Genomic DNA, 56,871 nt, shown 5'->3' with positions numbered 1-56,871 from the left:
ACGCGCATGCGCACGCTGTCGGCCGCTTCAGGACCGCCCGGCCGGGCGGACCCGTTGCCTTCGGAAAAGGCCTGGAAGATCTGCCCGGACTCATCCGCGATAGCTTCGGCCACAACGGATTCTATAACGAGGCCGCGCTCGGGCATCAAAAACGAGAAGCGCTGCAAATAGGCTTTTTCAAACGCCTTAAGCATGGCTTGCGTGCCGTCCAGTGCCACGGGCAAGGCGGTATCGGTGCCGGCATAGCGCAAGTGCACGATGTTCTTTATCTGGATGATGTCCGCCGGAATTTCCTGCGCCAGCAGATCGGCGCGCGCAATGCCCGCCAGCTCTTCGAGAGTGCGGCGCGCGGCGGTCTCGCCATCGGCGTCCCAGGGTAACTCGACGGAGCGTTCGCGCATGGCGGTCGAGGCGGCCAGCCCCATGCCGTAGGCGGACAGCACGCCGGCCAGCGGATGCACCAGCACGCGGGGCATGGAAAGTTCGTCGGCGACGCGGCAGGCATGCTGGCCGCCCGCTCCGCCAAAGGTAATCAGGGTATAGCGGGTAATGTCGTAGCCGCGCTGTACGGAAATCTGCTTGATGGCGTTGGCCATATTGGCCACGGCAATATCCAGGAATCCTTGGGCCAATTGCTCGCCCGATACGTCGCGTCCGGTAGCGGCAGAAACTTCTTGCGCCAGCTCGGCAAACCGCGCCTGCACGACTTCAAGGTCCAGAGACTGGTCGGCGTTCGGTCCGAAGACCTCGGGAAAATGATGGGCCTGTATCCGGCCCAGCATCAGGTTGGCGTCGGTCACCGTAAGCGGCCCGCCGCGCCGGTAGCAGGCTGGCCCCGGGTTGGCGCCGGCCGATTCAGGCCCGACGCGCAGTCGAGCGCCGTCGAAGTGCAGGATGGAACCGCCGCCCGCCGCCACCGTATGGATGCTCATCATGGGCGCGCGCAAGCGCACGCCGGCCACCAGGGTATCGAAGGCGCGCTCGTATTCGCCGGCAAAATGCGACACGTCGGTTGACGTGCCGCCCATGTCGAAACCGATGACGCGGTCCAGCCCGGCCGACTGCGCAATGCCCGCCATGCCCACAATACCGCCCGCGGGCCCGGACAGGACGGAATCCTTGCCCTGGAATGTCTGCGCGTCGGTCAGGCCGCCGCTGGATTGCATGAATTGCAGGCGCACGCCCGGCAAGGCGGCCGCAACGTGGTCGACATAGCGGCGCAGCACCGGCGACAGGTAGGCATCGACGACCGTAGTGTCGCCGCGCGCAACGTAGCGAATCAAGGGCGACACTTCGTGCGAGGCGCAAACCTGCGTATAGCCCAGTTCGCGGGCCAGGCCGGCCAGCCTGGCCTCGTGTTCGCCGTTGCGATAGCTGTGCATCAGAACGATGGCAACAGCGGTAAAGCCGCGCCCCCGGGCTTGCTGCAAAGCCACGCGGGCTCCGGCCTCGTCCAGCGGCATGACCACCGAGCCATCGGCGGCCAGGCGCTCGTCGACTTCAATGGCTTCTTCGTGCAAGAGTTCGGGCAGCACAATTTCACGATCGAACAGGCGCGGACGGTTCTGGTAGGCAATGCGCAGCGCGTCGCGAAAACCGCGCGTCACGACCAGCAGCACGCGCTCGCCCTTGCGTTCCAGCAAGGCGTTGGTTGCGACGGTGGTTCCCATCTTGACGACGTCGATCAATTCGGCAGGCACGGCCTCGCCGGCCTTGACGCCCAGCAACTGGCGTATGCCCTGCACCGCAGCGTCGGGATATTGCTCGGGATTTTCGGACAGCAGCTTGGCTGTTACCAACCGCCCATCGGGGCGGCGCGCCACGACATCGGTAAAGGTGCCGCCGCGATCGACCCAGAACTGCCAGCGTCCTTCGTCGGCACGGGCCACGCCCGTTGCGGCGCTCATAGCGACGATGCCGCGCGTGCGGCCTGATCGTACAAGCCTGAAAGCAGGCGTAGGCGCTCGGCCACGTCGGACAGGGCTTCGCTGTTGGCTAGCTCGCCCTCGACGCCGGGAAACAGGCAACGCTCGCGCACTTCACGAAAGCGCTCCAGCAATTCGTTGCTGCTTTCGGTAGTGCGATAAAACACTTCCTTGCCGACTTTTTCGCTCATGACCAACTTCATTTTCAATAGCTTTTTAAGTGAATAGCTGATCACGTAGCTGTCTTCGTAATTCAGCGTAAAACAGATGTCGGCCAGCCGCTTGTGCCGTTTACGATGATGCACATGATGCAGCACCAGGATGTCGGTCAAGCCCAGGTCGGGTTCGCCGGCGGCGCGCATGCAGCGCACTACCCAGCGTCCGAAGGCGTTGTTGGCCACGATAAGGCCGAACTCCAGCTCGGACAGGCTGGGGTACTGCCCCGCCGCCAGGTGGGCCGATGACAGAATGCGCAAACGCCCGTTCGGCGCAGCCTTTTCAGAGGTCATCGTCGTCCTCCTGGCCTCCCAAGCGTTCTTTGACCGGCGCAATCTGCGAAATAAGATCGCGGATGCGAGCCTTGTTCGCCAATGGCGCGACCGTGTGCGTTGCACCGGGCTGCATGCGGGCCATGCAGGCATAGACGACCTTGCCGTCCAGCAACACCATACATTCTTTACAGGCGTTGGCGTTGATGCATGAATAGCGCACAGCCAGCGTATCGTCCAGGTTCTCGCGCACCCATCGCAGTCCATCCAGCAATGAATCGGCGGCGCCGACCGGCAGTTCGTAGCGCTGCACCCGAGTTGCGCCAGCGCCCACCCCGCGCTGCACATCCAGGCAAATCATGGTGGGTTTGTCTTCGGTGCTCATGCCTGTCCTCCTTGCTCAGTACCCGCCAGCGCAAGCTCCGCCTCGGCTTGGGCCGACAGGCGCTCGACGGGCTGCGTTGCCAATGTCCATTTGCCGTCCTTCCATGACAGGGTCTGGTTCAGCGTCCAGGCTTCGTCCAGCCCCGGGTAATCTTCGCGCTGGTGCGCACCCCGGCTTTCCGTGCGCGACAGCGCGCTGCGCGCGACGGCTTCGGCCACCATCAGCATATTGCGCAGGTCCAGCGCATCCAGGCGCACCGGGTCTTGCGGCCCAGTCCCGCCTTGCAGCTTGTCGCCCACCTCTTCGCGCAGTTGCCCGATTTCAACCAGCGCCTGTTCCAGGCCCTGCTGGTTGCGGAAAGGTCCCACATGGATTTGCATGATTTCCTGCAAGCGCGCGATCAGGTGCGCCACATTGACATGGTCTTCGGATGCGGACGGTTCGGTCGCCAGCATTGCCAGTACGGGCTCGGCCAGCGTAGCAGCGCTTTGGACGTCGGCCGTTGCCGCCGTGCCCGCATAAGCCGCCGCCGAGCGGCCGGCCTGCAGGCCGAAGCTGATGGCCTCGGTAATGGCATTGCCCGACAGGCGATTGGCGCCATTGGCTCCGCCCACGGCTTCGCCCGCGGCATAAAGGCCCGGCACATCGGTGCTCATATCGACATCAACGCGTATGCCGCCCATGTGGTAGTGGGCAATGGGTGCGACCTCTATGGGGTTCTTGGTAAGGTCGATGCCATTGGCCGCCAGCTTATCGATGATGGGGCCAAAGGCTTGGCGCAGCGTGGCTTCCGGCACATGCTGGAAGCTTAAATAGGCGCCGCCGGCGGGTGTGCCGCGGCCGGCCTCGACCTCTTTCAAAATAGCGTAAGTGGCCGCGTCGCGGGTAACGGTATAGCCTTGGTCTTCCGAGGCATGGCCGTATTTTTCAACAAACTCTTCGCCCAGTCCGTTCAACAGGCGCCCGCCCAGCTTGTAGCGGAAAGGATCCCACATGATGGGGTCAAAGCCCACCAGGCGCGGCGCCAGGTGGCCGATAGGGAAAAACTGCACAAACTCCATGTCGATAAGATGCGCGCCGGCACGCAAGGCAAGCGCGTAGCCGTCGCCGCCCATGTTCAGCGAAGCGCTGTTGCGCTTGTACAGCCGGGTCAGCCCGCCTGTTGCAATGATGACTGCGCCGGCTCGTATCACCATGCGCTCGCCGGTGGTCAAATGCACGGCAACCGCGCCCACCGCCCGGCCGGCTTCAACCAGCAGGTCGACCACCAGAATGTCGCCCAGGCGCTGTATGCGCGCGTCGTGCGCCACTTGCGTGCGCAAGGTCTTGGCAACCGCCGGCCCGGTGTTCAGGTAATCGACATACACACAGCGCGCGCGGTCATGCCCGGGCGCATGCGCCTGGGTCAGATGGCCGTCGGCCCGCGCCCAGCCCACTCCCCAACTGTCCATCAAACGGATGGCGTCGACGCCCGACTCGCACAGCAGCCTGGCCAGCGGTTCGCTGCACAGGCCGCGGCCGGCTTTCAGGGTGTCGGCATAGTGGTAGCGCCAATCGTCCGGAGTTTGTTCGCCCAGGGCGACGGCCACGGTCATCTGCGCCATGATGGTTGCACCGCCGCGCCCCACCAGGCTGCGGTCGGTCATGATGACCCGGCTTCCGGCCTTGGCGGCGGCTATTGCCGCGCTCATGCCGGCGCCGCCGGCACCTATCACCAGCACATCGGTTTCTTCGTTCAGTATGTTTTCAGCGTTCATGCTGCCCCCAAATACGCTTTCTGCACCATGGGGTCGGCGGCCAGGTCGGCGGCCGATCCCTTTAAAATGACATGGCCGTGCTGCAGCACATAGGCCCGATCGGCCAGCTCCAGCGCTATCCGCGCATTCTGCTCGACCAGCAATATGGTCTGGCCCGCTGCTTTCCAGCGGAACAGCACCTCATAGACCATGTCCACGAATTTCGGCGACAAACCCATGGAAGGCTCGTCGATGCAAATCAGTTTGCCGCGCCGCAGCCAGGCCCGGCCCAGCGCCAGCATCTGCTGCTCGCCGCCCGACAAAGTGCCCGCCGCCTGCTTGCGCCTTTCGGCCAGGCGCGGAAACGACAGGAAGACCTCTTCCAGGTCTTTGGCGATCTGTTCTTTTTCATGGCGGCGCGGGTACGCGCCCATCAGCAGGTTTTCAAGCACCGACATTTCCGGAAAAATACGGCGCCCTTCGGGCACGCTGGCCACACCCAGGTCGATGACATCGGGGGCGGCAAGCCGGTGTATCGGGCGCCCTTCCAGCTCGATGCGCCCGCTGGACGGCGTAACAAGTCCCAGCACCGACTTAAGCGTGGTGGACTTTCCCGAGGCGTTGCCGCCCAGCACGGATACCACTTCGCCCGCCTGTACATACAAGCTTACGCCGAACAGCGCCTGCACGGCACCGTAGTGCACGTCGATATTCTCCACAAGCAGAAAAGGTGTGTCCTTAGCCAAGATGCGCATCCGATGAGTTGGGGCGCCGCCGCTGGCGGCCCAGATAAGCTTCGACCACTTCGGGATGATCCAGGGCATGGTCGGGATCGCCCTGAGCCAGCACCCGGCCCTGATTCAGCACAATGACACGGTCGGCCACCCTGCGAACCAAAGAAAGCTTGTGCTCCACAACCAGTATGCCCAGATTGGGCCGCATGCGACGCAGGGCCAGCAAAAGCTCGGTGAGTTCGCCGGTTTCGGTGGGGTTCATGCCAGCCGCGGGCTCGTCCAGCAAAAGGAAGTCGGGTTGCCCCGCCAGCACCCTGGCGATCTCGAGCCGGCGCCGATTTGCATAAGACAGGCTGAACGCCGGCTGGTCCTTGCGCGGCCAAAGCCTGTCGCCGAAAAGCTGCAAGGTTTCGCGCGCAATGGCTTCCTGGCGTTCAATTCTGTGGCGCCAGCCCGATGTATTGAACATGGTCGCCAGCACTTCGTGCGCGGCGTTTGCCAGGATCTTGCCGTGCCCGCCGCTAAGCAGGTTGGCCTGCGTGCCCAGCATCACGCTGTCCCAGACCGACAGGGCCGGAAAAACGCGCGAAGTTTGAAAGCTGCGGCCCACGCCCAGCCGGGCAATGCGCTCAGGCGGCAGCCGATCTATGCGCCGCCCGTTCAAAAAGATACGTCCGCTGGAAATGCGGTCGACACCGCTGATAAGCTGAATAAGAGTCGACTTGCCGGCGCCGTTGGGCCCGACCAAAGCCAGGGTCTCGCCAGGTTCCAGGGCCAGGCTTACGCAGTCGACAGCCGTCACACCGCTGAAATGCCGGGATACGTCCTGAACCGCCAATCCGTTTATTTGCCCGGCCATCAGCGCGCCCCCAGAAGGCCGTACGGACGCCAGCGCAGCATGATCAGCAGGATAACGCCGTACAAAATCATGCGCCACTCGGCAAATGACCTGAGCAGCTCGGGCACGATGGCCAGCACAAAACCGGCCAGAGCCGCGCCCGTCAAATTGCCCAGCCCGCCCAGCACCGCCATGGTAAGCACCAGCATTGATACCTGCACGTTGAAGCTGTCGGGACTGATGACGCTTTGCACATAGGCGAACAGTCCGCCGGCGGAGCCGGCCAGCGCGCCCGAAACGGCAAAGCCCAGCAACATATAGCGTCGCACGGGCAGGCCGGCCGCGTGCGCTGCCAGGCGGTCTTCACGCATGCCGCGCCACACCCGGCCTATGCCCGAATTGACCAGCCGTTGGGCCAGGAACAGGCCTACGGCCACGACCAGCGCCACCAGCCAGTATTTCTGCCCTATGGTCGCCAGGCGCAGGCCGCCCAGCCATTCGAATTGCGGCGCGGGAATGTTCAGAAATCCCATGGGGCCGCGGGTCACCGGCAGCCAGGTCATGAACACCAGGAAACCGATCTGGCCTATCGCCAGCGTACCCAGCGCCGCCGTGTGGCCGCTTAGCTTGTATAGCGGCAGCGCGGAAATCGTGGCCACCAGGGCGGTGACAATCGCCGCGGCCGGCAGTACCAATTCGGCCGGCCAGCCGTAGGTATGGGCCAGCACCGCTACTGTGTAGGCGCCGACGCCATAGAAAGCGGCATGCCCGATGGACAGCACGCCCATCGCCCCCGATACCAATGAGACGCTGGCCGAAAGCATGGCAAAAATCATGGCGTACACCACCGCCTGCAAAAAGTAGCCGTTCTGCGTCACGAGCGGCAACAGCGACAGGACTGCGCCGCAGACCAGGAAGCCCCACGGGGGTATCTCCCAGATGGGATGGCTGGCGCGCTGGCTGGAAGCCGAAGCCAGCAGGCTGGTGCTGGGCATGGGTCCGGAGGCGCCCGAGGCACCGCCCAGCGCATCCAGGCGTCGGTCGCCCAACAGGCCTTGCGGACGAAAAAGCAGGAACACCAAAAGCAAAGAAAAAGCAGCCAGGTCGCGAAAGCCTTCACCCAGATAGGCGCTGGCCAGCGTTTCCACCACGCCCAGCAGCATGCCGCCCAGCACAGCGCCCGGAATGCTGGTCAAGCCGCCCAGCAACGCCGCCGAAAACCCCTTCAGGCTGAACGGCATGCCCATTTGCGGAAACACGCTCTTGAAGTACAAGGCCACCAGAATTCCGCTGATAGCGCCCAGCGTGCCGGCCAGCGCAAAAGCCAGTCGCCGTACATCCCCGGTGCGCACGCCCATCTGCGCTGCCGCGTCGCGGTCTTGCGCCGTAGCCCGTACGGTGCGCCCCATCCACGAGCTGGCAAGAAACCAGGTCAAGGCCAGGGCCGTCAAACCACCAAACACGAAGATAAGCAGGTCCGTACTGGTGAAGTAAGCATTGCCAATGAAAAACGTGACCTCGTCGAAAGGCAAAGGAAAAGCCTGTCCTTCCGGCGACCAGATGATTTCCGCCAACTGGTCCACAATCAAGGCGATGGCCAGGGTTGAGAGCACGGGCGCAATATAAGGCCCGTTTTCAAGCGGGCGCAGGGCCACGCCCTCAAGCACCATGCCCAGCAGGGTAACCAGCGCAATGGAGCCGATGGCCGCCACCCATAAGGGCAGGCCCAGAAGAGTGACGCCGCTGAATGCAAAAAAAGCGCCCAGCATGAACAAGGCGCCCTGCGCGAAGTTGATCAGGTTGGACACACCGAAGACCAGGCTGAAACCCAGTGCAATCAGTGCATACACCTGTCCGATGGCCAGGCCATTGAGTATCTGGCTAAAAAATAATTCGATCATAAGATGGCCATGGCGAGGCGACACCTGAATCGGTGCGGCCTCGCCATATATGGCGTTATAGTGAGCTCGCTCCATTCCCAGATCAAGCGTGAACGCGAAGGTGAAGCGCAGACATTACTTTTGTAAGGCAAGCGAAACCGACAAAGTGCACGCTTGATATGGGGATGGAGCTATTTAAGCAACTGGAACTGGCCGTTCTTCACGACAATGAAAACAGGATCTTTGTGCACATTGCCGTTTTCGTATTTGGTCACGCCGGTAACCCCGGTGTATGCCGGCCCATTGGCCAGTTCGTCGCGCACGGCATCGCCGGTAAGCGGCTTGCCGGATTTAATTACGCGGCGGATCGCTTCTGTGCCAACGCCCGCTGCGTCATAGGCCAAGGCCGAGAACAGATCGGGCAGGCGACCGTACTTGGCCTTGTAAGCATCGGTAAACTCTTTGTACCTGGGATCTTGCGCAATAAACAAGGTATGCAAAACCGTCCCCTCAGCCGCCTTGCCGGCCAGCTCGATGAACTTGGGCGAAGTCAAAGGAATGCCGCCGCCAACCGGGATGGTCTCGCCGGCCTGGCGCAACTGCTGAATGAAAATGGATGCTTCCTGATACGGCAGGGCCAGGAATACGCCTTCGGGCTTGAGCGCCCGGATCTTGCTGATAAAGGGGCGGAAGTCCCGGGCGCCTGGCTGTACGCTTTCCAGCAGCAGTACCTTGCCGCCGTTCTTTTTAATAATGTCGGAAGTCGCCTTGCCGGTATAAACGCCCCAATCGTCTTGCGAGTAGGGGATCACTACCGACTTGGCTTTGAGCTTGTCCTGGATGGTAGCCGCGTTGTATTGCGCCAGAATATCGTCGGTATTGTTTTGACGAAACTGATATTTGCTTTGTTTGGTGAAATCAGGATGAGATGACGTTGGGCTGATCTGCGGGATCTTGGCCTCGGCAAAAATAGGCGCGGCTGCCATCGACGACGTTGTCGACCACGAACCTATGGCCAGCACCACTGGCGTCGCAACCAGCTTGCGTGCCACAGAGGCCGCTTCCTGCGGCGAGTTCCTGTCGTCTTCAACGATCAAATTGATGGGATGGCCTTCAATGCCGCCCTGGGCCTTGATTTTGTCCAGATACAGCTCGACGCCATTCTTGGAGCTTGCACCGTATTCGGCGAAGTTGCCCGACATGTGCGAAAAGAAACCCACATTGATGGGGTCGGCAGCCTGAACCGGCGCAGCCATGAACACAGGCAGCAAGGCGGCCAGTAACGTCGATCGGATTAAACGCATAGTGAATAGCCCTCGAAAAACTCAAACTGGAAACTGTCGCATATCGTCAGCCTTTGCAAACCAGCACGACGGCGACATGGAAAAGCCGGGAGACCCGGCCAGCTTTTTACTTTTTGTCTGGTACTAATATTAACGTTTAGCTAATAATTTACTAACGTATTATATGTAATAAGTAAATTTGTAAATCGTATGGCGGCTCAGTGCGTACCGCCGCAGGTTCAGCGCGGAGTTGCCATGATCAGTATGGGACCATTTTCAATTCGGGTTGTCATTGTTGTCGTCGCGGCCATGGCAGCATGGCTTATCACGCGGCTCGTTGCCAGGCAACTGCCGGATTCCGGCGCCAAGACTGCGAGCGGCGTGATTCTTGATGCTCTGTTCATTGGCCTGATTACCGCGCGAATAGCATTCGTGCTTGTCTGGTGGAAGGATTACCTGGCTAACCCGCTTGCCATGCTGGCCGTGGGGGATGGTGGCTTTTATGTGACGGCCGGGGTGTTAGCGTCTATTTCGTGGGTTTGGTGGAAAACGCGTTCGAAGCAACTGCTGCGCAAGCCGGTCTATGCAGGCATCTTGGCCGGATTGCTAGCTTGGGGGGCCGCAAATGGCACTCTGGCGTTCTTGCAGCGTTCCGCGCCCTCATTGCCGGTACTTCAGTTAAGCACTATCGACTCGCAACCCATAGCGCTTACCCGCTTTGCCGGCCAGCCTGTCGTGGTAAATCTGTGGGCGACATGGTGCCCCCCATGTCGCCGCGAAATGCCTGTGTTCGTGAAGGCCCAGGCGGAATATCCGAATATTGCCTTCGTCCTGATCAATCAAGGAGAAACCGCACAAGTAATTAAAAACTATCTTGATGCGCAGGGGTTGAAGCTACAGCATATCCTGCTGGATCCGGCATCCCTTGTCATGCAGGAAATAGGGTCACGCGGCTTGCCCACGACGCTGTTTTTCGACGCCAAAGGCCGAATGGTGCATTCGCACATGGGCGAGCTCACTATGCCAGGCCTCAAAAGCACTCTAAACAGTCACTTCGGTCAATAGTCGCGCTCGACCAAAAACCGGCAATTGCGTAAACCATGATAAAGAACAAACTGCCCCGCCCATGGAGTGCCCAAAAATGCCCATCTGCGACGGCTGAGCCTTGATCTGTTTGATATTGCTTGTCTTACCACAAGCGTCATAGATATGCGCAATGCCAATGTATTGAACGAGCCATATGCTCATTCCTTGGCAGGGGTATTGCTTAGCTCAGCATCTGAATCAATTAAAACCTTCATGAGCCGCATAAACTCTTCGCGCTCTTCGGCCGTAAGGGGAGCTAAAAATCGCGTCTGCGAACGCAGCATGGCGGGTATTACAGCCCCCAGCATTTCAACGCCCTTTTCTGTGGGCGTAATTAGACGTGCCCGTCGATCATGCGGCGCGACCTTACGGGTGACCAACCCTCGCGCTTCCAGACGATCGATGACACCGCCAATAGTCGCGGTGTCCGACCCGACACTGCTTGCCAAAGTCTTTTGATCAATGCCTGGATGGTTGCAGATCGTTTGCAAGGAAGAATACTGTACCGGGGTGACATTGAGGCTGCTCACCTCCTGGGTATACATAGCGACTGCTAATTGATGAACTCGCCGGGCGTAATGCCCAGGTAGCGTCCGCAGGTCCAAATTAGTGGACTTGGCAATCGTTACGTCGTCATTCATTAGGGCGGCTCTCACTTTTCAGTCTGTCTCACAGAAGGATTTTCGAACAATCATTGTAGTTGGGTATTGACAACCTTCTTACTTTATTAGACCGTATACATATAGTATCTATACATACTATATAATTTCACTACGGCAACGGCCGATTAAACCCATGGAGGAGACTTTATGAATAAGAGACAAACCATTGCAGCCCTGTGTATCAGTACTATTGCTTTGAGTACCGCACTGCCTGTAACCGCCCTAGCCCAAAACAATACTGTGAAAGTGGGCCTCATCCTTTCGTTGACGGGACCATTCGCTTCTACCGGCAAGCAACTCGAGGAAGGGGCACGCCTGTACATCGCGCAGCACGGTGACACAGTGGCTGGGAAGAAAATCGAGCTCGTAATCAAAGACGACACCGGTGCGCCCGACCACGCGAGACGCATTGCCCAGGAACTTGTCGTCAAAGAAAAAGCGCAGGTACTAGGCGGTTTCGCGCTGACGCCGCTAGCCCTAGCAGCAGCTCCAGTGGCAACCCAAAGCAAAACGCCCTCGATCGTAATGGTGGCGGCAACTTCCCGCGTAATCGACGCCTCTCCTTATTTCGTACGCAGCAGCTTCACTCTTCCGCAAGTCACCATCGGCGTTGCTCAGTGGGCTCCCAAGAATGGAATTAAGAACGTGGTTACGCTGGTTAGCGACTATGGGCCGGGGATTGACGCCGAAGGCTCTTTTACGAAACAGTTCGAGATGAGCGGAGGCAAAGTTACGGAAGCTATCCGTGTTCCCATGCAAAACCCGGACTTTGCTCCCTTCCTACTACGCGTAAGGGACTTAAAACCTGACGCCGTATTCGTGTTTCTTCCCGCTGGTGTCGGGGTGCAGTTCATGAAGTGGGTATTCCGGTTGATCGTGACCGCCGATTCCGGCATCGTGACCGGTCAGTCCGGGCATCGTGACCACCGATTCCGATGATCGTGACCACCCGCCGTCATGGCAGGCGGGAACAGGCGCAAGTTTGATTGTACTTGGAGGGCTTTTTGGCTCTGAAGCGGGGCCGGATTGGCGGCTAGACGGCGCTTAGCCGCCGCCGGTTTCGGTCACTTGTGCACGACCTGCCGCGCGTAACGATTCGCCCTTAAGTACGATGCGGTGCGCCTGTGGCAGCAGTCGGTCGAGCATGGCGTCAGCCAGGGCCGGGTCGCCAAGCCAGGCATGCCAGTGCTCGACCGGCAACTGGCTGGTCACCAGGGTGGCCCGGCCGCCGACCCGGTCATCCAGGATTTCCATCAGCGCCTCCCGGGTCAGGGCATCGAGCCCGACCAGCCCCCAATCGTCGAGCACGATGACGTCGGTTTTAGCCAGTTGCAGCAGCCACTTGGTGTAGGAGCCGGCGGCGCGCAGTGTGCGCAGTTCCTCGGCCAGGCGCGGCACGCGCAGATAGCGCACACTGTGGCCTTGCCGGCAGGCGTACTGGGCCAAGGCGCAGGCCAGCCAGGTCTTGCCGCAGCCGGTGGCGCCGGTCAGGATGATAGTCTGCCCGGTCTGAGACCAGCCGCTGAGCGCCAAACTGGTGAAGCGGCTGCGCTCAATGCCCCGACTGGGCCGGGCATCGAAGTCCTCGATGGCCGCCTGGGGATATTTGAGGCGGGCCTGATGTAGGAGCCGCGTGCTGCGCCGTTCATGGCGGTGGTCGCACTCATGCTGTACGAGCAAAGCCAGACGCTGTTCGAAGGACAGTTCGCTGCTGGCAGGCTGTTCGCTCTGGCGCTGCAAGGCGTCGGCCATGCCAGTGAGCTTGAGTGCACGCAATTGCGCGATGGTTTGTTGATGAAGCATATAGATTCCTTGTAGAGACTTAGTGATATGAACGGGCACCGCGCAGATGTTCATGTTCAGGGCTTTGCCAGTCGGCAGAGCTGGACGGCGCCAAGCGGTCGCGGCCATTGACCAGGATCTCGCGCACGGTGCGGTAGTAGTAGGACTGCAGCGACAGGGCCAAGGCGCAGGCGGCCTCCAGACGCGCCTTGCCATAGCGTTTGGCTAACGAGAGCAAGCCCAGGGCGGAGCGATAGCCATGCTCGGGATGCTTGTAGCGTTGCAGCAATTGCTCGATCAGCGTGCCGGTGGCTATGCCAATGGTCAGCCCCCAGTCGATCAGTCGCTGCGGTGTCCACTGGCGATGCGCCCGATGTGCGGCGGGCATATGGGCGTCCACGGTGGTGAAGCCACCGGCAAGGTGACTGCGCACATGCATGGCGACGCGGTTGCCCCGATGCAGCATCTCCACGGTGTGAGCGGTGATGCGGGCATCGAGCGCCACGCCTACCAAGGCGTGCGGCACACTGTAGCGATGACGTTCGAACTCGACGTGGTAATCGACATGTACACGTACCGTCTTGAATCGGGCGTACTCATAGCGCTGCGTGGGCAACGGACTCAGCGCCGGGGCATCAAGCTGGGCGAAGACGCTGGCCCGGCTGCCGGGCAGCTTCTGGAACGCCCGTTCATTGAGCTCACCAAGCAAGGGGCGGATCGCCCGGTTGGCCGCACCCAGATCGCTCAGCCGTGTGTGACGCAGACGCGCCAGAATCCAGCGCTCAACGACCTGGACGGCGGACTCCACGCTGGCCTTGTCTTGAGGGGCATAAGGGCGTGCTGGCAAGATCGAGCAGCTGTAGTGATTGGCGAAGTCCAGCACCGTGTCGCTGGCGCGTGGTTCGTAGCGGTCTGGGCTGGCAATGACGGCGCGGGCGTTATCGGGCACGATCAGTTGCGGCACACCGCCCATGAAGTGCAGCGCGCCAGCCATGCCGGCGATCCAGTCCGACGTCTTCTGACCAGGCAGAGCCTGGGCATAGGTGTAGTGCGAGGCACCCATGGCCGAGACGAACAGGTGCGCTCGCGAGCCGTCGGTCAGCGCCAGCGTGGGTCCGGCAAAGTCAACGAACAGCTTCTCGCCGGCTCGGTGCACCTGGCGCATCGAGCGTTTGAGCGTCTTGGCATACTGCCGGTAGCGTTCGCAGAACTGACTGTATTGCAGCGTGCGCCGGCCCAGATAGTTTGCTTGGTATTCCTGCCAGAGCAGCATGAGGGTCACGCCCTTGCGCGAGAGCTCGCGGTGCAGCGTGGCGAAGTCGGGAAGGACAGGGGCAACTGCGTTGAAGCGCGCGGGAAACAGGCGATGCTCAAGAGCCGTTTCGTCCAGCGGTTCGATGGTGGCCCAATCCAGGCCGGCCGCCGCAGCGGCGTGGGTGTACTTGGCGACAACGCCCTTGGAGACGCCCAGTGCCTGGGCGCACTGTCGCTGGGAATGCCCCAGGCAAAGCGTGTGATGAAGAATGGATTTAATCATGCGCGTACTCAGTAACGGCGGCGGCATGTGGGCTCCCAAAAAGCTTCACACACTACCGCAAGGTTGAGGTCAACGCGCTTGTTCCCGCCGGCTACAGCGGCGGTGGTCACGATCATCGGAATCGGTGGTCACGCACCCGGAATGGGTGGTCACGATGCCGGAATGGAAGAAATCACTCCCTCAGAGCGGGGTGGTCACGATCACCGGAATCGGTGGTCATAATCATCGGAATACGCAATGAAGCAGTTCTCCGATCGCGGACTCGCCGACGCGGGTATCAAATTGCTCGCGACAGGAGATGTGACTGAAGACGACATCTTGAAAGATATGGGCGATAGCGCCCTTGGAGTGGTGACATCTCATCATTACTCCGCGGCCCACCCATCGATCGTCAATGAAAAATTCGTGGAAGCCTTCAAGAAAGCCTACGGTGGACAGCGGCCAAACTATATGGCTGTTGCCGCCTACGACGGTATGCGCATCCTTTATAACGCTTTGGAAGCTACGAACGGCGCAACTGGAGATGCACTTCTTGAGGCAATGAAGGGGCAGAAATTCGAATGTCCCCGAGGCCCAGTCGAGATAGATGCTCAAACACGCGATATTGTGCAAAACGTCTATATCCGTCGAGTAGAAAAAAAAGATGGGGAGCTTTACAACGTTGAGTTCGATGCCCTTAAGGCGGTGCGGAACCCAGGGAACTAGCACGCAAGCAAAGATAAAGGAGAGTTAAATGAACTGGCTTAAGAACGCCTGGTATGTCGCGGGATTCAACTACGAGCTGGACGACGGTAAAGTGGTGGCTCGGCGCTTTCTAGGCACTGCGGTAGTAATGATGCGCCATTCAGATGGGCGGATTGCGGCATTGAAAGACATGTGCCCACACAGACTGATGCCGCTTTCTGCTGGAAGGCGGGTCGGCGATGAGCTGGAGTGCGGTTACCATGGCTTGCGTTTCGACGTTCTGGGGGCCTGCACATTGGTGCCCGGCCAAACGAACATCCCCAAGCAAGCATGTGTCAGCAGCTACCCACTTGCCGAACGGCACGGGCTGCTCTGGATATGGATGGGAGATGCCGAGCGCGCTGACCATGGCTTGATCCCAGATATTCGCTGGAACGACCATCCCGAATGGACCCCATCTCGTGGATATCACCATGTGGATGCGGACTTTCGTCTTTCGGTGGACAACCTCATGGATCTGGGCCATGAAAGCTGGGTTCACTTGCAAACGATCGGGCAAGGCGAGGAAGAGTGCATTCCGAACTACCCAGTAAAAGTGACAGTCGCGGATGAGGGCGTGGTGCAAGCGCACCGCGAAATGCCGAACATCGACGCGCCCCCCTTTTTCGCCATGGTGCTCGACCATGACGGTCGCATCAACAGATGGCAAACCGCGATCAGCCTTGCGCCTTCCATATGCATGACAGACTTTGGCGTATATCCTGTTGGGACATCGCCAGACAACGCATACCGCAGTCACGTCCTGCATCTGCTTACGCCAGAAACGGAAACCACCACGCATTATTTTTGGTCGGTTGCGCGGAACCGCCGTCTAAATGATGAGGCACTTACGCAAAGTATCTGTAAAGCTATCGCTCAGACGTTCGACGAAGATGCCGTTGTACTCGCGATTCAACAGAAGCAGATCGAGACACACGGCGGGCCAATTCCCAGGTTGGCATTGAGAGTGGACGAGGCGCCCATTCGAACCCGCCGCCTGTTGGAGTCTTTGATCAAGCAAGAGAGCGAAGACCCAAGCTTCGTATATCGCCCGGCATTGATGATTGAAGATACAACGCCCGAACTTGCAATGGGCTAGTTGCATAGACTCTCATTAGGCTAAAAAAACAGGCTGCCCCCGCAAGGGACAGCCTGTTCGCCTATGCAAAAACCCACCTGATTGAATCGCATTATTCCCCTTCCCCTGGTCAAAGATAACGCCGGGTCGACGGCCCGGCTTTGGCCACCTGCCCAGGAACCTCGTGCTTCACGATATCTGGCAATACTCTTGCCATGTCCAGCAGGCTTTCCAGATCGACCTCGGTTTCGTAGCCCATTGCTTGAAACATATGAACCATGTCTTCCGTGCAAATGTTTCCGCTAGCTCCTGGTGCGAACGGGCACCCTCCCAGCCCACCCAACGAAGCGTCAAAGTGAGTAATTCCCGCTTGAAGTGCTGCTACCGCATTCGCCAAACCCATGCCACGCGTATTGTGAAAATGCGCTGTAAACCGGATAGAGGGCCAACGACTCTGCACTTGCCAGCATATTTCATTTACTTGCTTCGGATTCGCCATACCTGTTGTATCGCAAAGGGACACCCCTTGAAAGCCCAGGTCGGAAAACTGTTGGACGGTATCCAGCACTCGCGATACAGGCACATCTCCTTCGAACGGGCACCCAAACGCCGTGGCCAACGAGACGTTCAAAAACGCCTGCCCATCAACCTGCTTTGCTATCTGTGACAGCTGGTCCATCGACTGTTCCGGAGTCATCCGCAAATTGGCCAGATTATGGCTTGGGCTGGCGGACATCACGACATTGATTTCATCTACGTTGCAGAACAACGCCCGCTCGCAACCCCGCACATTCGGAACTAAAGCCGCATAGCGCACACCAGGCACACGATCGATTTGACCCATTACAGCTTCCGCATCAGCCAGCATCGGGATAGCTTTGGGAGATGTAAACGACGTGACCTCAATCATCGATATCCCAGTTCGGCTCAAAGCGTTGATCAGAGCAATTTTCTGCTCCGTAGGAATGAATTCCGCTTCCATCTGAAACCCGTCTCGAGTGCACACTTCCTGAATATATAAACGGGAGGCTTTAGGAAAAACCATGCTGTATCTCACCAGATAAGTTCAAACCAAACCGGAAACACGCAACTGCACCAGTTGCTCTGCCGTAACGCCTATCGACTTGAGCACCTCTTGGGTATGCTGCCCCAGGCTGGGTCCAAGCCAATTCGTCTTCCCTGGGGTCGCACTTAGTTTTGGAACAATGCCAGGCAACGTGATCGACTCTCCGCCTGGCAGTTCAAACTTCTGCAGCATTTCGCGCGCCTGATAATGCTCATCGTTTACGATATCCTCGGCGGTATAAACCCGCCCGCAAGGTACCGAAGCGGCATTCATCACTTCAAGTATGGTCTCCAACCCGTGTTGGGCAGTCCACTCTGAAATTGCGTTATCCAACATGGCTGCGTTTTGCACTCGTCCATCATTGCGGGCAAGCTTTGGGTCTTCCCCCAAGTCCTTACGCCCTATAGCCGCCATCAACCGTTTGAATATGCTATCGCCATTACCGGCAATCACCACATACCGGCCATCCCTGCAAACATAGGTATTCGACGGGGTAATGCCCGGCAACGCGGTACCGGTACGTTCACGCACATCTCCTGTCATGGAGTATTCTGGAACTAGACTCTCCATTACGGCGAACACTGCCTCATACAGCGCTACGTCGATATACTGCCCTTTGCCTGCGTTGACTTTCAAATGATGCATGGCCATCAGGGCACCCACCACACCATATAAAGATGCAAGGGTATCGCCCAGGCTGACACCCACTCTTACAGGTGCCCGATCCTGGTAGCCAGTGACATAACGCAAACCACCCATGCACTCTGCGATGGCTGCAAACCCAGGCCGTTGACTAGCCGGGCCGGTCTGCCCGTATCCTGAAATGCGTACCATGATCAAGTTCGGGTTCATGCTGGAAAGCCTGTCCCAGCCCAACCCCCATTTTTCAAGAGTTCCGGAGCGAAAATTCTCGATCACGATATCGGCTTCGGAAGCCAATTTACGAGCTATTTCCTGGCCTTCCTCCGACCTTAAGTCGAGCGTAACCGATTTTTTATTACGGCTTTGTGTGTACCACCAAAGCGATGTACCGTCGTACAGGGTACGCCACTTGCGCAACGGGTCGCCCTCTTTCGGTGGTTCAATCTTTATGACGTCCGCGCCAAACTGTGCCAATAAGGCGCTGGCATAGGGTCCCGCTATCAACGATCCCAACTCCAGCACTTTGACACCTTTCAGGGCCATCTCCTGCCCCTGAGCCATCTCCACCATCATCTACTCCTGTGTATGCCCAAACGTTCCATAGCCATCTGCAAAGGCGCAGCCCCCTTAGCAATCCCAGCTCAGTAAAACAACCTCACTAAAAAAAGCGCCAGGGACGGAAATGCAATCAACAAGGCTAGGCGGACGATATCTGCGCCGATAAAGGGCAGTAATCCCCTAAAAATTGTTGAAAGAGAAATGTCGGGAACAGTGGCCTTAAGAATGAAAGCATTCAAACCGATCGGGGGAGTGATCATGCCGATTTCAATCACGATAACGGTATAAATGCCAAACCAGATCGGATCGATACCCGCGCTTATGGCTACCGGGTAGAAAATTGGCACCGTAAGCAGCAGCATCGACATGCTCTCAAGCAGGCAGCCCAACACCAGATAAATCAAGGTGATGACGATAATGACTTCAAGCGCGTTAAGGTTAAGCGCAGTGACAAACCCGGATAGCGCCTGAGGAAACTGAGCGATATTGACAAAATTACCGAACAGTATTGCCCCCACCAGCACCATAAGGAGCAAGGCTGTTGTGCGTGCACTGTCCAGCAGCGTACTGGCCAGCACCTTGAAGGTTAGAGCGCGCCGCAAAAGAGCGATTACGAAGGCACCAAAGGCACCGATTCCGGCAGCTTCGGTAGAGGTAAAGATACCGCCATATATGCCGCCCAAAACGATGACAAACAACAGCAGAAGCGTCCATACTTTCGACAATGCCTCAAGCCGTTCGCGCCACGAAAACCATCGCCCCTGGGGGCCTGCTTCGGGTTTCATATAAACGATGAAGCGCACAGCCGCTATATACAGCAGTATGCCCAAAATACCAGGAACCAAGCCTGCCGCAAAAAGCGCCGCAATATTGTTTTCCGTGATTATGCCGTACAGAATGAGAACAACGCTGGGCGGAATCAATATACCAATCGTGCCTCCCGCCGCCACAGCCCCCGAAGCTAGTCCATCGGAATAGCCGTATTGCCGCATTTGAGGTATGGCGACTTTGCTCATGGTGGAGACTGTAGCAAGACTGGAGCCACACACCGCACTGAAACCACCACAAGCGGCAATGGTCGCCATGGCCAGCCCCCCCTTCTTGTGCCCTAGACAAGCATTGGCCGCTGCGTAAAGATCGTCGGACATTCGCGCATGGCTAATAAAATTTCCCATCAATATGAACAGGGGCAAAATCGATAATTGATACGACAAGGTCGTGTCGTAGAGCACCTGACCGACCATGGCTAAACCAGCGTCGACTGACGTCAGCACCATGAACCCAAGAGCCCCCACCAGACTCATTCCAAAAGCGATAGGGATACCCGAAAAAAGCATCAAAAAAAGCAATACGAAGAAAGCACCGACGATCATTGAGTGGCTCCGCTACTATCAAACTGGAAGGTATTGGCCAAAGCCAGATACAGGGAATACAAAGTAGAGACAGCGGCCATCGCCGTCATAAGATAAGCAATCCAGCTGTAAGGTATATGCAGAAACCTGGAGACATCTCCGTACATCGCCATTTCGTTGGCTTGTATGCCTAAACGCCATGTCATGACGCCTTGCACAACAACCATCAACAAATTGATCACTAGCTCCTTCACTGTTTTGGCTGCCCCATTAAACCAACCATCAAATAGTGAGACGGTGATGTGTCCATTTTCCATGGTAACCAAAGGCAGTGCGAAGAAAACCACAAAGGCAAGTAACACCTCAGTCAGCTCATAAGCACCGTTTACCGGATGATTGAAAAAATAGCGGCCGACCACATCAATGAACGTCAACAACATCATCAGCATAAGAAGCGTCGCAGCGCTCCCCCCAAGACCTAACGGAATAATTTTCAGCAAGAAATACTTGAATGTCTCATTTTTTTTCTTCATATGCGCTCGATTAATGGTCGAATGGGTTCCAGATTGACAAATACCACGTCAGAAGCTCGCGCTGACTACCGATGCCAAGCTTTTGATACGCCCGAGTCCTGTACGTTTTAACGGTTTCTTCGCCAACATCCAGATCAATGGCAATGCCCGAGTGGCACATCCCGTAAATAATACGCGCGCAAACTTCCCTTTCGCGTGATGTTATTCGTCTGTCTGTTTCAAGACAGCTTTCGATTTCTGATACCGATGCCTGCAACGCCCTAGCAGGTCGATAATTTTGGGCTTCCCAGTGCTTGGCAACAATTGAAATAAGTGGGCCGCTGATGTGCAAGAGGCTATTGATCTCGTCACATGAATATCTGCCGCGCGACTCGCCCCTTAAGAGATTGAGGCTGTAGCCCACCGACTTTCGAACACCGCTAAGAACAATCTTGTCGCCAAGGCCCCCATACAGCTTTTCGCGGAAAATCTGCGAAAGCCCATCAAAATTGACTTTGATGAACTGCTGGCCCTCTCTCTTTAGACCTTTACGTATATGAGCTATCGAAGGGTCGAAACGCCACAGGCCGGTCGTGGTATAGCGAGCAACACGTTCGGCGGCCAAATCACTGCCATCGTGGCTGATCGCAGCGATAACAGAAAGGGATGAGTCATTAAGCTGAAACAAACTGGTGTGGTCAACTTGGCAAACGCGGTCAAGGCAGGTGAGCAGTCGGATAAAGAATTCTTTACTTCCAATGCTGTCAATCAACGACTCCCAGGATTGATTATTAAGTCCGTTCGGGCGCGCAAGAGCGACCGGAGACACCGGAGACCCTCTTCTTTCTCGGGGTCGTTGAAACAAAAGATTCTCTACACAGTTAGCATCGTGCACAAAAGGCGATGGGGTATCAAAACAGCTAAACGTAGTCATGGTTGTCTCCTGTCCATTCGTTGTTGTAGTTGAATTACGAATGTATTTATTAATACTACAACAATCGCTGGGAGGGAGCTTTGCCTTGCCGCCAGACCAAGATTCGCTATATGCCCGCCAGCCGAGCGCGCCACCCCTATTTATGCCGTGGCAAGCAGGTCGGCTGTATCCGTGGTTGCGAAGCTTCATCGAGAAATCCAGTGTAGAGCTGCGCCAGCTTTGCCATGTAAACAGGTGTAGAGGTCTCCTATAAAAGAATCAAATGTCAACCAGCTTGCGGGACATCACCCAGTCATCAATAAGGGACGCGGCCTGATCCAATAGCTCAGGCTGCCCTTTGTAATAATGGGTAGCACCTTCGATGACATGCATAGTCTTGTCCTGCGCCACAGCGGCATTGAACATCATTATGGGATGAGGCTGTGGGACGGCGTCATCCGCCTCGTTCTCTATCACCAACAACGGTTTCGAAATCTGTGCGATGCAAGCAAGGCCATCCGCATTCGTATCATCGATCGACCATTGCGACAACCACGACCTCAACGTCGAGAAACGTCCTAGCCCCACCGGGCCATTATTGGCAGTTTCAGGATTACCCATATAGCACCATCCAGGCCGTCGGCCATTGGGGTCAAGGGCCGGGTCAAGGAATCGGGGCTCGGCCATAGTGCGATGAGTCACAAAACCACGCTCCATTTCCAAGGTGTTACGGCGTCTCAGATCATCCAGGGTCTCAAGTACCCTTTGGCGTATCTTGCGCATACGGCTCAGTTGGGCAGCTCGATATTGCGAAAGATAGGCGTTTGAGTAAGGCGGACGGTTGGGGTTACGCGGGTCGTAAATATCTAGATCAAGGATGCGATCGTCCGGATTGTTTTCATCTTTTACCGATGGATCAATCATCTCCGAGAGCATGCGCGCACGGGAGATATGAGCAGCCTGAAAAACGACGGCATCCGCGGGGATCAGCCCCGCACCAATAATGTCGATAGCATCACCCGCAGGAGTCTCTGTAATGCTGGGATGCTCGGCCTGCGACTGGTAGAACGTAGTCAACGACCCGCCACCACTCCAGCCCATCAGAACAACTTTCTCGTACCCCCACTTTTGCTTGGCTTCGCGGATATAAGCACCAAGGTCAATGATCACCTTTTCCATAATAAGAGCGGCATCATTCTTGGCAAACCTGCTTCCCGCGCACAGGACATGGAACCCCATTTGCGCCAGCTTCCGAGGCATCGGAAGCAACTGAAGGGTTGAGGATGGATGCATGAACACCATAAGCGTCCTGGAAGGCTCATTCTCAGGTTTCATCAAAATGCCTTCCAAATTAACGGTACCATGACTGCCCGAAAACCCATATGTCTCTACAAAAGACGACGTTTCGTCAAAGGCAATATGAATCCATTCGCTGACGACCGTACGCTGTATGTCCATCAAAAAGCCTCCTTATGAAATTAGTCCGGTTTTGAAGTCGCCTCTTGGCCAACCCCACTACGCCCGGCTCGTTTGATTTTGGTCCATTCATCCAAGGACGCTCGTGCATTTGCGCGTGCCTCGTCCAGATACTGAGGCGTTTCGGAACGAATGGTAAATTCCAGACGTACCCCATTAGGATCGAAAAAATAGATGGAATGGACGAAATGATGATCGACGATGCCAATTACATCGACCCCTTGGTCTTCCAGCCGTTGCCTCATAACCAGCAGCTCTTCGCGCGAGTCAACCTCCATCGCGAAATGAGGAATCCATATGGGCATGTCTGGGTGCAAAGTGTTGCCCTTGCCATCGTTCACATCGAAAAAGGCAATATATGAGCCATCGCGGAATTCGAAAAAAATGTGTACATAAGGCATACACTCGCGAGTGGACGGTACGATGTCGGCACTGATAATGTGTGCAAGCGGCAAACCCAGAATGTCTTCGTAAAAATGGCGGGTCTCCTCGGCGTCGACACAGCGCCAAGCGACATGATGAAGCCCCTTCACAGAAATTGTCATAGTAATGCGTCCTTTAGCTGAAAATATTGGAAGAAGCCTTTGCCTCCCTCAGTTGGCTTTGTAGCGGCCGACCTCCTCGCGCACCATCTTGAGAGCGGCCTCGCCATCGACACCACGCTCAGCCATGGTCGCGATCCATTTCGTCCGGGCACCCTCCATCTTGGCCTTCAGCTTTTCCAAGGCAGCCCCCTGAATCTGTATATGCTGGCCACCATGCTCCTCAAACTGCTTAATACCATATGCGCGCTTTTCATCCCATACCTTGCCCATGCGCTTGGCAAAAGCCTCTCCGGACAACGCAGTAATCGCTTGCTGATCCTGTGACGAAAGCCTGTCCCAAGACTTCTGATTCATGACCAGAAAGAAGCTAGCGTTATAAAACCCGCCATCGACCGTCGTTCTGTGATGCAGATAGTCAGTCATTTTCATTTGAGGGATGCTGTCGGTAGTCAGGAAACTCCCGTCTACCACACCGGATGAAACCAACTCGAAAATCTGTGACACCGGCGCCGCAACGGCGACCCCTCCCCCCTGCTTCATCAGGTCGGATGTGATCGGGCCAACAACCCGGATCTTTAGGTTCTTCAGATCGTCCAGGCTGTTAATAACCTTATCTTTGGTAAACAACTCACCAGGAGGTTGTACATGCAACGACAAAAGCTTGACTCCAGCGTACTCGTTCAACTTGCCGAAGAATGCATTATGCGTGCGCCAATAAGCCACCGACAGTGCTTCGGCGGTGTTGCTCAGAAATGGCAACTCCACGCTTTCACTAGACGGAAAACGACCAGGCGTATAGCCCTGGGTACTCCAGGTGATGTCGGCCACGCCCTGCCTGGCCAAATCAAATTGACGCGCAGGCGGCCCGAGCGACGACGTTGTAACCTGAATACGCACCCGCCCTTCGGTTGCGGCAGCGATATCGTCGGCCCAAGGCTTGATGACATCGGTAATGACAAAATGGCTGGGAGGCAACCAGTTATTTAGCTGCAAAACCGTTTGAGCCTGAACCCCAAACACCGGTGCGGCCAATATCAGGCCCGCCACATATTTTCCAATTCCAAGCAACTTCATCGAGCTTCTCCTGTGTGAATTTAAGCTATCCCTAACGAACTCATGCTAAAGGCATTGCACGGTGATAACGGCTGCCAAGAAAAAGCAACGGGTCTCCGCCACGGTTATTGAACCGAAGAATTTCACCGATGAAAATCATATGGTCGCCACCGTCAATGCTATTCCGTAGACGGCACTCGAAACTGGCGACGCAATCCGAAATCACAGGCACCCCATTGATACCTGGCTCCCAGTCGACATTACGAAACTTGTCAGCCAGGGGACGGGCAAACTGGCTGGAAATGTCAGCCTGTTCCGCAGTCAGTATATTTACAGCGAAATAGCCAGCTTCTTCGAAAGACTCGCGGTTAGGCGATTTTTTTGCGAGACTCCAAAGAACCAACGGCGGCTCCAGTGAGACCGATGAAAACGAGTTCGCAGTCAATCCGACTACTCGACGCGCAGGCGCCATCGTCGTCATAACAGCCACCCCAGTTGCAAACATACCCAACGCAGCACGTAATGTTGTCGGGCAGATCTGATCGAAGGCGTCTTGAGCTTCAGACGGGCTCAACCCTCCGTGCATCAGACCACCCCGCTCGCACTTTGCAATTCGTTCTGGGCTATACGATGGTGCACTCGCGGCATGACTTCCTCAGCGAACAACCTCATTGAGCGATGAACTTTTTCTTTGGGAAGATGGCCGAAATTATGAAGCGTCATGATATGCGACACACCCATGTTGTACAGTTCCACAACTTTGTCTGCAATAGTGTCCGGCGTACCGAACAAAGAGAGCCCACTGGCAATAATGTCGTCGTAAGTCTGGCTTTTTGCATACAATCGTGTTCTGACGTAAAGGTCAAAACTATCGGCCGCCGCCTCACGTATTTCGTCCTCAGATTCGGCAACATGCGTGTGGAACACAAACGCGGTATCACCCGGCCCGGCGGGCTTGCCACCCTCTTGCCTGCCACGCTGAAATTCACCAGCCAATTCGCCAAGCTCGCTCCAGCAATCCAGAGTGCCGTATGGGACACACATCATATTGTGTCCTTTAAGACCAACGTGGTAAGCGGCTTCCTTCCTGAGAATGGCGACGGCTATAGGGGGGTGGGGCTGTTGTATCGGCAGCACGTTCAACTGGACACCATTGACCTGGTTGAACTTGCCCTGGTAGCTCAATCGTTCGCCTTGGAGCAAGCGTGTGACGATCTCCAGATTTTCGTCAAATCGCTCGCGCTTTTCGGCACCGTTGATCCCATAACCATCAAACTCATGCTTCAGATACCCCGACCCCACTCCTAGAAAAACCCGCCCATTGGACAGAATGTCAGCCATGGCATAGTTTTCGGCCACCGTCAGGGGATTATGAAATGTCAGAAGTGAAATGGCCGACCCCAAACGAATACGGCGAGTCTGAGCTGCAAGGTGGGCCATCATGATTGCCGGGTTCGGAACCGTACCGTACTCGTGAAAATGATGCTCCGCAACAAAGAATGTGTCGTAACCCAGATCGTCAGCCAACTTCGCCTGGCCAATCACTTCGGCATATAGCTGCTCAAGGGTTCTTGCATGCTCGGGATACTTTTCAGTAGGATAATGATCCTGCACTGAAAACATCGAATACCGTATATTTGCGTCCTTGGCCACTTAGGCCTCCTTATCCGTGTTAAGTCAACTGTCTTCACTGTAAGGGACCCAGCGCAACTTGTATGTCCCCGTGCCAGGGGACGTGAACTGACGGTGTGGGGCCTGACTCAGAGCATATCGCGCAAAGGCAATTACTTGGACAACGCATCAAGCTCAAATTAAAAGGCCTGAGCCCGGTGCAATACCGAACTCAGGCCTTAAGCCCTTAACCGCCAACTGTTCAACTTTTAGGCTCAGACCAACAAAAGGGCAGCCTGCTTATCAATACGAATCAAACGCGGAAACTACTTTGCCTTCAGGCGTTCGGCGTGAAAGCCGACGTGGTCTTCCATGAAGGTGGAGATAAAGTAGTAGCCATGGTCGTAGCCTTCGTGGCGGCGCAGTGTCAGCGGCTGGCCGGCCGCGGCGCAGGCGGCTTCGAACTCGTGCGGATGCAGCTGTTCGGCCAGGAAGTTGTCGGCCAGGCCCTGGTCTACCAAAATGCCTTCAGGGAATGGGCACTTGGACTTGGCCATCAGCAGCGAGGCATCGTGGCCGGCCCAGTCTTCCGGATTGCTGCCCAGATACCCGCCCAGCGCCTTATGCCCCCATGGGCACTTGGATGGAGCGGCAATCGGCGCAAATGCCGATACCGAACGGTATTTGCCGGGATGGCGCTGCGCCAGCACCAAAGCGCCGTGGCCGCCCATGGAGTGCCCGAAAATGCCCGCCCGACCCGCATCGCCTGGCAAAGTGGTGGTGGCGATTTCATGGAGCTCGCCCGCCACGTAGCTTTCCATGCGGTAATGCTTGCTCCAGGGCTCTTGCGTCGCGTCCAGATAAAACCCGGCGCCGGTGCCCATGTCCCAGCCATCGTCCTCGCCCGGCACGCCGGCCCCACGGGGGCTGGTGTCAGGCGCAACCAGCATGATGCCGTGCTGGGCCGCAAGGCGCTGGGCGCCGCCCTTGATCATGAAGGTCTCTTCCGTGCAGGTCAGGCCCGCCAGGTAAAACAAGACGGGAATGCGCCCAGCCTTTGCCGTGCCCGCGGTGGCGGTGTCGGGGATGAACACTGAAAATCGCATGGGCAGGCCAATAGTGCTTGAATCGTGTTTATAAAAACGCTGCACGCCGCCAAAGCAGCGGTGCTCGCTCAACAACTCTAGTTCGTGCGCCATCAGGCCTCCTTGAATGAACCGATTACAGACAAAACAGCCGCCTTATTAATTAATAAGCGGCATGGATAAATTTTCGACTGAGCAGCCACTACATTAGCATGCCGTGACCGGCTTGGCCCTGGCTTTGCTATGCTAGCCGTTTGCAACGCGATACCCTAACATTACTCGCCGATGCATCGCAACCGACTACAAGCAACCCGACTATGGCCCGACTGCCGCGCCTTTACGCCCCGGACATTCCGCAGCTTGCGCAAGTAAATTTCGCGCACCCGCTGGCACTGCCTTCAGACCCGACCCCCGCGGCCAAGCTGGACAACCTGGCCCTGTGGCTGCGGGAAATCGTACACGAACAGCATGCGACCGTGCACGGCTGGGTGCTGCTTAACGACCGGCTGACGCTGCTTGCCACGCCGGCGGCCACCAACAGCCTGGCCCGGCTGATCCAGGCCTTCGGCCGGCGTTATGCGTCGCGCCTGCAGCATGGGCGCGTCTTTGCAAGCCGCTACCGCAGCGCGCTGATTCAGCCCGGGCAATGGATATTGCCGACCCTGGTCTGGCTGGACCAGTTGCCGGTGCAATTGGGATATGTAGATAAAGCCGAAGCCTGGCCCTGGTCTTCCGCCAGTTACCACACCGGCACGGCGCACGACCCGCATTCGCTGGTAACCGACCACCCCGACTACTGGAGCGACGGCAATACGCCTTTCGAACGTCAAGCCAAGTTTCGCCAGCGCCTGGGTCAAGGGCTGGCGCCGGCCGAAGCCATTCAGATCGAGCGCGCCCTGTTCGGCCAATGGGCGCTGGGCAAGCCCGCCTTCCTGGCCGAACTCCACGCCCAGGCCAGCCGGCGCCTGACGCCCGCTACGCGCGGCCGCCCCAAGAAAGCGCAGGCCGTTGAACCGCAAGACAAAACGGCAACGTCGTCCTAAGCGCCCACCTGCCGCAAATCCTGCCGCGCGGGCTGCAATTGCTGCACGCGCGCAAAGAAACCGAGATGCTCTGAACCAGTCCCGCGCTCAATAGGCCATTTGACGCAGTAGCCGGCAAAGCGGGATAACCTGTTCGGAGCATCCCTACTTCGCCCTGGCGCCCGCGTCCGCTTTGCGGCATTTTGTGGCGTTTTTCCCATAATCCGCAATGGCCGCGCCCCACTTTTTTATATGCGCAAAAACGCCGCCGCGCCTGGGTCGGCGCGGCATGATATTAAATTTATTTACAGGTTTTTTTATAATAATCAATGATTTAAACATGTCCCCATTATAATTGAATAGAAATATATGTCAATTAAATTAGGGACGCACCCCAATATAATTTTGTTGCACCACAAAAAAAACCGCAGTATCGTCGATTCCTGACCATACGCAACGCTTCTTCTGCGCGCACATCTGCGGAGCCCCACATGCCTGAAACCATAGCCCCATTCTCCGTCCCGGAGACTGTCATCGATGCGTCCCGCATCGGCCTGCCGGCAGCCCAAGGGTTGTACAACCCCCAAAATGAACACGACGCCTGCGGCGTAGGTTTTGTTGCCCATATCAAGGGCCGCAAAAGCCACTCCATCATTCAGCAAGGCCTGAAAATCCTGGAGAACCTGGACCATCGGGGCGCGGTCGGTGCGGACGAGCTGATGGGCGACGGCGCCGGAATCCTCATACAGATTCCCGACGCCCTGTATCGTGAGGACATGGCCGCAAAAGGCGTCACCTTGCCCGCCCCCGACGAATACGGCGTGGCCATGGTCTTTCTGCCTAAGGAAACCGCCTCGCGGCTGGCCTGTCAGCAAGAGCTCGAGCGCGCCGTGCGCGACGAGGGCCAGGTAGTCCTGGGCTGGCGCGATGTGCCCGTGGACTCAGAAATGCCCATGTCGCCCACCGTCCGTGCCGTCGAACCCGTCATCCGCCAGCTATTCATCGGACGCGGCCCGGACATCATGGTGCCCGACGCCCTTGAACGCAAACTCTATGTCATTCGCAAAACAGCCAGCCACGCCATCCAGCGCATGAATCTGGCTCACGGCCAAGAGTATTTCGTACCGTCCATTTCCGTGCGCACTGTCGTCTACAAGGGCTTGCTGCTGGCCGGCCAGGTCGGCCGCTACTACCGCGACCTGGCCGACACGCGTGCCGTCTCGGCGCTGTCGCTGGTACACCAGCGCTTCTCGACCAACACTTTCCCGGCATGGCCGCTGGCCCACCCCTACCGCCTCATCGCCCACAACGGCGAGATCAACACCGTCAAGGGCAATTTCAATTGGCTGCGCGCGCGTGAAGGCATGATGCAGTCAGCCGTGCTGGGCGACGACCTGCCCAAGCTATACCCTATCGTCTACGAAGGCCAGTCCGACACCGCCACCTTCGACAACTGCCTGGAACTGCTGGTCATGTCGGGCTATTCGCTGGCCCACGCCATGATGATGATGATTCCCGAAGCCTGGGAACAGCACGCCACCATGGACGAAAACCGCCGCGCCTTCTATGAATACCATGCCGCCATGATGGAGCCGTGGGACGGCCCCGCGGCCATCGCCTTCACCGACGGCCGGCAAATCGGCGCCCTGCTTGATCGCAATGGCTTGCGCCCAGCGCGCTACCTGGTTACCGACGACGACCTCGTCGTCCTGGCTTCCGAAGCCGGCACGCTTTCCATTCCCGAACACCGTATCGTCAAGAAGTGGCGCCTGCAGCCGGGCAAGATGTTTCTTATCGACCTGCAGCAGGGACGCATTGTGGACGACGACGAAATCAAGTCGCAGTTGTCCAATGCCCGCCCCTACCGCCAATGGATCGAACGCCTGCGCATCAAGCTGGAGTCGCTGCCCGCGCCCACGGCGGCAACGCCGATGGCCGCGCCTGCGCATTCGCTGCTACAGCGCCAGCAAGCCTTCGGCTGGACCCAGGAAGACTTCAAGTTCATTTTGAATCCGATGGCTTTCAACGGCGAAGAGTCCACCGGCTCGATGGGCAACGATGCGCCGCTGACCGTGCTGTCCAACAAGGCCAAGCCCTTCTACAATTATTTCCGCCAATTGTTCGCGCAGGTTACCAACCCGCCTATCGACCCGATCCGCGAACAGCTCGTCATGTCGCTGGTGTCGTTCATCGGGCCCAAGCCCAACCTGCTGGACATCAACAACGTCAATCCGCCGCTGCGCCTGGAGATCAGCCAGCCCGTGCTGGACTTCGCCGCCATGGCGCAAATCCGCAATATCGAGCAAATCACCGCCGACAAATTCCGCAGCTTCGAGCTTGACATCACCTACCCCATGGCATGGGGCCCGGACGGCATCGAAGCCTGCCTGGCCTCGCTGTGCTCGAATGCGGCCGATGCGGTGCAAAGCGGCTACAACATCCTTATCATTACCGACCGCAACACCACCAGCGAACGGGTTGCCATCCCAGCGCTGCTGGCCATCTCGGCCATTCACCTGCACCTGATCCGCCAGGGCCTGCGCACCAAGACCGGCCTAATCGTGGAAAGCGGTTCGGTACGCGAAGTACACCACTTTGCCCTGCTGGGCGGCTACGGCGCAGAAGCCATCCATCCTTATCTTGCCCTGGAGTCCCTGGCCCAGCAAGAAAACCCCGAAAAGGCCACAAAGAACTACATCAAGGCCATCGGCAAAGGGCTTAACAAGGTCATGTCCAAAATGGGCATCTCGACCTACATGTCGTACACCGGCGCCCAGATATTCGAAGCCGTCGGCCTGAATTCGGCGCTGATCAATCAATACTTCACCGGCACCGCCAGCAATATCCAGGGCATAGGCATATTCGAGGTTGCCGAAGAAGCGCTGCGCCAGCACCAGGCCGCCTTCAGCAACGACCCGGTGTTGCGCGACGCGCTGGACGCCGGCGGCGACTATGCCTTCCGCATACGCGGCGAAGAGCATATGTGGAACCCGGACTCCATCGCCAAGCTGCAGCACGCCACCCGTGCCAACAACTACAGCACGTACAAGGAGTACGCGCAGCTTATCAACGACCAAACGAAGCGCCACATGACCTTGCGCGGCCTGTTCGAGTTCAAGCTGGACCCGGCCCGCGCCATCCCGCTAAGCGAAGTGGAATCGGCCAAGGACATCGTCAAGCGCTTCGCCACCGGCGCCATGTCGCTGGGCTCCATCTCCACCGAAGCCCATTCGGTGCTGGCCGTGGCCATGAACCGCATCGGCGGCAAATCGAATACGGGTGAAGGCGGCGAAGACGAATTACGCTACCGCGAAGAAATGCGCGCGGGCAAAAGCACCATCAAGAAAGGCGACACGCTGGCTTCTTTCCTGGGCGCCGACCGGATCGAAGCCAATGTACCGCTGCAAGCCGGCGACTCGCTGCGCTCTCGCATCAAGCAGGTGGCGTCGGGCCGCTTCGGCGTTTCGGCCGAATACCTGAGCAGCGCCGACCAGATCCAGATCAAAATGGCCCAGGGCGCCAAACCGGGCGAAGGCGGCCAGCTTCCCGGCCATAAGGTGTCGGAATATATCGCCAAACTGCGTTACTCCGTACCTGGCGTCGGCCTTATTTCGCCCCCGCCGCATCACGACATCTATTCCATTGAGGACCTGGCGCAGCTGATCCACGACCTTAAAAACGCCAACCCGCGCGCATCGATCTCGGTCAAGCTGGTTTCGGAAGTCGGCGTAGGCACGGTAGCCACCGGCGTGGCCAAGGCCAAGGCCGACCACGTGGTAATTGCCGGCCATGACGGCGGCACCGGCGCCTCGCCCATCTCGTCCATCAAGCATGCGGGCACGCCCTGGGAACTGGGCCTGGCCGAAACCCAGCAAACGCTTTTGCTCAATAATTTGCGCAGCCGCATCCGCGTCCAGGCCGACGGCCAGATGAAAACCGGCCGCGATGTAGCCATCGGCGCATTGCTGGGCGCCGACGAGTTCGGCTTTGCCACCGCGCCACTGGTGGTGGAAGGCTGCATCATGATGCGCAAATGCCACCTCAACACCTGCCCCGTGGGCGTTGCCACGCAAGATCCGGAATTGCGCAAAAAATTCCAGGGCAAGCCCGAGCATGTCGTGAACTACTTCTTCTTCGTTGCCGAAGAAGTGCGTGAAATCATGGCGCAGCTTGGCATACGCAAGTTCGACGACCTGGTTGGGCGCGTCGACCTGCTCGATATGCGCCAAGGGCTGTCGCACTGGAAGGCCAAGGGACTGGACTTCAGCCGCGTCTTCCATCAAATTGACACCACCTCGCCGCTGCGCCAGACCGAAGGCCAGGACCACGGGCTGGAACACGCGCTGGACCACTTGCTTATCGAGCGCAGCAAGGCCGCCATCGAACGCGGCGAGAAGGTCTCGTTCATCACCCCCGTGCGCAACCGCAACCGCACCATAGGCACCATGCTTTCCGGCGTCGTGGCTTCGCGCTATGGGCACGACGGACTACCCGACGACACCATCCACATCCAGTGCAACGGAGCGGCCGGGCAAAGCTTTGGCGCGTTCCTTGCGCACGGCATCACGCTGGACCTGGTTGGCGAAGGCAACGACTATGTCGGCAAGGGCTTGTCGGGCGGACGGCTTATCGTGCGCTCGCCCAATGACTTCCGCGGTTTCGGGCCCGACCACATCATTGCCGGTAATACCGTGCTGTACGGCGCCCTGGCCGGCGAGGCCTATCTTAACGGCGCCGTCGGCGAACGCTTTGCTGTGCGCAATTCCGGCGCCACCGCGGTAGTGGAAGGCACCGGCGACCACGGTTGCGAATACATGACCGGCGGAACCATCGTCGTGCTGGGCGAAACCGGGCGCAACTTTGCCGCCGGCATGTCGGGCGGCGTGGCCTACGTATGGGACCCGCATAAAGTCTTTCGCGACCGCTGCAATCTGGCCATGGTCGAACTCGAGCCCGTGCTCAGCCACGCCGAACAGATCGAAGCCAACCAGATGCAAACCTGGCATAGCCAGGGCGGCGAACGCGCAACGGACGATACCATTTTGCGCCGCCTGGTCGAAGACCACTACCGCTACACAGGCAGTTTCCGTTCGCGCGACCTGCTCAACGACTGGCCGCTGGCACGCAGCGCCTTCGTCAAGGTCATGCCTATCGAATACCGTCGGGCCCTTGGCGAACTATGGCGCGCCACCAACCCCGAAACACTTGCCGCCTGAGGAAAAGAAATGGGCAAAATCACCGGTTTTATCGAATTTGAACGCGTCAAGGAAGCGTATGAGGCGCCCTTGCAGCGCCTCAAGCACTGGAAAGAATTCATCCAGCCCCTTACCAACGAAGAGGCCAAGATACAGGGCGCGCGCTGCATGGATTGCGGCATTCCCTTTTGCAGCAACGGCTGCCCGGTCAACAACATCATTCCCGACTGGAACGACCTGGTCTACCGTCAGGACTGGCACGCCGCGCTTGACGTACTGCACTCGACCAACAACTTCCCCGAATTCACGGGACGGATCTGCCCCGCCCCTTGCGAGGCGGCCTGTACCCTCAACATCAATGACGACGCGGTAGGCATCAAGTCCATCGAGCACGCCATTATCGACAAAGGCTGGGATAACGGCTGGGTCGTCCCTCAACTGCCGGCGCGCAAGACCGGCAAGAAGGTGGCCGTGGTCGGCTCCGGGCCGGCGGGCCTGGCCTGCGCCCAGCAATTAGCCCGTGCCGGCCATGCCGTTACGGTCTTTGAAAAAAGCAACCGGATCGGCGGGCTGCTGCGCTATGGCATTCCCGATTTCAAGCTGGACAAATCCCATATCGACCGCCGCCTGGCCCAGATGGAAGCTGAAGGCGTCGAGTTCTGCCCCTCCACCTATGTCGGCGCAGCCGTTGATGCCGAGGAAGGCCTGACCGTGCGCACGCCCGAATCGCTGCAGGAAGAATTCGACGCCGTCGTCCTGACCGGCGGCGCCGAAACGCCGCGCGACCTGCCCGTACCCGGACGCGAACTGCGCGGCGTACATTTCGCCATGGAGTTCCTGAGCCAGCAAAACAAGGCCAATGCGGGGGACCGCGTCGCCAAGCAGATCAGCGCCAAAGGCAAGCACGTCATAGTCATCGGCGGGGGCGACACAGGCTCGGACTGCATCGGCACCAGCAACCGCCAGGGTGCCGCCTCGGTAACCCAGTTCGAGCTGATGTCCAAGCTGCCCGAAACCGAAGACAAGGCGCTGACCTGGCCCTACTGGCCCGCCAAGCTGCGCACCTCGTCCTCGCAGGAAGAAGGCGCCGAGCGGGACTGGGCGGTTTCGACCACGGCACTGCAAGGCAAGAACGGCAAAGTCGAAAAGCTCACCGCCGTGCGCATCGAGTGGTTCAAGGACAAAGCCACCGGACAAATGAAAATGCGCGAAGTCGAAGGCTCGCAGTTCGACCTGCCCGCCGACCTGGTGCTGCTGGCCATGGGCTTTACCGCCCCGGTCAAGACCGTGCTCAGCGCCTTCGGCGTAGAAATGGACGCGCGCGGCAATGCGCGGGCCAACACCGACGATTACACGACCAGCGTAAACAAAGTATTCGCCGCCGGCGACATGCGCCGGGGACAGTCATTGGTAGTCTGGGCCATACGCGAAGGACGCCAATGCGCCCGGTCCGTGGATGAGTTCCTGACGGGGTCCAGCACACTGCCTCGGTAGTCGCCAGACGCCGGTACAGTCAATCTGGCCGGCTGTTTGCATGCTCGCGACGGGCTTGCAGGCAGCCGGCCAGTATTCTTAGACGTGCAAGAAGCCCGCGGTGCTGCCGATGTAAACGCGCGCCTGCTCAGCCCGGGCGATCAAGCCTAATGAAGAGCCAAATCGCTAAAAAACCACGGTAACGGGCAATTACTTGCCCAGGCAACTAGTCGCGATACAATGCAGGGCTAATCACTAGGCATTTCCCTGTATGAACCCTGAAGCATCCTCTGCTGCAGATTCGCTATTGCTGTTCAAAGACGTCACGCTGGGCTACGGCGACTTTACCGTCCTTGCCGGCATCGACATCGATGTCCGCCGCGGCCAGGTCGTTGCAATGATGGGCGGATCCGGCTCGGGCAAGACTACGCTGCTGCGCGCTGCCACCGGTCAAATCCTGCCCAAGCAGGGCACCGTTACGGCTTTCGGCGAAAACATCGCGGCGGCCGACAACAACAAGTTGCGTGCACTGCGCCAACGCATGGGCGTGCTGTTCCAGCAAGGCGCGCTGTTTACCGACCTGAACGTGTTCGAGAACGTAGCCTTTCCTTTGCGCGAACATACCCAGGTCTCCGAGGCCCAGATTATTGAACGCGTGCTCGACAAGCTCAATGCCGTCGGGCTGCGCGCGGCCGCGCATCTAAGCATTTCGGAAATTTCGGGCGGAATGGCGCGCCGCGTGGCGCTGGCGCGTGCCATCGTGCTTGAGCCCGAGCTCATTCTGTACGACGAACCGTTCGCCGGGCTGGACCCTATTTCCCTGGGAATTACCGCGCAACTTATACGCGGCCTTACCGATACGCTGAATTGCGCCTCGGTGCTGATTACCCACGACGTGGCCGAGTCCTTCGCTATTGCCGACCAGGTTTATATGGTGGGGCAAGGCAAGCTGCTGGCCCACGGCCGGCCCGACGACCTGTCGAGCTCGGCCGATCCCTACATTCGGCAATTCCTGAATGGCGAGCCCGACGGCCCCATCGCCTTCCACTACCCCGAAACACCTGCATTCACTGCGTGGCTGCAGCGGCAAGGAGGAAAGCCATGAGCACGCTCGTACGCGGCATAGGCTCGCTGGGACGACTGGCGATCAACACTATTTACCAGCTTGGCGCATTTACACGCCTGCTGGGCAGCATCCTGGCCCGCAGCGGACTGGTCTTCAAGCGGCCGGGGCTGGTGGCGCAGCAAATTCACTTTATCGGCAACTACTCGCTGCTGATCATTGCCGTTTCAGGCCTGTTCGTCGGTTTTGTGCTGGGCCTGCAGGGCTATTACACTCTTAACCGCTACGGTTCCGAAGAGGCCCTGGGCCTTTTGGTGGCCTTGTCGCTGACCCGTGAATTGGGCCCGGTCGTCACCGCCCTGCTCTTTGCCGGGCGCGCCGGCACCTCGCTGACCGCCGAAATAGGCCTTATGAAAGCCGGTGAGCAGCTGGCCGCAATGGAAGTCATGGCGGTCGACCCCATCCGCCGCGTTCTCGTACCCCGCTTCTGGGGCGGCGTCATCGCCATGCCCGTGCTGGCGGCTGTGTTCTCCATGGTGGGCATCATAGGCGGATGGATAGTCGGCGTCGTGCTCATCGGCATCGATCCGGGCACTTTCTGGTCGCAGATGCAGGCCGGCGTCGACGTATTCAAAGATATTCTCAATGGCGTACTGAAAAGCCTGATTTTCGGCATTGCCGTAACGCTCATAGCCCTGTTCGAGGGCTGGAACGCCAAGCCGACGCCTGAAGGGGTGTCCCGGGCCACCACGCGCACCGTCGTAAGCGGCGCCCTGGCGGTGCTGGGCCTGGATTTCCTGCTTACGGCCTTGATGTTCAGCAACTAATGATTAAGACGGAATAACCATGACGCGCGAAAAAACCGATTTCTGGGTTGGCCTATTTGTTCTGCTGGGCTTGGTGGCCCTGGTGTTTCTTGCCCTGCGGGCCGGCAACCTGAGCTCATTCTCGTTGGCCCCAACCTACGAGGTGCAGGCTCATTTCGACAATCTGGGCGGCCTTAAGGTGCGCGCCCCGGTCAAAAGCAGCGGCGTCGTCGTAGGCCGCGTAACAGGCATCTCGTTCGACAATACCACTTATCGGGCGGTCGTTACGCTTAGCCTGGAAGCACAATATAAATTTCCGGACGATTCGTCCGCCTCGATTCTGACCTCGGGCCTGCTGGGCGAGCAATACATTGGCATCACCCCCGGCGGCGACGATAAAATGCTGGCTCAGGACAGCACCATTCAATACACTCAAAGCGCGGTCGTGCTTGAAGAGTTGATCAGCAAATTCTTGTATAGCTCGGCCGACAAAGAAGGAACCGCCAGCAGCGGCACGCCTGCCGCCGAGCCGCACAAGCCCTGAATTGTTGCGGCATGTAATAATGCCTATCGACATAAAATTCCGGCGACACAAAGCGCCCCGCATGTATTTCGTTTCAATCATCGCAAGTAAAACAATATGCCCCTGGACACAACAAGTTCGACACGCAAACGTACCGCCCGGTTGATTCCGGCCCTGGCCGCCGCAACGCTGGCAGCCGGCTGTGCCAGCGTGCCACACCCCAACCCCAACGATCCCCTTGAAAGCTACAACCGCGGCATGTATGCATTCAACGACAAGGTCGACCGGGCCGTCTTCAAGCCCATCGCACAGGGCTACGAAGCTGTCACGCCCAAGCCGGTACGCACCTGCGTGCATAATGTCTTCAACAACCTGGCCGATGCCTGGTCGTCGATCAACAGCTTCCTGCAAGGCCGCGGCCACGACGGCATAAACAGCCTGGGCCGGGTCCTGTTCAACTCCACCATGGGGCTGGGCGGCTGTATCGACGTGGCCTCCATGAACGGCTCAAAGCGCATCGTCAACGATTTCGGCGTAACGCTGGGCGTATGGGGCTTCGGCCCCGGGCCTTATATCGTCTTCCCGTTCTGGGGTTCGACCACGCTGCGCGACGGCACGGCTTCGCTGGCCGGGCTGGCGGTCGACGCGTCGATGTATACGCCGGTGTTCGCCATCGACAACGTACCGCTGCGCAACTCCATCATCGCCCTGAGCCTGATCGACATGCGCGCCAGCCTGCTTAGCGCCGACCAGCTCGTCAATGACATTGCCCTGGATCGCTACAGCTTCATCCGCGACGCCTACCTGCAGCGCCGCAAGGCCTTGGTCCGCGGCTTGCACTCGACCGGCGACGGAACCCTGCCGGACTACTCCAGCGAGCTGCCCGACTATTCCGATAACGGCGACGCCCCCGCGGCGCCCGCCAAATCAGGAAATTAATCAGGAACCATCTTTATGCAACGCTCATTATTTTCTTTTTGTTCCGTCAAACCGCTGCGCTGGCTGGCTGCCGGCCTGCTAAGCCTGGGCCTGGCGGGTACCGCCGCAGCCGATACGCCGGTCGACACCAAGGCCGCGCCCAACGACTTCGTCAGCGTGGTGGCCAACAATGCGCTTAATGCGCTCAAGGCCGAGCCCGCCGCCAAGGCCGGCGACCTGCAGCGCATCAACGCCCTGGTCAATCAGTACGTCCTGCCTTACGTCGACCTGGAAAAGACCACCCGCCTGGCCGCCGGCCGCTATTGGCGCCAGGCCAGCCCGCAGCAGCAAAAAGACCTTACCGAGGCCTTCAAGGGCACGCTGATCCGCACGTACAGCGGCGCGCTGTCCCGGGTTGACGACGTTTCCGCGTTGACCCTGGCGCCATTCCGGGGCGATGCCAATGCCGACGACGTCGTCGTGCGCTCGACCCTGTCGCAGCGCAACGGGCCGCCTGTCGGCGTCGACTACCGCCTGGAAAAGACGGCCAACGGCTGGAAAATCTACGACCTGAACGTTGAAGGCATCTGGCTGATCCAGAACTACCGCAACCAGTTTGCCGAGCAAATCAACCAGAACGGCATCGACGGCCTTATCAAAGCCCTGAACTCCCGCAACAAATAAGCGAAGCGCCAACGCTGTAGTGTGCAACCCGCCAAGACCTGGCCCATGCCGATACGGCGTCCAGGGAAGTTCTGAATAAGCCGAGCGGTTAGCAGGCGCTGCGGTGACTTGTTCAGAGCCTCCCCAAGCATTCGCACATATAATGACAAGCTTGGCCCAATCAGGGGCCAGGCTTTTTGCATATTATGTCCGCGCTCACCTTAAATCACATATCCAAGACCTATCAATCCCAACAATCTCTGTGGAAGAGGCTGCTGGACCCCGGCGCCAAAAGCAGCCAGGGCTTCAGGGCGTTGAACGATGTCAGCCTGAGCGTCGAGCACGGAGAGTTCTTCGGGCTGCTCGGGCCCAACGGAGCCGGCAAAACTTCGCTGATCTCCATACTGGCCGGCCTGGCCCAGGCCACATCCGGCACGGCCAGCGTCTGCGGCTACGATGTCATCACCGACTACAAAATGGCGCGCCGCTCTTTGGGCGTCGTGCCCCAAGAGCTGGTCTACGATCCGTTTTTTACCGTGCGCGAAACCCTGCGCCTGCAATCGGGCTACTTCGGGCTGCGCAACAATGACGACTGGATAGACGAAATCCTGGCCAATCTGGGGTTGACCGACAAGGCCGACACCAATATGCGCTCGCTGTCGGGCGGCATGAAGCGCCGTGTGCTGGTGGCCCAGGCCCTGGTGCACCGCCCTCCCGTCATTATCCTGGACGAGCCCACCGCGGGCGTGGACGTCGACCTGCGCCGCACGCTGTGGGAATTCATCACCCGCCTGAACACGCAGGGCCACACCGTCTTGCTGACCACCCACTATCTCGAAGAAGCCGAAGCCCTGTGCGGCCGCATCGCCATGCTCAAGCAGGGCAGCCTGGTGGCGCTGGACACCACCCAGGCCCTGTTGGCCCGTGTCGGCGGCACCGACCTCGAGGACGCCTTCGTGCGCATCATGAACAGCGACGAAATCATGGGAGAAACAGCATGAACACGCAAGTCGTACAGCCTCGCAGCGATATCGGGTCGGGCTTTCCCACCCTGCTGCACAAAGAGCTCATGCGCTTCTGGAAGGTGGGTTTTCAAACCATTGCCGCACCCGTGCTGACCGCCCTGTTGTATTTATTGGTGTTCGCCCATGTGCTTGAAGGCAGGGTCCAGGTATACGGCACCATTCCGTATACCGCCTTCCTGATACCCGGGCTCATGATGATGAGCATGCTGCAAAATGCGTTTGCCAATCCCTCGTCGTCCCTGATCCAAAGCCGGATCACCGGCAACCTGGTTTTCGTTCTGCTGCCCCCGCTTTCGCACCGGCAGATTTTCTGGGCCTACCTGCTGGCTGCGGTGGCCCGCGGTTTGTCGGTGGGCGCATGCGTCTGGCTGGTTGCATTGTTCTTCATACCGCTGGCGCCGGCCAATCTTGCCTGGATACTGGTCTTTGCCGTGCTGTCCTGCGGCATCATGGCCACATTGGGTATGATTGCAGGCTTGTGGGCCGAGAAATTCGACCAGCTCGCCGCGTTCCAGAACTTTCTTATTATGCCGGCCACGTTTTTGTCAGGCGTGTTCTATTCCATACACAGCCTGCCCGGTTTCTGGCAGGAAGTGTCGCGCTGGAACCCCATTTTCTACACCATAGACGGCTTCCGCTACGGCTTCTTCACGGTTTCCGACGTTTCGCCCTGGCAAAGTCTGGCCGTGGTCGCCGGCGTTTTCGCCGTACTGTGTCTTCTAACCCAGCGTCTTTTAGCCTCGGGCTACAAACTGCGAAACTGAATGTGAACGATATGCTGCCTACTCCCGAACAAGTGCGTCAATACATTGCCGAAAGCCTTAACTGCGAACACATCGAAGTGCAGGGCGACGGCTCTCATTTCGAAGCCATCATCGTCAGCCCCGCCTTCGAGGGCAAGCGCCTGATCGCCCGGCACCAATTGGTCTACTCCTCGCTTGGCGAACGCATGAAAAGCGAAATACACGCGCTGTCCATGCGCACCCTTACCCCTGCCGAATACGAAGCCAATCCGAATGGATAAACTGCTTATCACCGGCGGCAACCGCCTGAATGGCGAGATTACCGTCTCGGGCGCAAAAAATGCCGCCCTGCCCATTTTGTGCGCAAGCCTGCTTACCGCCGACCCCATTTCGCTGGACAATGTTCCGGCACTGAAAGACATCGGCACCACGCAGCGCCTGCTGGGCCAAATGGGCGTGCGGATCACCCAGGACGGCGAAAACTCCGTAACCCTGGATGCCCGCCATGTGCACACCCTTGAAGCGCCCTACGACCTGGTCAAGACCATGCGCGCTTCCATCCTGGTGCTGGGCCCCTTGCTAACGCGCTTCGGCCAGGCCCGGGTCAGCCTGCCGGGCGGCTGCGCCATCGGCCAGCGCCCGGTGGACCAGCATATCAAGGGCCTGGCCGCGCTTGGCGCGGAGATCAGCATCGAGCACGGTTTTGTCGTTGCCAAGGCCAGCCGCCTGAAAGGCGCCGTCATCCGCACCGATATGGTCACCGTAACCGGCACTGAAAACCTCATGATGGCGGCCGTGCTGGCCGAAGGCCAGACCGTACTGGAAAACGCCGCGCGCGAGCCCGAAATCACCGACCTGGCCGAGCTGCTCATCAAAATGGGCGCCCGCATCCAGGGCCATGGCACCGACCGCATCGTCATCGACGGCGTCGAGGCGCTGCACGGCGCCCGGCACACCATCGTGGCCGACCGCATCGAGGCCGGCACCTTCCTGTGCGCGGTAGGCGCCACCGGCGGCGAGATCGTCCTGCGCAATGCCGCGCCCGACACCATGGGCGCCATCCTGGACAAGCTCCAGGAAGCCGGCATGAGCATCGAATGCGGCAGCGACTGGATACGCGGGTCAATGAACCAGCGCCCCAAGGCGGTGGGCTTTCGCACCTACGAATACCCCGCCTTCCCCACCGACATGCAAGCCCAGGTCATGGCCTTGAACACCATCGCCGAAGGCACGGCCGTCATTGTCGAGAACATCTTTGAAAACCGCTATATGCACGTGCAGGAACTGGGCCGCATGGGCGCAAAAATCGACATCGACGGCCATACCGCGGTGGTCACCGGCACATCGAAGCTGTCGGGTGCCACCGTCATGGCCACCGATTTGCGCGCCTCGGCAAGCCTGGTCATTGCCGGCCTGGCCGCAATCGGCGACACCACCATAGAGCGCATCTACCACCTTGATCGCGGCTACGAACGCATGGAACACAAGCTGCGCTCGGTGGGCGCAAACATTCAACGCATAGCACGAGAACAAGCATGAGCCCCGCCAGCCTCGACAAACCCCTTACGCTAGCCCTGTCCAAAGGACGGATTTTCGAAGAAACCTTGCCCCTGCTGGCCGCGGCCGGCGTGCATGTCACCGAAAATCCCGAAAGCTCGCGCAAGCTCATCCTGCCTACCAGCGACCCCGGCCTGCAGCTCATTATCGTACGCGCCTCCGATGTGCCCACCTATGTGCAGTACGGAGCGGCGGACTTCGGCATTGCGGGCAAGGACGTGCTGTTCGAGCACGCCGCGCAGAATGCCGGCGGCTTGTACCAGCCCATCGACCTGAACATCGCCAAATGCCGGCTCTGCGTTGCCGTGCGCGAAGGCTTCGACTACGAAGCCGCCGTATCGCAGGGCTCGCGCCTGCGCATCGCCACCAAATACGTCCAGGCCGCGCGCGAGCACTTCGCCCGCAAAGGCGTGTATGTCGATTTGATCAAGCTGTACGGGTCCATGGAACTGGCGCCCTTGGTGGGCCTGGCCGATGCCATCGTCGACCTGGTCTCCACCGGCAACACCCTGAAAGCCAACCATCTGGTGGCGGTGGAAGACATTGTCCAGATCTCGTCGCGCCTGATCGTCAACCAGGCGTCGCTGAAAACCCGCGCAAAGGCGCTGCAGCCGCTTATCGACGCCTTCGCGCAAGCGTCGGCGGCCTAGTGTGCAGCAGCAGCCAGGCAAGCCGCATGCTAGGATGTTCGGGTATACACTCTTTACTTCGACCCGTACCTGTTTCTGTGTTTTATGGCCTTGATTAAACGCTTAGATTCCCGCTCCGGCGATTTCGCGCGCACGCTGCGCAACCTGCTGGCTTTCGATGCCTCCGAAGACGAGGCCATCGAACGCGTCAGCGCCGATATCCTGAAGGATATCCAGCAACGCGGCGACGATGCCTTGCTGGACTATACCCAGCGCTTCGACCATGTGCAGGCGCAGTCGGTGGCCGCCCTGGAAATCCCGAAAAGCGACTGGCTGGCCGCCCTGGAAAGCCTGCCGGCCGAACAGCGCGCCGCACTTGAGTCGGCGGCCCAGCGGGTTCGCAACTACCACGAGCACCAGCGCAGCGAAACCTGGACCTACACGGAAGCCGACGGCACCGTGCTGGGCCAAAAAGTAACCCCCCTGGACCGCGTCGGCCTGTATGTGCCGGGCGGCAAGGCCGCATACCCGTCCTCGGTGCTGATGAACGCCATTCCGGCCAAGGTCGCCGGGGTTGCCCAAGTCGTCATGGTCACGCCCACCGTCAACAATGTGCGCAACCCCCTGGTGCTGGCCGCGGCGGCCATTGCCGGCGTGGATAGCGCCTGGGCCATCGGCGGCGCCCAGGCTGTGGGCGCACTGGCCTACGGCACGCAAACCATTGCCGCCGTCGACAAAATCGTCGGCCCTGGCAATGCCTACGTGGCCAGCGCCAAGCGCCGCGTATTCGGCACCGTCGGCATCGACATGATCGCCGGCCCCAGCGAAATCCTTATCATCGCCGACGGCACCACGCCGCCCGACTGGATCGCCATGGACCTGTTTTCACAGGCCGAGCACGACGAGCTGGCGCAGTCCATACTGCTCTGTCCCGACGCGGACTATCTCGACCAGGTAGAAGCCGCCATCGAACGCCTGCTGCCGACCATGCCGCGCGCCGACATCATCCGCGCCAGCCTGGGCGGCCGCGGCGCGCTCATTCTGGTTGCCGACCTGGACCAGGCCTGCGCCATCGCCAACGATATCGCCCCCGAACACCTGGAAATTTCCACCGAACAGCCCGAACTCTGGGCCGAAAAAATCCGCCACGCGGGCGCCATTTTCATGGGCCGTTTCAGCTCGGAAGCCCTGGGCGACTATTGCGCCGGACCCAATCACGTACTGCCCACTTCACGCACTGCGCGGTTTTCCTCGCCGCTGGGCGTGTATGATTTCCAGAAGCGCTCCAGCCTGATCAAGGTTTCGCAAGCCGGCGCGCAAACACTGGGACGCGTCGCCGCCACTCTTGCCCATGGCGAAGGCCTGCAAGCCCATGCAGCCAGCGCGCAGTACCGCATCACCCCAAAAAACTAAGCACCGCACATTTCGTACGGCCATCCCTAACCAAGATTATCCGGAACGCGTCGCCACCGTGCTGCAACAACAGCCGCCAGACGCTTTACCGGCACTGAACTAGATTATCGAGTCCCTGCCATGCGTACCGCCGACATTACCCGCAACACCAACGAAACCCGTATCCGGGTGGCCATCAACATCGACGGCACAGGCCGCCAGTCCATCAATACGGGCGTTCCCTTTCTGGACCACATGCTGGACCAGATCGCACGCCATGGGCTCATCGACCTGGACATCCAGTGCGACGGCGACACCCATATCGACGACCACCATACGGTGGAAGACGTCGGCATCACGCTGGGCCAGGCTTTTGCCGCCGCTGTCGGCGACAAAGCCGGGCTGCGCCGCTACGGGCATTCGTACGTGCCGCTGGACGAAGCGCTGTCGCGTGTCGTGATAGACTTTTCCGGGCGCCCGGGGCTGGAATACCATATTCCGTTCACCCGTTCGCATATCGGCCGCTTCGATGTCGACCTGACCCGCGAATTCTTCCAGGGCTTCGTCAACCATGCCCTGGTCACGGTACATATCGACAACCTGCGCGGCACGAATTCGCACCACCAGTGCGAAACCGTCTTCAAGGCATTCGGCCGCGCGCTGCGCATGGCCATCGAACACGACCCACGCAACGAGGGCGTCGTGCCTTCGACCAAGGGCGTCCTCTAACTTTCCACCTTTGTGTTTTACGCAACGTGAATACTATCGCCATCGTTGATTACGGCATGGGCAACTTCCATTCGGTGGCCCGCGCCCTGCATGCCGCCGCGCCCGACGCCGACATACGCATTTGCAACAAGGCCCACGAAATCCAGAACGCCTCGCGCGTGGTGTTTCCGGGCCAGGGCGCCATGCCCGACTGCATCCGCACCCTGAACGAATCGGGCCTGCGCGAAGCCGTGCTGGACGCCGCCCGCAACAAACCGCTGCTGGGCGTATGCGTGGGCGAGCAAATGCTGTTCACCCGCAGCGACGAAGGCGACACCGAGTGCCTGGACATCTTCCCCGGGCAGGTCCGGCGCTTTGCCGGGCCCCAGTATGCCTCGGCCGCCAACCCGGGCCAGGACACTGAACTGCTCAAGGTGCCGCACATGGGCTGGAACCGGGTGCAGCAGACCCGCCCCCACGCGCTTTGGGAAGGCATTCCCGACAACACCCATTTTTATTTCGTGCACAGTTACTATGTACAGCCCGCCGATGCGGCTTTGATAGCAGGACAAGCCCATTACGGAGTAAGCTTTACCTGTGCGGTGGCAGCCGATAACATCTTCGCCGTGCAGTTCCACCCTGAAAAAAGCGCCGACCCGGGTTTGCGCCTGTATAGCAACTTTGTCAGCTGGAACCCCTAAGCTTCGATCCGCACTTTCACTTTTCAATTTTTGCCTTAACGAACCATGCTCCTCATCCCCGCTATCGACCTCAAAGACGGACAATGCGTGCGCCTGCGCCAGGGCGACCTGGACGACGCCACCATTTTTTCGGAAGACCCCGCCGCAATGGCTGCTCAATGGGTAGAGCAAGGCGCAAGGCGCCTGCATTTGGTGGACCTGAACGGCGCCGTAGCCGGCACGCCGAAAAACCAGGCCGCCATCAAATCCATACTCCAGGCCCTGAACGATGAAATCCCCGTGCAGATCGGCGGCGGCATCCGCGACCTGAACACCATAGAAAAATACCTGGACATCGGGCTGACCTATGTCATTATCGGCACCGCCGCCGTTAAAGACCCAGGCTTCTTGCGCGATGCCTGCAGCGCCTTCCCGGGCAACATCATCGTGGGCCTGGATGCGCGCGAAGGCAAGGTCGCCACCGACGGCTGGAGCAAGCTCACGCGCCACGACGTCTACGACATTGCCCGCAAATTCGAAGACTACGGCTGCGAAGCCATCATCTACACCGATATCGGCCGCGACGGCATGCTTTCTGGTGTCAACATCGAAGCCACGGTCAAGCTCGCGCAGCACGTCAACATCCCGATCATCGCTTCGGGCGGCGTCACCGACCTTTCCGATATTCGCGCACTGTGCGAAGTCGAAGAAGAAGGCATCGAAGGCGCCATTCTGGGCCGCAGCATCTACGAAGGCACTTTGGATTTTGCCGCGGCTCAGGATCTGGCCGACGAACTGGGCACCGACGCTTTATGACAACACCGTCCACCCAGAACGACAACACCCTGACCCGGCGCATCATTCCTTGTCTGGATGTGACCGCCGGCCGGGTGGTCAAAGGCGTCAACTTCGTCGACCTGGTCGACGCCGGCGACCCCGTGGAAATCGCGCAGCGCTACAACGAGCAAGGCGCCGATGAGCTTACCTTTCTGGACATCACTGCCACCAGCGACAACCGCGACCTTATCCTGCCCATCATCGAAGCCGTCGCCTCCGAAATCTTCATCCCCCTGACTGTCGGCGGGGGTGTGCGGCAAGTGGCCGACATCCAGCGCTTGCTGAATGCCGGCGCCGACAAGGTCTCCATCAACAGCGCCGCCATTGCCAACCCTGAACTGGTCAAGGCCGCCGCCGACTACCACGGCTCGCAATGCATCGTGGTCGCCATCGACGCGCGCCGCACCTCGCAGCCCGGCGAACCGGCCAAATGGGAAATTTTCACTCACGGCGGACGCAAGGCCACTGGCCTGGACGCCATCGAATGGGCCAAAAAAATGGCCAGCTACGGCGCCGGCGAAATCCTGTTGACATCCATGGACCGCGACGGCACCAAAGCCGGCTTCGACCTGGAGCTGACTCGCGCAGTATCCGATGCCGTGCCTGTGCCTGTCATCGCCTCGGGCGGCGTGGGCAATCTGCAGCACCTGGCCGACGGAGTTACCACCGGCCGGGCCAATGCCGTGCTGGCCGCCAGCATATTCCACTATGGCGAGTACACCGTGCACCAGGCCAAAGAATTCATGGCAGCGCAAGGCATCAAGGTAAGACTATGAGTTCGAACTGGCTCGACGCCGTGGCTTTCGACGCCGACGGACTGCTTCCCGCCATCGCCCAAGACCATCGAACGGGGCGCGTGCTGATGGTGGCCTGGATGAACGCCGATGCGTTGACCGAAACCGCCGCCACGCGCCGCGCCGTGTATTGGTCGCGTTCGCGCCAAAGGCTATGGCGCAAAGGCGAAGAGTCCGGACACCAGCAGATCGTGCACGACATCCGCCTGGATTGCGATGGCGACGTCATTTTGCTGACGGTGGAACAAAAAGGCGGCATTGCCTGTCATACTGGCAGGGAAAGCTGCTTTTTCCGGCGTCTGGACGGCGCTGCCGACCAGGCCGAATGGGTCGTCACCGACCCCGTCCTCAAAGACCCCAAGCAAATCTACAAATGACCAAGCTCCTTCCTTCCGAATCGGACATCCTCTACCGGCTGGCCGACACGCTCGAATCGCGCCTTCCCCAGAACGGCGGCGATCCGTCCTCGTCGTATTCGGCCAAATTGCTGGCTCGCGGGCCCGACGCTTTCCTGAAGAAAATCGGCGAAGAAGCCACCGAGCTCGTCATGGCGGCCAAAGACAATGCAGCGGATCGCATCGTCTACGAGATGGCGGACCTCTGGTTCCACAGCCTGGTTGCGCTGGCGCATTACAAGCTGCGCCCCGAAGATGTACTGCGCGAACTGGCCCGGCGCGAAGGCACCTCGGGCCTGGCCGAAAAGGCCGCGCGCAACGAGGCCAAATAGCGCACCGCGCCGGCCCCGAAGCTGGCACGGAAACGCCAGCACAATTCCCCCCGGTTGGGTAGAATGATGTCAATTGTGCGGCACCCGCCGCCTAACGGAGAACATAATGGGTAGTTTCAGCATCTGGCACTGGCTTATCGTCCTGGTCATCGTCGCGCTTATCTTCGGCACGAAAAAACTGCGCAATATGGGCGAAGACCTGGGCGGCGCCGTCAAGGGCTTCAAGAAAGGCATGGCCGACGCAAACGGAGAAGCCGCCAAAAAGCCCGAATCAGTCACTGAGCGTGTCGCCGACAGCGACACCATCGATGTGCAAGCCAAAGAAAAGAAAGACGTCTAAAATCCCCGCGCGGAATCCGTCTTTCTTAAACGCCCCGCTCCTTAAGACGCAGGGCGCACTCCCACTCAAGGGCTCAGGTATTCATGTTTGATGTCAGTTTTAGCGAACTCATCCTGATCGGGGTCGTGGCTCTGGTCGTGATCGGTCCAGAACGCTTGCCCAAGGTTGCGCGTACCGTCGGCCACCTTCTGGGCCGCGCGCAACGTTACGTCAACGACGTCAAGTCCGATATTCAGCGCGAAATGAACGACCACGACCTGGGCGACCTGAAGGGCCAGATCGAAGACGCCGCCAAGTCGGTCAAGGCCTCGGTTGAAGACGCCGGCAATACCATCCGCGACCCGCTGGCCCAGGCTCAGGAAGCGCTTAAAAACGCCAACTCGGCGGTTCAAGACAGTTTCAAGCTTGAAGGCACGGCGGCACCCGAGGCTACCCCGGCAACACCCAGCCACGAACCCGCGGCCCAAACCGCGGCTTCGGCCGACCCAGACACGCTTCCCCTGCCCGGTTTCGACGGCCCCGCCCCGGACCCCAAAGACGCAGTTAAACCACCTACCGGGACCCACACGTGACGCAGGCAGACCTTAACGACAGCGCCCCCCAGGACAGCTTCATCTCTCATCTCATCGAGCTGCGCACACGCCTGCTCAAGGCTGTAGCGGCCGTCCTGGCTGTGTTTGTGGTCTTGTTCATTTACCCGGGCGCCTCGCACATCTACGACTTCCTGGCCCAGCCCATGCTGGCATCGCTGCCTTCGGGCACCCGCATGATCGCCACCGGCGTCATCACGCCTTTCATGGTGCCGATCAAGGTCACCATGATGGCGGCTTTCGTCATTGCGCTGCCCGTCGTGCTGTACCAGGCCTGGGCCTTCGTGGCGCCAGGCTTGTATAAACACGAAAAGCGCCTGGCCCTGCCGCTGATCATGTCCAGCACCCTGTTGTTTCTGCTGGGCATGGCGTTTTGTTACTTTGTGGTGTTTCGCACGGTTTTCCACTTTATTGCCACGTTCGCGCCGCAGTCGATCACCCCCGCACCTGACATCGAAGCCTACCTCAGCTTTGTCATGACAATGTTCATTGCCTTCGGCGTTACCTTCGAAGTGCCGGTCGTGGTGATTTTGCTGGTGAAGACAGGCCTGGTTACCGTTGCCAAGCTCAAGTCCGTGCGCGGCTATGTCATAGTCGGCGCCTTCATCATCGCCGCCGTCGTCACGCCGCCCGACGTCATGAGCCAGTTCATGCTGGCCTTGCCGCTGTGCCTGCTTTTCGAGCTGGGCATTATCGTTGCCAGCCTGATCACGAAAAAACCGTCGCCCATCCCGGATGACGAAGCGGCCAACGAAATCACGCCCTCCGACAGCTAGGCGTCATTTCCGGCGCAAGCGCGAAGGCCAGGGAACAGGCGTTACACGGCACGCTATGGCCAAGGCCCAACGCCAGCCGGCCTAGCGTCCTCGCGCTTGGGGCCGTATGATGCGCGGCCGCGTCCCTATCTTGACGTTAAGCTGCAAGCGCTTGCCGGCGCGCAGCACGCTCAAGCCCACGGTCTTGCCCGGTTCCAGCGGGGCGATTTGATTCAGGAAACCCTGGCTGTCTTCCACGGCCTGGTCGTTCAGTTTGAGCACAATGTCGCCCACCCTGACGCCGGCCTTCCAGGCTGGGCCGTCGCGCAAGACATCGGCCACGATAACGCCGTCGCTTTGTTTAAGCCGGAATGCGCGGGCCAGCTCGGGAGTGATGTCCTGCGGCTCCAGCCCCAGCCAGCCGCGCTTCACCGAACCCGTCGCGATGATCTGCTCCATGATCGTATGCGCCGTCTTGGCCGGTATGGCGAACCCGATGCCCAGCGAACCGCCCGACTCCGAGTAAATGGCGGTATTAATGCCGACCAGCCGCCCCGAAGCATCGACCAGCGCCCCGCCCGAATTGCCCGGGTTGATGGCGGCATCGGTTTGAATGAAGTTTTCGTAAGTATTGATGCCCAGCCGGTTGCGGCCCAGGGCCGACACGATTCCCAACGTTGTGGTTTGCCCGACCCCGAACGGATTGCCGATGGCCAGCACGACGTCGCCCACCTTGAGTTCATGGTTGCCGTTAAACGTAATGCTGGACAGGTTGGGCAATTGAATCTTCAGGACCGCCAGATCGCTGTCGGGATCGGCGCCCACGACTTCGGCCTTGGCCTGGCGCCCGTCGTACAAGGCGACTTGAACCGCATCGGCCGCCTCGATAACATGGTAGTTGGTCAGGATGTAGCCGTCGCCGCGTACAATCACCCCCGACCCCAGCGTGGTCGCCTTCTTGCGCCGGCTCAACCCGGGAATGTCGCCAAACAGCCGCTCAAGATCGGGGTCGTTAAGCAGCGGCGCAAGCGGTTCGCGCACCTGCTTGGTGGTGTACACGTTGACCACCGCGGGCGCCACCCGCGCCACAGCGGCTGCATACGACAGCGTGGCATCGCGCGTCGGTGCCGGCTTGACCGGAGCCTGCGGACGCGTTCCCAGCCAGTCGGGGCGCAAGGTGGTCACAATAAACAATGCCGCAAGGCATATCGTGACGCTCTGGGCGAACAATAACCAAAATCGATGCATAGGACTCAAGGCAAAAATGAATCAGGTTTCCACACACGAACTTGCCAACTGGCTGGACGCCACTTTGCAACCCCACCGTTTCCGGGATTACTGCCCCAATGGCCTGCAAGTCGAAGGCAAGGACTCAATACGCCACATTATCACCGGAGTCACCGCCTCCCAGGCGCTGCTCGAAACCGCCGTGGCGCGCGGCGCCGACGCCGTCCTGGTGCATCATGGCTGGTTCTGGAAGAACGAAGACCCGTGCATACGCGGCCCCAAGCGCCGCCGGCTGGCCCTGGCGCTGCAAAGCCAGCTTAACCTGTTTGCCTACCACCTGCCCCTGGACGCACACCCCAGCCTGGGCAATAACGCGCAATTGGGCCGTGTGCTGGGTTTCGAGCCCGAGCGCGATAGCGACGGCAACCCCGTTACTTGCGGGCCCGACGGGCTGGTCTGGCTGGGCCGCTGCACGGACGCCAATACGCTGAGTGAACTGGGCGCATTGATTTGCAATCGCTTACATCGCGAACCGCTGGTTGTTGGCAATCTACAACAAACCCTGGGCCGCGTGGCCTGGTGCACGGGCGGGGCCCAAAGCATGATGCAGTCGGCCATAGACGCCGGCGCCCAGGTCTACATTACGGGGGAAGCTTCAGAACCCACCTTCCACTTGGCCCAGGAAACTGGCTGCGGCTTTATCGCCGCCGGCCACCATGCCACCGAGCGTTATGGCGTCCAGGCCCTGGGCGAGGCCATCGCGCGCGAATTCAACGTACGCGTAGAGTTCGTGGACCTGGACAACCCGATATAAAGCGACTGCGCTTCTTCACCGCCTTGACTGCCGTTCCCGGGCAGCCTGGCCGTACGAGCCGGCCGCCGCCGGACGCGGCACGGTCATGGCCGTGCCGCCCGGCACTTTACTTTTTAAGCAGGTCGCGGATTTCGCGCAGCAACAAGACGTCGTCCGGCGTAGGCGCGGGCTCGGCGGCGGTTTGCGTTACCAGCTTATTGCGCGCTTTATTCGCCAGCTTGACCATGAAGAACACGACCAGGGCCAGCAGGATGAAGTTGATCAGGATGGTCACAAAATTGCCCCAGCCCAATACATTGGCGCCGGCCTTGGTCAGGGCTTCGTAGGTGCGCGGGCCCGCATAATTGGCCGGTTCCTTCAAGACCCAGAACAAATTGCTAAAATCCACCTGCCCGCCAAGAATGAAGCTGATGAACGGCATAATGACATCCTTGACCAGCGAGTCGATAATCTTGCCGAAAGCCGCGCCGATAATCACGCCAACGGCCAGATCTATCATGTTGCCCTTGACTGCAAACTCCTGGAATTCGCTAAAGAAACCTTTTACTTTGCTCATGTCTTTATCCTTTAGTCTTTCACCCAACGGCGGGCTATCGGTATAATACGCGGTTAGAAGAAGATTCAATACATTAAATACATTGAATGACATGCCCACGTCGGCATCAACAAGGATAGAAGATGAGTCAGGATAATTCGACGATCGATGGCGCAGTTGCGGTTGATCCCAACCAGCCGCCCGATCCCTCGCGCCGCTTTTGGGTCGGCACTGCCTGTGCAGTCGGTGGTGTTGCGGGCGTTGCCACGGCCGTTCCTTTTGTGGGGTCGTTTGCCCCCTCGGCCAAAGCGCGCGCAGCCGGCGCTCCTGTCGAAGTCGACCTCAGCACCATTCCCGCGGGCGAAATGCGCACCGTCGAATGGCGCGGCAAGCCGGTCTGGGTCTTGCATCGCACGCCCAAGCAGCTCGAAGACATAAAAAAAGACGACGCGCTGGTTGCCGACCCCAACTCCGACCGCCCGGGCTATACCCCTCCCTACGCAAAAAACGAGTACCGCTCGCGCAAGCCCGAACACCTTGTCGTGGTCGGCATTTGCACGCATTTGGGCTGTTCCCCAACACCCCATCTGGCCGCTGTCGACGGCCCCGGCCTGCCCTCCCCCTGGGAAGGCGGGTTTCTTTGCCCCTGCCACGGTTCCATCTTCGACTTGGCTGGCCGCGTTTATAAAAACAAACCCGCGCCCGACAACCTCGAAGTACCGCCCTACCAGTACTCCGCCGACGGCACGCACATCACCATTGGCGTCGACGAAGACAACAAGGCTTGAGCCGACAAACCGAATAACATAAGCCACACAGCTAGATAGAATAAAGGAACCGTTTCCATGGCAGGCGAGAAAACCGTCGAAACGACAGGACTTTTAGGATGGATCGACAAGCGCTTCCCGCTTACGTCCCTCTTCAAAGAACACATGTCGGAATACTACGCACCCAAGAATTTCAATTTTTGGTATTTCTTTGGATCATTGGCGCTGCTGGTGCTGGTCATCCAGATCGTGACCGGCATCTTCCTGGTCATGAACTACAAGCCCGATGGCAATCTTGCGTTCGACTCCGTCGAATACATCATGCGCGAAGTGCCGTGGGGTTGGCTGATCCGCTACATGCACTCAACCGGCGCGTCCATGTTCTTCGTGGTGGTCTACCTGCACATGCTGCGCGGCCTGTTCTACGGCTCGTACCGCAAGCCGCGCGAACTCGTGTGGGTGTTCGGCATGGCCATCTTCCTGTGCCTGATGGGCGAAGCCTTCATGGGCTATCTGCTGCCATGGGGCCAGATGTCGTACTGGGGCGCCCAGGTTATCGTCAACCTGTTCTCGGCCATTCCTTTCATCGGCCCTGAGCTCTCGCTCTGGATCCGCGGCGACTACGTCGTCTCCGATGCCACGCTCAACCGCTTCTTTGCTTTCCATGTCATTGCCATTCCGCTGATTCTTATCGGCCTGGTCGTGGCTCATATCATTGCGCTGCACGAAGTGGGTTCCAACAACCCGGACGGCGTCGAAATCAAGGACGGCCCCAAAGACGCCAACGGCCATCCTGTCGACGGCATCCCTTTCCACCCCTATTACTCGGTGCACGACATCATGGGCGTGGCGGGCTTTCTTATCGTCTTTGCCGCCATTATTTTCTTCGGCCCTGAAATGGGCGGGTACTTCCTGGAATACAACAACTTCATTCCAGCCGACTCGCTGACCACTCCATCGCATATCGCCCCGGTCTGGTACTTCACGCCGTTCTACTCCATGTTGCGCGCCATCACGGCCGACTTCACCTGGGTTCTGGCGGCTTGTTCGCTGATCGCGGCCGTTGCCATGTTCTTCAAGGGCAATCTGCGCGGCGTGTGGCGCCTGGCCGTACCCGTCATCCTTATCCTGGTTGCCGTGCTGCTGCGCACGCTGGACGCCAAATTCTGGGGTGTCGTGGCCATGGGCGGCTCGGTCGTCATCCTGTTCTTCCTGCCTTGGCTGGACTATTCGCCGGTGCGCTCCATCCGCTACCGTCCTTCCTGGCACAAGTTCCTGTATGCGATTTTCATCGTTGTCTTCTTGATCCTTGGTTTCCTGGGCACGCAAGCGCCTACGCCAACCTACAACCTGATGAGCCAGATCGGTACCCTGATCTACTTCGGCTTCTTCTTGCTGATGCCAGTCTGGAGCCGCCTGGGCACGTTCAAACCAGTGCCCGAACGGATCACGTTTCACGCTCATTAAGCCAACAAGACACACGGAATGATCATGATTAAAAAGCTGCTTGGTGCCATTGCGTTATCCCTTACCTGCTCGGTTGCCCTGGCATCGGGCGGGGGATATCCCCTTGACAAGGCACCCAACCGAATCAACGACATGGCGTCCCTGCAAAATGGCGCCAAGCTATTCGTCAACTATTGCCTTAGCTGCCATAGCGCTAACTCCATGCGCTACAACAAGCTTACGGAAATCGGCCTGACCGACGAAGAAATCAAAAAGAACCTGCTGTTCACCACGGACAAGGTCGGCGACCTCATGACCATCGCCATGCGCCGCCCCGACAGCAAAAAATGGTTCGGCACCACACCGCCCGACCTGTCGGTCATTGCACGCGCCAAGTCCACCAACTTCGGCCCGTCCGGCGTCGACTACATCTATACGTTCCTGCGTACTTTCTATCGCGACACCAGCAAGAAAACCGGCTGGGACAATGCCACGTTCCCGAACGTGGACATGCCCAACGTGCTGTGGCAGTTGCAGGGTCCGCAAACGTATAGTCATGTATCCATCGCCGAACACGAAGGCGAAAAGGGCGAGGTCTGGACACGCACCAGCACCAACTTCGACGCCGACGGCTACTCCGAAACCAAGACCGAAACGCTGCAAAACTACCGCGGCCACGCAGTCAGCCAATCCAGCTTCAAGAACCTTGCAGGAAGCACCGGCGCCTTCGACAACAATGTCGCCGACCTTAGCAACTTCCTGGGCTGGATGGCCGAACCGGTACAATTGCTGCGCAAGAAAATAGGCGTTTGGGTATTGCTGTTCCTGGGCCTGTTCCTTATCGTGGCATGGCGCTTGAACGCAGCCTTCTGGAAAGATATAAAGTAAGCTATAGCAATACACGGCAGCCCGCGTCGGCTGTCAATCAGGAAATAGGCGTAGCAAATACGCCTATTTCCCTTTTCTGAGCAGCGCTTTTTTGCTCGTGTTTTCATTCAATGATGGGAAACCTCGCCATGATGGTGCTCTACTCCGGAACAACCTGCCCCTTTTCACAACGCTGCCGTTTCGTGTTGTTCGAAAAAGGCATGGACTTTGAAATCCGCGATATCGACCTGTACAACAAGCCCGAAGACATTGCTGTCATGAACCCGTATGGGCAAGTTCCCATCCTGGTCGAGCGCGATCTGATTCTGTACGAATCCAATATCATCAACGAGTATATCGACGAGCGTTTTCCGCACCCGCAGCTCATGCCCGCAGACCCCGTCATGCGGGCGCGCACGCGCCTGTTCCTGTACAACTTCGAAAAAGAGCTCTTTGTTCACGTCTCCGCACTTGAAAATCGCAGCAATCCCGACGAAAAAGTACTCGAGAACGCACGCCAGAACATCCGCGACCGTCTCTCGCAGCTGGCTCCGCTGCTGCTCAAGAACAAGTTCATGCTGGGCGAAGAATTCTCCATGCTGGACGTGGCTGTGGCCCCGCTGCTTTGGCGCCTGGACCACTACGGTATCGAGCTGCCCAAAAATGCCGCGCCCATCCAGAAGTATGCTGAACGCATCTTCTCGCGGCCGGCCTACATCGAAGCGCTGACACCTTCCGAAAAAGTCATGCGCCGTTAAACTGCCAAACCTAACCACCAGGACGGCCTTAACCGGCCGTCCTTACAATCGCCGATGTCAGAATCTTCAACCAAGCCCTACCTGATCCGAGCGTTGCACGAATGGTGCACCGACAATGGCTACACCCCCCATATCGTCGTCACCGTCGACGCCAACACGGTTGTGCCGCGCGCCCATATCCACGACGGGCAAATCACGCTGAACGTCGGCACGCTCGCCACCAACTGCTTGGTTCTGGGCAACGACTACATAGAATTCCAGGCTCGCTTCAGCGGGGTCACCGAACACATTTATGTGCCTGTGGCGGCCGTATCGGCCATCTATGCGCGCGAAACCGGCGCCGGCATGGGCTTTGAAGTCCACGACTCGAACGCCTATCCAGGCGGCGAAACCGAATCCGCAACCGAACCGCCGGCCGAAAACAAACCCGCCGGCAAGTCCGACAACAACGATTCCCCCGACGACGAACCAAAGCGGCCGCGCCTGACCATCGTCAAGTAATCCCCGCTTGGGCAAAACGCCGCTTGGCCGGCGCAAAGCGAAAATATCGAAAACCTAGTAGAATAGCGCCGTTGCCGGTTTAGCTCAGTTGGTAGAGCAGCGCACTTGTAATGCGAAGGTCGAGGGTTCAACTCCTTTAACCGGCACCAGTATTCATGCGGTTCTCCGCAGCAAATGGCCACCTTTCAGGGTGGCCATTTGGTTTTTGAGCCAATTATGCTCCACCGCTTTGCCTATACCTAGTTTTCCAGGAGAACTTAGGTATGGCAACAATCAAAAACGCGGTGAATTTCAATTTCAGGCTCGGATCCGCACCAAGGACCACGCCCCCCCCCCCAAACAAAGACCTTCGAACGATTGACGGACGCCCGTGCTTGGGTTGCGGCGGTTGAAACTGAAATGCGGCGGCTCTACCCCGTAAAGAGGGGACGGGCACTCATCACACTCGGTTAATCACCCCGTTCCAACCGCACAGGGCCAAGACCCGCATGCGGTAATTCTCAAAGTTCCTAAAGCCAAACGCTCGGCGTGAAATCATTTTCATCTTCGTATGGAAACCCTCCGTG

At 58.9% G+C, this 56,871-nt stretch carries 56 protein-coding genes, 1 tRNA gene and 2 pseudogenes (1 of these 59 only partly in view); 34 read left to right on the top strand and 25 right to left on the bottom strand.

All coding sequences use genetic code 11. The annotated features are described in order from the left end of the window. The 8 genes from DFR37_RS19150 to DFR37_RS19115 form a co-directional block, all read right to left on the bottom strand. Window positions 1–1,907, bottom strand: the 5' portion of a protein-coding gene (locus tag DFR37_RS19150; protein ID WP_113934793.1) for a hydantoinase B/oxoprolinase family protein. Its footprint begins 1,762 nt before the window's first position; only the first 1,907 of its 3,669 coding nucleotides appear in the window; it begins with the start codon at window positions 1,905–1,907; its stop codon lies off the left edge, out of view. Further along, window positions 1,904–2,434, bottom strand: a complete 531-nt coding sequence (locus DFR37_RS19145) for a winged helix DNA-binding protein (RefSeq protein ID WP_113934792.1) — start codon at window positions 2,432–2,434, stop codon at window positions 1,904–1,906. The genes DFR37_RS19150 and DFR37_RS19145 overlap by 4 nt, the downstream gene beginning before the upstream one ends. Continuing rightward, a complete protein-coding gene (locus DFR37_RS19140; RefSeq protein WP_113934791.1) occupies window positions 2,424–2,798 on the bottom strand; it encodes a 2Fe-2S iron-sulfur cluster-binding protein in 375 nt (124 codons plus the stop codon). Before DFR37_RS19140 ends, DFR37_RS19145 begins: the two co-directional genes overlap by 11 nt. Further along, window positions 2,795–4,555: an FAD-binding protein gene (locus DFR37_RS19135; RefSeq protein WP_113934790.1), complete on the bottom strand. Its 1,761-nt coding sequence runs from the start codon at window positions 4,553–4,555 to the stop codon at window positions 2,795–2,797. Before DFR37_RS19135 ends, DFR37_RS19140 begins: the two co-directional genes overlap by 4 nt. After that, window positions 4,552–5,280, bottom strand: coding sequence for an ABC transporter ATP-binding protein (locus tag DFR37_RS19130; RefSeq protein WP_379881489.1), 729 nt, complete (start codon window positions 5,278–5,280; stop codon window positions 4,552–4,554). Before DFR37_RS19130 ends, DFR37_RS19135 begins: the two co-directional genes overlap by 4 nt. Further along, complete coding sequence (locus DFR37_RS19125; RefSeq protein WP_113934788.1) at window positions 5,273–6,127, bottom strand: ABC transporter ATP-binding protein; 855 nt, start codon at window positions 6,125–6,127, stop codon at window positions 5,273–5,275. The genes DFR37_RS19130 and DFR37_RS19125 overlap by 8 nt, the downstream gene beginning before the upstream one ends. After that, window positions 6,127–8,007 carry an ABC transporter permease gene (locus tag DFR37_RS19120; protein WP_113934840.1) on the bottom strand — a complete coding sequence of 627 codons (1,881 nt, stop codon included), beginning with the start codon at window positions 8,005–8,007 and terminating at the stop codon, window positions 6,127–6,129. The genes DFR37_RS19125 and DFR37_RS19120 overlap by 1 nt, the downstream gene beginning before the upstream one ends. Window positions 8,008–8,177: 170 nt before the next feature. Further along, window positions 8,178–9,290, bottom strand: coding sequence for an ABC transporter substrate-binding protein (locus DFR37_RS19115; protein WP_113934787.1), 1,113 nt, complete (start codon window positions 9,288–9,290; stop codon window positions 8,178–8,180). A 234-nt stretch (window positions 9,291–9,524) separates the two neighbouring features. Here DFR37_RS19115 and DFR37_RS19110 point away from each other — a divergent pair, with 234 nt between their 5' ends. Continuing rightward, window positions 9,525–10,334 (top strand): prolipoprotein diacylglyceryl transferase family protein, encoded by an 810-nt coding sequence (locus tag DFR37_RS19110; RefSeq protein ID WP_113934786.1) that lies wholly within the window; start codon window positions 9,525–9,527, stop codon window positions 10,332–10,334. A 179-nt stretch (window positions 10,335–10,513) separates the two neighbouring features. Here DFR37_RS19110 and DFR37_RS19105 read toward each other — a convergent pair whose 3' ends face one another. Then, a complete protein-coding gene (locus DFR37_RS19105; protein WP_113934785.1) occupies window positions 10,514–10,996 on the bottom strand; it encodes a MarR family winged helix-turn-helix transcriptional regulator in 483 nt (160 codons plus the stop codon). A gap of 168 nt (window positions 10,997–11,164) precedes the next feature. Here DFR37_RS19105 and DFR37_RS19100 point away from each other — a divergent pair. Next, window positions 11,165–11,875: pseudogene (locus tag DFR37_RS19100) on the top strand (ABC transporter substrate-binding protein); the annotation flags it as partial. A 186-nt stretch (window positions 11,876–12,061) separates the two neighbouring features. Here the strand turns inward: DFR37_RS19100 and istB are convergent. Both istB and istA read right to left on the bottom strand, forming a co-directional pair. Further along, window positions 12,062–12,820, bottom strand: coding sequence for an IS21-like element helper ATPase IstB (gene istB, locus DFR37_RS19095; protein WP_113934783.1), 759 nt, complete (start codon window positions 12,818–12,820; stop codon window positions 12,062–12,064). A gap of 19 nt (window positions 12,821–12,839) precedes the next feature. Beyond that, the gene (gene istA / locus DFR37_RS19090) at window positions 12,840–14,363 is read right to left on the bottom strand and encodes an IS21 family transposase (RefSeq protein WP_113934782.1); all 1,524 of its coding nucleotides are present in this window, start codon (window positions 14,361–14,363) and stop codon (window positions 12,840–12,842) included. A gap of 210 nt (window positions 14,364–14,573) precedes the next feature. On the opposite strand from istA, the pseudogene DFR37_RS19085 reads away from it, so the two are divergent. Together DFR37_RS19085 and DFR37_RS19080 are read left to right on the top strand one after the other, a co-directional pair. Next, window positions 14,574–15,041: pseudogene (locus DFR37_RS19085) on the top strand (ABC transporter substrate-binding protein); the annotation flags it as partial. Between the two features lie 28 nt (window positions 15,042–15,069). Next, window positions 15,070–16,158 (top strand): aromatic ring-hydroxylating dioxygenase subunit alpha, encoded by a 1,089-nt coding sequence (locus tag DFR37_RS19080; protein WP_113934780.1) that lies wholly within the window; start codon window positions 15,070–15,072, stop codon window positions 16,156–16,158. A gap of 109 nt (window positions 16,159–16,267) precedes the next feature. On the opposite strand, the gene DFR37_RS19075 is transcribed toward DFR37_RS19080, so the two are convergent. The 11 genes from DFR37_RS19075 to fghA form a co-directional block, all read right to left on the bottom strand. Beyond that, the gene (locus DFR37_RS19075; RefSeq protein ID WP_113934779.1) at window positions 16,268–17,182 is read right to left on the bottom strand and encodes a hydroxymethylglutaryl-CoA lyase; all 915 of its coding nucleotides are present in this window, start codon (window positions 17,180–17,182) and stop codon (window positions 16,268–16,270) included. Window positions 17,183–17,203: 21 nt separating this feature from the next. Then, window positions 17,204–18,406 carry a CaiB/BaiF CoA transferase family protein gene (locus DFR37_RS19070; RefSeq protein ID WP_113934839.1) on the bottom strand — a complete coding sequence of 401 codons (1,203 nt, stop codon included), beginning with the start codon at window positions 18,404–18,406 and terminating at the stop codon, window positions 17,204–17,206. An 80-nt stretch (window positions 18,407–18,486) separates the two neighbouring features. Next, the gene (locus DFR37_RS19065) at window positions 18,487–19,776 is read right to left on the bottom strand and encodes a TRAP transporter large permease (protein WP_113934778.1); all 1,290 of its coding nucleotides are present in this window, start codon (window positions 19,774–19,776) and stop codon (window positions 18,487–18,489) included. Then, window positions 19,773–20,288 carry a TRAP transporter small permease gene (locus tag DFR37_RS19060; RefSeq protein WP_113934777.1) on the bottom strand — a complete coding sequence of 172 codons (516 nt, stop codon included), beginning with the start codon at window positions 20,286–20,288 and terminating at the stop codon, window positions 19,773–19,775. Before DFR37_RS19060 ends, DFR37_RS19065 begins: the two co-directional genes overlap by 4 nt. A gap of 10 nt (window positions 20,289–20,298) precedes the next feature. Next, window positions 20,299–21,201, bottom strand: coding sequence for a helix-turn-helix transcriptional regulator (locus DFR37_RS19055; protein ID WP_170139955.1), 903 nt, complete (start codon window positions 21,199–21,201; stop codon window positions 20,299–20,301). Window positions 21,202–21,459: 258 nt separating this feature from the next. Further along, window positions 21,460–22,638, bottom strand: a complete 1,179-nt coding sequence (locus tag DFR37_RS19050) for an alpha/beta hydrolase (protein WP_113934775.1) — start codon at window positions 22,636–22,638, stop codon at window positions 21,460–21,462. A gap of 20 nt (window positions 22,639–22,658) precedes the next feature. Beyond that, on the bottom strand, window positions 22,659–23,201 hold the full coding sequence (locus tag DFR37_RS19045; protein WP_113934774.1) for a VOC family protein: 543 nt from the start codon (window positions 23,199–23,201) through the stop codon (window positions 22,659–22,661). 48 nt (window positions 23,202–23,249) lie between these two features. After that, on the bottom strand, window positions 23,250–24,275 hold the full coding sequence (locus tag DFR37_RS19040) for a TRAP transporter substrate-binding protein (protein WP_113934773.1): 1,026 nt from the start codon (window positions 24,273–24,275) through the stop codon (window positions 23,250–23,252). A 40-nt stretch (window positions 24,276–24,315) separates the two neighbouring features. After that, window positions 24,316–24,828: a flavin reductase family protein gene (locus DFR37_RS19035; protein ID WP_242341727.1), complete on the bottom strand. Its 513-nt coding sequence runs from the start codon at window positions 24,826–24,828 to the stop codon at window positions 24,316–24,318. An 11-nt stretch (window positions 24,829–24,839) separates the two neighbouring features. Beyond that, complete coding sequence (locus tag DFR37_RS19030; RefSeq protein WP_242341726.1) at window positions 24,840–25,907, bottom strand: LLM class flavin-dependent oxidoreductase; 1,068 nt, start codon at window positions 25,905–25,907, stop codon at window positions 24,840–24,842. A 284-nt stretch (window positions 25,908–26,191) separates the two neighbouring features. Further along, a complete protein-coding gene (gene fghA, locus DFR37_RS19025; RefSeq protein ID WP_113934771.1) occupies window positions 26,192–27,064 on the bottom strand; it encodes an S-formylglutathione hydrolase in 873 nt (290 codons plus the stop codon). Window positions 27,065–27,267: 203 nt separating this feature from the next. On the opposite strand from fghA, the gene DFR37_RS19020 reads away from it, so the two are divergent. From DFR37_RS19020 to tatC, 23 genes are all read left to right on the top strand, one after another. Then, window positions 27,268–27,993, top strand: coding sequence for a hypothetical protein (locus tag DFR37_RS19020; protein ID WP_113934770.1), 726 nt, complete (start codon window positions 27,268–27,270; stop codon window positions 27,991–27,993). A 470-nt stretch (window positions 27,994–28,463) separates the two neighbouring features. Continuing rightward, on the top strand, window positions 28,464–33,188 hold the full coding sequence (locus tag DFR37_RS19015; protein ID WP_113934769.1) for a glutamate synthase-related protein: 4,725 nt from the start codon (window positions 28,464–28,466) through the stop codon (window positions 33,186–33,188). Between the two features lie 9 nt (window positions 33,189–33,197). Continuing rightward, window positions 33,198–34,661 (top strand): glutamate synthase subunit beta, encoded by a 1,464-nt coding sequence (locus DFR37_RS19010; protein WP_113934768.1) that lies wholly within the window; start codon window positions 33,198–33,200, stop codon window positions 34,659–34,661. A gap of 250 nt (window positions 34,662–34,911) precedes the next feature. Further along, window positions 34,912–35,745, top strand: coding sequence for an ABC transporter ATP-binding protein (locus DFR37_RS19005; RefSeq protein WP_113934767.1), 834 nt, complete (start codon window positions 34,912–34,914; stop codon window positions 35,743–35,745). Beyond that, a complete protein-coding gene (gene mlaE, locus DFR37_RS19000) occupies window positions 35,742–36,530 on the top strand; it encodes a lipid asymmetry maintenance ABC transporter permease subunit MlaE (RefSeq protein WP_113934766.1) in 789 nt (262 codons plus the stop codon). The genes DFR37_RS19005 and mlaE overlap by 4 nt, the downstream gene beginning before the upstream one ends. 19 nt (window positions 36,531–36,549) lie before the next feature. After that, window positions 36,550–37,053 carry an outer membrane lipid asymmetry maintenance protein MlaD gene (mlaD, locus tag DFR37_RS18995; RefSeq protein ID WP_113934765.1) on the top strand — a complete coding sequence of 168 codons (504 nt, stop codon included), beginning with the start codon at window positions 36,550–36,552 and terminating at the stop codon, window positions 37,051–37,053. A gap of 96 nt (window positions 37,054–37,149) precedes the next feature. Next, window positions 37,150–37,971, top strand: coding sequence for an MlaA family lipoprotein (locus tag DFR37_RS18990; protein ID WP_113934764.1), 822 nt, complete (start codon window positions 37,150–37,152; stop codon window positions 37,969–37,971). A gap of 15 nt (window positions 37,972–37,986) precedes the next feature. After that, a complete protein-coding gene (locus tag DFR37_RS18985; protein ID WP_113934763.1) occupies window positions 37,987–38,634 on the top strand; it encodes an MlaC/ttg2D family ABC transporter substrate-binding protein in 648 nt (215 codons plus the stop codon). Window positions 38,635–38,819: 185 nt separating this feature from the next. After that, complete coding sequence (locus DFR37_RS18980; protein ID WP_113934762.1) at window positions 38,820–39,614, top strand: ABC transporter ATP-binding protein; 795 nt, start codon at window positions 38,820–38,822, stop codon at window positions 39,612–39,614. Beyond that, complete coding sequence (locus DFR37_RS18975) at window positions 39,611–40,402, top strand: ABC transporter permease (protein WP_113934761.1); 792 nt, start codon at window positions 39,611–39,613, stop codon at window positions 40,400–40,402. Before DFR37_RS18980 ends, DFR37_RS18975 begins: the two co-directional genes overlap by 4 nt. Window positions 40,403–40,413: 11 nt before the next feature. Beyond that, a complete protein-coding gene (locus DFR37_RS18970; protein WP_113934760.1) occupies window positions 40,414–40,662 on the top strand; it encodes a BolA family protein in 249 nt (82 codons plus the stop codon). After that, entirely contained in the window at window positions 40,655–41,920 is a 1,266-nt protein-coding gene (gene murA / locus DFR37_RS18965; protein ID WP_113934759.1) for a UDP-N-acetylglucosamine 1-carboxyvinyltransferase, read from the top strand. Before DFR37_RS18970 ends, murA begins: the two co-directional genes overlap by 8 nt. Then, on the top strand, window positions 41,917–42,588 hold the full coding sequence (gene hisG / locus DFR37_RS18960; protein WP_113934758.1) for an ATP phosphoribosyltransferase: 672 nt from the start codon (window positions 41,917–41,919) through the stop codon (window positions 42,586–42,588). Before murA ends, hisG begins: the two co-directional genes overlap by 4 nt. An 84-nt stretch (window positions 42,589–42,672) precedes the next feature. Further along, window positions 42,673–43,980, top strand: a complete 1,308-nt coding sequence (gene hisD, locus DFR37_RS18955) for a histidinol dehydrogenase (RefSeq protein ID WP_113934757.1) — start codon at window positions 42,673–42,675, stop codon at window positions 43,978–43,980. Window positions 43,981–44,100: 120 nt separating this feature from the next. After that, window positions 44,101–44,688: an imidazoleglycerol-phosphate dehydratase HisB gene (hisB, locus tag DFR37_RS18950; RefSeq protein ID WP_113934756.1), complete on the top strand. Its 588-nt coding sequence runs from the start codon at window positions 44,101–44,103 to the stop codon at window positions 44,686–44,688. Between the two features lie 26 nt (window positions 44,689–44,714). Further along, on the top strand, window positions 44,715–45,368 hold the full coding sequence (gene hisH, locus DFR37_RS18945; protein WP_113934755.1) for an imidazole glycerol phosphate synthase subunit HisH: 654 nt from the start codon (window positions 44,715–44,717) through the stop codon (window positions 45,366–45,368). A gap of 45 nt (window positions 45,369–45,413) precedes the next feature. Further along, window positions 45,414–46,163, top strand: a complete 750-nt coding sequence (gene hisA, locus DFR37_RS18940) for a 1-(5-phosphoribosyl)-5-[(5-phosphoribosylamino)methylideneamino]imidazole-4-carboxamide isomerase (protein ID WP_113934754.1) — start codon at window positions 45,414–45,416, stop codon at window positions 46,161–46,163. Beyond that, entirely contained in the window at window positions 46,160–46,960 is an 801-nt protein-coding gene (hisF, locus tag DFR37_RS18935) for an imidazole glycerol phosphate synthase subunit HisF (RefSeq protein ID WP_113934753.1), read from the top strand. The genes hisA and hisF overlap by 4 nt, the downstream gene beginning before the upstream one ends. Beyond that, entirely contained in the window at window positions 46,957–47,355 is a 399-nt protein-coding gene (gene hisI, locus DFR37_RS18930; RefSeq protein WP_113934752.1) for a phosphoribosyl-AMP cyclohydrolase, read from the top strand. Before hisF ends, hisI begins: the two co-directional genes overlap by 4 nt. Beyond that, the gene (locus DFR37_RS18925) at window positions 47,352–47,705 is read left to right on the top strand and encodes a phosphoribosyl-ATP diphosphatase (protein ID WP_113934751.1); all 354 of its coding nucleotides are present in this window, start codon (window positions 47,352–47,354) and stop codon (window positions 47,703–47,705) included. Before hisI ends, DFR37_RS18925 begins: the two co-directional genes overlap by 4 nt. A 106-nt stretch (window positions 47,706–47,811) precedes the next feature. Beyond that, window positions 47,812–48,045: a Sec-independent protein translocase subunit TatA gene (tatA, locus tag DFR37_RS18920; protein ID WP_113934750.1), complete on the top strand. Its 234-nt coding sequence runs from the start codon at window positions 47,812–47,814 to the stop codon at window positions 48,043–48,045. A gap of 83 nt (window positions 48,046–48,128) precedes the next feature. Beyond that, window positions 48,129–48,617, top strand: coding sequence for a Sec-independent protein translocase protein TatB (gene tatB, locus DFR37_RS18915; RefSeq protein ID WP_113934749.1), 489 nt, complete (start codon window positions 48,129–48,131; stop codon window positions 48,615–48,617). After that, entirely contained in the window at window positions 48,614–49,411 is a 798-nt protein-coding gene (tatC, locus tag DFR37_RS18910) for a twin-arginine translocase subunit TatC (protein ID WP_113934748.1), read from the top strand. Before tatB ends, tatC begins: the two co-directional genes overlap by 4 nt. An 81-nt stretch (window positions 49,412–49,492) precedes the next feature. On the opposite strand, the gene DFR37_RS18905 is transcribed toward tatC, so the two are convergent. Further along, a complete protein-coding gene (locus DFR37_RS18905; protein WP_113934747.1) occupies window positions 49,493–50,638 on the bottom strand; it encodes a S1C family serine protease in 1,146 nt (381 codons plus the stop codon). Window positions 50,639–50,654: 16 nt separating this feature from the next. On the opposite strand from DFR37_RS18905, the gene DFR37_RS18900 reads away from it, so the two are divergent. After that, on the top strand, window positions 50,655–51,431 hold the full coding sequence (locus DFR37_RS18900; RefSeq protein ID WP_113934746.1) for a Nif3-like dinuclear metal center hexameric protein: 777 nt from the start codon (window positions 50,655–50,657) through the stop codon (window positions 51,429–51,431). A gap of 106 nt (window positions 51,432–51,537) precedes the next feature. Here DFR37_RS18900 and mscL read toward each other — a convergent pair whose 3' ends face one another. Beyond that, on the bottom strand, window positions 51,538–51,987 hold the full coding sequence (gene mscL, locus DFR37_RS18895) for a large conductance mechanosensitive channel protein MscL (RefSeq protein WP_113934745.1): 450 nt from the start codon (window positions 51,985–51,987) through the stop codon (window positions 51,538–51,540). A gap of 122 nt (window positions 51,988–52,109) precedes the next feature. On the opposite strand from mscL, the gene petA reads away from it, so the two are divergent. The 6 genes from petA to DFR37_RS18865 all read left to right on the top strand — a co-directional run bounded on the left by petA (window position 52,110) and on the right by DFR37_RS18865 (window position 56,454). After that, window positions 52,110–52,754: a ubiquinol-cytochrome c reductase iron-sulfur subunit gene (petA, locus tag DFR37_RS18890; protein WP_113934744.1), complete on the top strand. Its 645-nt coding sequence runs from the start codon at window positions 52,110–52,112 to the stop codon at window positions 52,752–52,754. 57 nt (window positions 52,755–52,811) lie between these two features. After that, window positions 52,812–54,200, top strand: a complete 1,389-nt coding sequence (locus tag DFR37_RS18885) for a cytochrome b (protein ID WP_113934743.1) — start codon at window positions 52,812–52,814, stop codon at window positions 54,198–54,200. Between the two features lie 18 nt (window positions 54,201–54,218). Beyond that, window positions 54,219–55,067: a cytochrome c1 gene (locus DFR37_RS18880; protein ID WP_180148028.1), complete on the top strand. Its 849-nt coding sequence runs from the start codon at window positions 54,219–54,221 to the stop codon at window positions 55,065–55,067. A 128-nt stretch (window positions 55,068–55,195) separates the two neighbouring features. Then, window positions 55,196–55,804: a glutathione S-transferase N-terminal domain-containing protein gene (locus tag DFR37_RS18875; RefSeq protein WP_113934741.1), complete on the top strand. Its 609-nt coding sequence runs from the start codon at window positions 55,196–55,198 to the stop codon at window positions 55,802–55,804. Window positions 55,805–55,858: 54 nt separating this feature from the next. Further along, on the top strand, window positions 55,859–56,305 hold the full coding sequence (locus DFR37_RS18870; protein WP_113934740.1) for a ClpXP protease specificity-enhancing factor: 447 nt from the start codon (window positions 55,859–55,861) through the stop codon (window positions 56,303–56,305). Between the two features lie 73 nt (window positions 56,306–56,378). Next, window positions 56,379–56,454 (top strand) — tRNA-Thr (locus DFR37_RS18865). 290 nt (window positions 56,455–56,744) lie between these two features. Here the strand turns inward: DFR37_RS18865 and DFR37_RS18860 are convergent. Beyond that, the coding region (locus DFR37_RS18860; RefSeq protein WP_147251638.1) for a transposase at window positions 56,745–56,871 on the bottom strand (127 nt) is incomplete at its 5' end.

It is taken from the genome of Eoetvoesiella caeni (genome assembly GCF_003315175.1).
GTDB classification, from domain to species: Bacteria; Pseudomonadota; Gammaproteobacteria; order Burkholderiales; family Burkholderiaceae_B; genus Eoetvoesia; species Eoetvoesia caeni.
Note: the sequence above shows the minus strand (reverse complement) of the source record. Positions and strands in the feature narration are given on the sequence as shown.

Bases quoted from the DNA above. Each gene is read 5' to 3' on its own strand.
- DFR37_RS19060 (WP_113934777.1), bottom strand. From the start codon at position 20,288: ATGAAGAAAAAAAATGAGACATTCAAGTATTTCTTGCTGAAAATTATT.
- hisF (WP_113934753.1), top strand. From the start codon at position 46,160: ATGACAACACCGTCCACCCAGAACGACAACACCCTGACCCGGCGCATC.
- DFR37_RS19125 (WP_113934788.1), bottom strand. From the start codon at position 6,127: ATGGCCGGGCAAATAAACGGATTGGCGGTTCAGGACGTATCCCGGCAT.
- DFR37_RS19040 (WP_113934773.1), bottom strand. From the start codon at position 24,275: ATGAAGTTGCTTGGAATTGGAAAATATGTGGCGGGCCTGATATTGGCC.
- hisA (WP_113934754.1), top strand. From the start codon at position 45,414: ATGCTCCTCATCCCCGCTATCGACCTCAAAGACGGACAATGCGTGCGC.
- DFR37_RS19110 (WP_113934786.1), top strand. From the start codon at position 9,525: ATGATCAGTATGGGACCATTTTCAATTCGGGTTGTCATTGTTGTCGTC.
- DFR37_RS19065 (WP_113934778.1), bottom strand. From the start codon at position 19,776: ATGATCGTCGGTGCTTTCTTCGTATTGCTTTTTTTGATGCTTTTTTCG.
- murA (WP_113934759.1), top strand. From the start codon at position 40,655: ATGGATAAACTGCTTATCACCGGCGGCAACCGCCTGAATGGCGAGATT.
- DFR37_RS18900 (WP_113934746.1), top strand. From the start codon at position 50,655: ATGAATCAGGTTTCCACACACGAACTTGCCAACTGGCTGGACGCCACT.
- tatB (WP_113934749.1), top strand. From the start codon at position 48,129: ATGTTTGATGTCAGTTTTAGCGAACTCATCCTGATCGGGGTCGTGGCT.
- DFR37_RS18985 (WP_113934763.1), top strand. From the start codon at position 37,987: ATGCAACGCTCATTATTTTCTTTTTGTTCCGTCAAACCGCTGCGCTGG.
- DFR37_RS19145 (WP_113934792.1), bottom strand. From the start codon at position 2,434: ATGACCTCTGAAAAGGCTGCGCCGAACGGGCGTTTGCGCATTCTGTCA.
- DFR37_RS19050 (WP_113934775.1), bottom strand. From the start codon at position 22,638: ATGGACATACAGCGTACGGTCGTCAGCGAATGGATTCATATTGCCTTT.
- DFR37_RS18970 (WP_113934760.1), top strand. From the start codon at position 40,414: ATGCTGCCTACTCCCGAACAAGTGCGTCAATACATTGCCGAAAGCCTT.
- hisI (WP_113934752.1), top strand. From the start codon at position 46,957: ATGAGTTCGAACTGGCTCGACGCCGTGGCTTTCGACGCCGACGGACTG.
- DFR37_RS19105 (WP_113934785.1), bottom strand. From the start codon at position 10,996: ATGAATGACGACGTAACGATTGCCAAGTCCACTAATTTGGACCTGCGG.
- DFR37_RS19010 (WP_113934768.1), top strand. From the start codon at position 33,198: ATGGGCAAAATCACCGGTTTTATCGAATTTGAACGCGTCAAGGAAGCG.
- mscL (WP_113934745.1), bottom strand. From the start codon at position 51,987: ATGAGCAAAGTAAAAGGTTTCTTTAGCGAATTCCAGGAGTTTGCAGTC.
- DFR37_RS18885 (WP_113934743.1), top strand. From the start codon at position 52,812: ATGGCAGGCGAGAAAACCGTCGAAACGACAGGACTTTTAGGATGGATC.
- DFR37_RS19115 (WP_113934787.1), bottom strand. From the start codon at position 9,290: ATGCGTTTAATCCGATCGACGTTACTGGCCGCCTTGCTGCCTGTGTTC.
- DFR37_RS19015 (WP_113934769.1), top strand. From the start codon at position 28,464: ATGCCTGAAACCATAGCCCCATTCTCCGTCCCGGAGACTGTCATCGAT.
- DFR37_RS18875 (WP_113934741.1), top strand. From the start codon at position 55,196: ATGATGGTGCTCTACTCCGGAACAACCTGCCCCTTTTCACAACGCTGC.
- DFR37_RS18880 (WP_180148028.1), top strand. From the start codon at position 54,219: ATGATCATGATTAAAAAGCTGCTTGGTGCCATTGCGTTATCCCTTACC.
- DFR37_RS19055 (WP_170139955.1), bottom strand. From the start codon at position 21,201: ATGACTACGTTTAGCTGTTTTGATACCCCATCGCCTTTTGTGCACGAT.
- DFR37_RS18975 (WP_113934761.1), top strand. From the start codon at position 39,611: ATGAACACGCAAGTCGTACAGCCTCGCAGCGATATCGGGTCGGGCTTT.
- DFR37_RS19080 (WP_113934780.1), top strand. From the start codon at position 15,070: ATGAACTGGCTTAAGAACGCCTGGTATGTCGCGGGATTCAACTACGAG.
- DFR37_RS19140 (WP_113934791.1), bottom strand. From the start codon at position 2,798: ATGAGCACCGAAGACAAACCCACCATGATTTGCCTGGATGTGCAGCGC.
- DFR37_RS19005 (WP_113934767.1), top strand. From the start codon at position 34,912: ATGAACCCTGAAGCATCCTCTGCTGCAGATTCGCTATTGCTGTTCAAA.
- petA (WP_113934744.1), top strand. From the start codon at position 52,110: ATGAGTCAGGATAATTCGACGATCGATGGCGCAGTTGCGGTTGATCCC.
- istB (WP_113934783.1), bottom strand. From the start codon at position 12,820: ATGCTTCATCAACAAACCATCGCGCAATTGCGTGCACTCAAGCTCACT.
- tatA (WP_113934750.1), top strand. From the start codon at position 47,812: ATGGGTAGTTTCAGCATCTGGCACTGGCTTATCGTCCTGGTCATCGTC.
- DFR37_RS19070 (WP_113934839.1), bottom strand. From the start codon at position 18,406: ATGGCTCAGGGGCAGGAGATGGCCCTGAAAGGTGTCAAAGTGCTGGAG.
- istA (WP_113934782.1), bottom strand. From the start codon at position 14,363: ATGCCGCCGCCGTTACTGAGTACGCGCATGATTAAATCCATTCTTCAT.
- DFR37_RS18990 (WP_113934764.1), top strand. From the start codon at position 37,150: ATGCCCCTGGACACAACAAGTTCGACACGCAAACGTACCGCCCGGTTG.
- DFR37_RS18925 (WP_113934751.1), top strand. From the start codon at position 47,352: ATGACCAAGCTCCTTCCTTCCGAATCGGACATCCTCTACCGGCTGGCC.
- DFR37_RS19135 (WP_113934790.1), bottom strand. From the start codon at position 4,555: ATGAACGCTGAAAACATACTGAACGAAGAAACCGATGTGCTGGTGATA.
- hisG (WP_113934758.1), top strand. From the start codon at position 41,917: ATGAGCCCCGCCAGCCTCGACAAACCCCTTACGCTAGCCCTGTCCAAA.
- DFR37_RS19120 (WP_113934840.1), bottom strand. From the start codon at position 8,007: ATGATCGAATTATTTTTTAGCCAGATACTCAATGGCCTGGCCATCGGA.
- hisD (WP_113934757.1), top strand. From the start codon at position 42,673: ATGGCCTTGATTAAACGCTTAGATTCCCGCTCCGGCGATTTCGCGCGC.
- DFR37_RS18870 (WP_113934740.1), top strand. From the start codon at position 55,859: ATGTCAGAATCTTCAACCAAGCCCTACCTGATCCGAGCGTTGCACGAA.
- mlaD (WP_113934765.1), top strand. From the start codon at position 36,550: ATGACGCGCGAAAAAACCGATTTCTGGGTTGGCCTATTTGTTCTGCTG.
- DFR37_RS18980 (WP_113934762.1), top strand. From the start codon at position 38,820: ATGTCCGCGCTCACCTTAAATCACATATCCAAGACCTATCAATCCCAA.
- hisB (WP_113934756.1), top strand. From the start codon at position 44,101: ATGCGTACCGCCGACATTACCCGCAACACCAACGAAACCCGTATCCGG.
- DFR37_RS19075 (WP_113934779.1), bottom strand. From the start codon at position 17,182: ATGGTTTTTCCTAAAGCCTCCCGTTTATATATTCAGGAAGTGTGCACT.
- DFR37_RS19020 (WP_113934770.1), top strand. From the start codon at position 27,268: ATGGCCCGACTGCCGCGCCTTTACGCCCCGGACATTCCGCAGCTTGCG.
- fghA (WP_113934771.1), bottom strand. From the start codon at position 27,064: ATGGCGCACGAACTAGAGTTGTTGAGCGAGCACCGCTGCTTTGGCGGC.
- mlaE (WP_113934766.1), top strand. From the start codon at position 35,742: ATGAGCACGCTCGTACGCGGCATAGGCTCGCTGGGACGACTGGCGATC.
- DFR37_RS19045 (WP_113934774.1), bottom strand. From the start codon at position 23,201: ATGACAATTTCTGTGAAGGGGCTTCATCATGTCGCTTGGCGCTGTGTC.
- DFR37_RS18905 (WP_113934747.1), bottom strand. From the start codon at position 50,638: ATGCATCGATTTTGGTTATTGTTCGCCCAGAGCGTCACGATATGCCTT.